The sequence below is a fragment of the Allobosea sp. 05T422_2 genome, assembly GCF_056396265.1.
Genome location: NZ_JBFTLD010000009.1, coordinates 1 through 55214 on the forward strand (window position 1 = coordinate 1; position 55214 = coordinate 55214).

General features: G+C 65.5%; 61 protein-coding genes and 1 tRNA gene (1 of these 62 running past the window's edge). 26 read left to right on the forward strand and 36 right to left on the reverse strand.

Features of this window, described 5'->3' with window-relative positions:
* Positions 1 to 45: 45 nt before the first annotated feature.
* The 4 genes from AC1DJT_RS03040 to AC1DJT_RS03055 all read right to left on the reverse strand — a co-directional run bounded on the left by AC1DJT_RS03040 (position 46) and on the right by AC1DJT_RS03055 (position 3439).
* Positions 46 to 570, reverse strand: a complete 525-nt coding sequence (locus AC1DJT_RS03040) for a DUF2059 domain-containing protein (RefSeq protein WP_476833502.1) — start codon at positions 568 to 570, stop codon at positions 46 to 48.
* 185 nt (positions 571 to 755) lie between these two features.
* Entirely contained in the window at positions 756 to 1457 is a 702-nt protein-coding gene (gene rpiA, locus AC1DJT_RS03045; protein WP_441489222.1) for a ribose-5-phosphate isomerase RpiA, read from the reverse strand.
* Positions 1458 to 1474: 17 nt separating this feature from the next.
* Entirely contained in the window at positions 1475 to 2926 is a 1452-nt protein-coding gene (locus AC1DJT_RS03050) for an NAD-dependent succinate-semialdehyde dehydrogenase (protein ID WP_476833503.1), read from the reverse strand.
* A 108-nt stretch (positions 2927 to 3034) separates the two neighbouring features.
* Positions 3035 to 3439 carry a hypothetical protein gene (locus AC1DJT_RS03055; RefSeq protein WP_476833504.1) on the reverse strand — a complete coding sequence of 135 codons (405 nt, stop codon included), beginning with the start codon at positions 3437 to 3439 and terminating at the stop codon, positions 3035 to 3037.
* 131 nt (positions 3440 to 3570) lie between these two features.
* Between AC1DJT_RS03055 and gph the strand changes: the two genes are divergently transcribed.
* Entirely contained in the window at positions 3571 to 4272 is a 702-nt protein-coding gene (gene gph / locus AC1DJT_RS03060) for a phosphoglycolate phosphatase (protein ID WP_441506565.1), read from the forward strand.
* A gap of 165 nt (positions 4273 to 4437) precedes the next feature.
* Here the strand turns inward: gph and AC1DJT_RS03065 are convergent.
* A tRNA-Val gene (locus AC1DJT_RS03065) sits at positions 4438 to 4512 on the reverse strand.
* Positions 4513 to 4863: 351 nt separating this feature from the next.
* Between AC1DJT_RS03065 and AC1DJT_RS03070 the strand changes: the two genes are divergently transcribed.
* Positions 4864 to 5169 carry a hypothetical protein gene (locus tag AC1DJT_RS03070; protein WP_476833505.1) on the forward strand — a complete coding sequence of 102 codons (306 nt, stop codon included), beginning with the start codon at positions 4864 to 4866 and terminating at the stop codon, positions 5167 to 5169.
* Between the two features lie 84 nt (positions 5170 to 5253).
* Here the strand turns inward: AC1DJT_RS03070 and AC1DJT_RS03075 are convergent, their stop codons facing one another.
* From AC1DJT_RS03075 to AC1DJT_RS03085, 3 genes are all read right to left on the reverse strand, one after another.
* On the reverse strand, positions 5254 to 5703 hold the full coding sequence (locus AC1DJT_RS03075; RefSeq protein WP_441506566.1) for a hypothetical protein: 450 nt from the start codon (positions 5701 to 5703) through the stop codon (positions 5254 to 5256).
* Positions 5704 to 5791: 88 nt separating this feature from the next.
* The gene (locus AC1DJT_RS03080) at positions 5792 to 5938 is read right to left on the reverse strand and encodes a hypothetical protein (RefSeq protein WP_441506567.1); all 147 of its coding nucleotides are present in this window, start codon (positions 5936 to 5938) and stop codon (positions 5792 to 5794) included.
* Between the two features lie 163 nt (positions 5939 to 6101).
* Positions 6102 to 6302 (reverse strand): hypothetical protein, encoded by a 201-nt coding sequence (locus tag AC1DJT_RS03085; RefSeq protein WP_441489215.1) that lies wholly within the window; start codon positions 6300 to 6302, stop codon positions 6102 to 6104.
* Between the two features lie 293 nt (positions 6303 to 6595).
* Between AC1DJT_RS03085 and AC1DJT_RS03090 the strand changes: the two genes are divergently transcribed.
* Both AC1DJT_RS03090 and AC1DJT_RS03095 read left to right on the forward strand, forming a co-directional pair.
* Positions 6596 to 7414 (forward strand): lytic transglycosylase domain-containing protein, encoded by an 819-nt coding sequence (locus tag AC1DJT_RS03090; protein ID WP_476833506.1) that lies wholly within the window; start codon positions 6596 to 6598, stop codon positions 7412 to 7414.
* 172 nt (positions 7415 to 7586) lie between these two features.
* Positions 7587 to 8168, forward strand: a complete 582-nt coding sequence (locus AC1DJT_RS03095; protein ID WP_113514822.1) for a L,D-transpeptidase — start codon at positions 7587 to 7589, stop codon at positions 8166 to 8168.
* A gap of 94 nt (positions 8169 to 8262) precedes the next feature.
* Here AC1DJT_RS03095 and AC1DJT_RS03100 read toward each other — a convergent pair whose 3' ends face one another.
* Positions 8263 to 8631 carry a gamma-butyrobetaine hydroxylase family protein gene (locus AC1DJT_RS03100; RefSeq protein ID WP_476833507.1) on the reverse strand — a complete coding sequence of 123 codons (369 nt, stop codon included), beginning with the start codon at positions 8629 to 8631 and terminating at the stop codon, positions 8263 to 8265.
* 174 nt (positions 8632 to 8805) lie between these two features.
* Here AC1DJT_RS03100 and moaA point away from each other — a divergent pair, with 174 nt between their 5' ends.
* Positions 8806 to 9807 carry a GTP 3',8-cyclase MoaA gene (moaA, locus tag AC1DJT_RS03105; RefSeq protein ID WP_441506664.1) on the forward strand — a complete coding sequence of 334 codons (1002 nt, stop codon included), beginning with the start codon at positions 8806 to 8808 and terminating at the stop codon, positions 9805 to 9807.
* A 191-nt stretch (positions 9808 to 9998) separates the two neighbouring features.
* Here moaA and AC1DJT_RS03110 read toward each other — a convergent pair whose 3' ends face one another.
* Positions 9999 to 10532: a GrpB family protein gene (locus AC1DJT_RS03110; RefSeq protein ID WP_441506569.1), complete on the reverse strand. Its 534-nt coding sequence runs from the start codon at positions 10530 to 10532 to the stop codon at positions 9999 to 10001.
* Positions 10533 to 10648: 116 nt separating this feature from the next.
* Entirely contained in the window at positions 10649 to 12421 is a 1773-nt protein-coding gene (locus tag AC1DJT_RS03115; protein WP_441506570.1) for a methyl-accepting chemotaxis protein, read from the reverse strand.
* A 212-nt stretch (positions 12422 to 12633) separates the two neighbouring features.
* Between AC1DJT_RS03115 and solA the strand changes: the two genes are divergently transcribed.
* The 5 genes from solA to AC1DJT_RS03140 all read left to right on the forward strand — a co-directional run bounded on the left by solA (position 12634) and on the right by AC1DJT_RS03140 (position 18458).
* The gene (gene solA / locus AC1DJT_RS03120) at positions 12634 to 13776 is read left to right on the forward strand and encodes an N-methyl-L-tryptophan oxidase (RefSeq protein ID WP_441506571.1); all 1143 of its coding nucleotides are present in this window, start codon (positions 12634 to 12636) and stop codon (positions 13774 to 13776) included.
* Positions 13777 to 13839: 63 nt separating this feature from the next.
* Complete coding sequence (locus AC1DJT_RS03125) at positions 13840 to 14742, forward strand: DMT family transporter (RefSeq protein ID WP_441506572.1); 903 nt, start codon at positions 13840 to 13842, stop codon at positions 14740 to 14742.
* A complete protein-coding gene (locus AC1DJT_RS03130) occupies positions 14739 to 15929 on the forward strand; it encodes a multidrug effflux MFS transporter (RefSeq protein WP_476833508.1) in 1191 nt (396 codons plus the stop codon). Before AC1DJT_RS03125 ends, AC1DJT_RS03130 begins: the two co-directional genes overlap by 4 nt.
* Positions 15930 to 16047: 118 nt before the next feature.
* Positions 16048 to 16647, forward strand: a complete 600-nt coding sequence (locus tag AC1DJT_RS03135; protein WP_441506574.1) for a TRAP transporter small permease subunit — start codon at positions 16048 to 16050, stop codon at positions 16645 to 16647.
* A gap of 104 nt (positions 16648 to 16751) precedes the next feature.
* A complete protein-coding gene (locus AC1DJT_RS03140; protein ID WP_476833524.1) occupies positions 16752 to 18458 on the forward strand; it encodes a TRAP transporter large permease in 1707 nt (568 codons plus the stop codon).
* 75 nt (positions 18459 to 18533) lie between these two features.
* Here the strand turns inward: AC1DJT_RS03140 and AC1DJT_RS03145 are convergent, their stop codons facing one another.
* The 3 genes from AC1DJT_RS03145 to AC1DJT_RS03155 form a co-directional block, all read right to left on the reverse strand.
* Positions 18534 to 18914, reverse strand: a complete 381-nt coding sequence (locus tag AC1DJT_RS03145) for a hypothetical protein (RefSeq protein WP_476833509.1) — start codon at positions 18912 to 18914, stop codon at positions 18534 to 18536.
* Positions 18915 to 19106: 192 nt separating this feature from the next.
* Entirely contained in the window at positions 19107 to 20201 is a 1095-nt protein-coding gene (locus tag AC1DJT_RS03150; RefSeq protein WP_476833510.1) for a TRAP transporter substrate-binding protein, read from the reverse strand.
* 291 nt (positions 20202 to 20492) lie between these two features.
* Entirely contained in the window at positions 20493 to 21578 is a 1086-nt protein-coding gene (locus tag AC1DJT_RS03155) for a TRAP transporter substrate-binding protein (protein WP_476833511.1), read from the reverse strand.
* Between the two features lie 326 nt (positions 21579 to 21904).
* Between AC1DJT_RS03155 and speB the strand changes: the two genes are divergently transcribed.
* The 3 genes from speB to AC1DJT_RS03170 all read left to right on the forward strand — a co-directional run bounded on the left by speB (position 21905) and on the right by AC1DJT_RS03170 (position 24843).
* Entirely contained in the window at positions 21905 to 22957 is a 1053-nt protein-coding gene (gene speB / locus AC1DJT_RS03160; protein WP_441489204.1) for an agmatinase, read from the forward strand.
* Complete coding sequence (locus AC1DJT_RS03165; protein ID WP_069877198.1) at positions 22954 to 23439, forward strand: Lrp/AsnC family transcriptional regulator; 486 nt, start codon at positions 22954 to 22956, stop codon at positions 23437 to 23439. Before speB ends, AC1DJT_RS03165 begins: the two co-directional genes overlap by 4 nt.
* Before the next feature lie 159 nt (positions 23440 to 23598).
* Complete coding sequence (locus tag AC1DJT_RS03170; protein ID WP_476769406.1) at positions 23599 to 24843, forward strand: MFS transporter; 1245 nt, start codon at positions 23599 to 23601, stop codon at positions 24841 to 24843.
* Between the two features lie 31 nt (positions 24844 to 24874).
* Here the strand turns inward: AC1DJT_RS03170 and AC1DJT_RS03175 are convergent, their stop codons facing one another.
* Entirely contained in the window at positions 24875 to 25477 is a 603-nt protein-coding gene (locus AC1DJT_RS03175) for a TetR/AcrR family transcriptional regulator (protein ID WP_441489203.1), read from the reverse strand.
* 101 nt (positions 25478 to 25578) lie between these two features.
* On the opposite strand from AC1DJT_RS03175, the gene AC1DJT_RS03180 reads away from it, so the two are divergent.
* The 6 genes from AC1DJT_RS03180 (at position 25579) to AC1DJT_RS03205 (ending at position 30660) form a co-directional block, all read left to right on the forward strand.
* The gene (locus tag AC1DJT_RS03180) at positions 25579 to 25797 is read left to right on the forward strand and encodes a hypothetical protein (RefSeq protein ID WP_441489202.1); all 219 of its coding nucleotides are present in this window, start codon (positions 25579 to 25581) and stop codon (positions 25795 to 25797) included.
* A gap of 131 nt (positions 25798 to 25928) precedes the next feature.
* Entirely contained in the window at positions 25929 to 27149 is a 1221-nt protein-coding gene (gene rocD / locus AC1DJT_RS03185) for an ornithine--oxo-acid transaminase (protein WP_441506575.1), read from the forward strand.
* A gap of 220 nt (positions 27150 to 27369) precedes the next feature.
* A complete protein-coding gene (locus tag AC1DJT_RS03190) occupies positions 27370 to 28146 on the forward strand; it encodes a transporter substrate-binding domain-containing protein (RefSeq protein ID WP_441489200.1) in 777 nt (258 codons plus the stop codon).
* Between the two features lie 80 nt (positions 28147 to 28226).
* Positions 28227 to 28955, forward strand: a complete 729-nt coding sequence (locus AC1DJT_RS03195; RefSeq protein WP_069877202.1) for an ABC transporter permease — start codon at positions 28227 to 28229, stop codon at positions 28953 to 28955.
* Positions 28952 to 29668, forward strand: a complete 717-nt coding sequence (locus AC1DJT_RS03200; protein WP_441506576.1) for an ABC transporter permease — start codon at positions 28952 to 28954, stop codon at positions 29666 to 29668. The genes AC1DJT_RS03195 and AC1DJT_RS03200 overlap by 4 nt, the downstream gene beginning before the upstream one ends.
* 125 nt (positions 29669 to 29793) lie before the next feature.
* A complete protein-coding gene (locus AC1DJT_RS03205) occupies positions 29794 to 30660 on the forward strand; it encodes an NAD(P)-dependent oxidoreductase (protein WP_476769402.1) in 867 nt (288 codons plus the stop codon).
* 16 nt (positions 30661 to 30676) lie between these two features.
* On the opposite strand, the gene AC1DJT_RS03210 is transcribed toward AC1DJT_RS03205, so the two are convergent.
* The 5 genes from AC1DJT_RS03210 to AC1DJT_RS03230 form a co-directional block, all read right to left on the reverse strand.
* Positions 30677 to 31318 (reverse strand): uracil-DNA glycosylase family protein, encoded by a 642-nt coding sequence (locus AC1DJT_RS03210; protein WP_441506578.1) that lies wholly within the window; start codon positions 31316 to 31318, stop codon positions 30677 to 30679.
* Positions 31315 to 31785: a hypothetical protein gene (locus tag AC1DJT_RS03215; RefSeq protein WP_441506579.1), complete on the reverse strand. Its 471-nt coding sequence runs from the start codon at positions 31783 to 31785 to the stop codon at positions 31315 to 31317. Before AC1DJT_RS03215 ends, AC1DJT_RS03210 begins: the two co-directional genes overlap by 4 nt.
* A complete protein-coding gene (locus AC1DJT_RS03220) occupies positions 31782 to 32249 on the reverse strand; it encodes a hypothetical protein (protein ID WP_441506580.1) in 468 nt (155 codons plus the stop codon). Before AC1DJT_RS03220 ends, AC1DJT_RS03215 begins: the two co-directional genes overlap by 4 nt.
* Entirely contained in the window at positions 32249 to 32860 is a 612-nt protein-coding gene (locus tag AC1DJT_RS03225; RefSeq protein ID WP_441489195.1) for a glutathione S-transferase family protein, read from the reverse strand. The genes AC1DJT_RS03220 and AC1DJT_RS03225 overlap by 1 nt, the downstream gene beginning before the upstream one ends.
* Before the next feature lie 199 nt (positions 32861 to 33059).
* Positions 33060 to 33611 (reverse strand): thermonuclease family protein, encoded by a 552-nt coding sequence (locus AC1DJT_RS03230; RefSeq protein WP_441489194.1) that lies wholly within the window; start codon positions 33609 to 33611, stop codon positions 33060 to 33062.
* Between the two features lie 85 nt (positions 33612 to 33696).
* Here AC1DJT_RS03230 and AC1DJT_RS03235 point away from each other — a divergent pair, with 85 nt between their 5' ends.
* Together AC1DJT_RS03235 and AC1DJT_RS03240 are read left to right on the forward strand one after the other, a co-directional pair.
* The gene (locus tag AC1DJT_RS03235; protein ID WP_441489193.1) at positions 33697 to 35214 is read left to right on the forward strand and encodes a sensor histidine kinase; all 1518 of its coding nucleotides are present in this window, start codon (positions 33697 to 33699) and stop codon (positions 35212 to 35214) included.
* Between the two features lie 524 nt (positions 35215 to 35738).
* Positions 35739 to 37067 (forward strand): MFS transporter, encoded by a 1329-nt coding sequence (locus tag AC1DJT_RS03240; RefSeq protein ID WP_476833512.1) that lies wholly within the window; start codon positions 35739 to 35741, stop codon positions 37065 to 37067.
* Between the two features lie 104 nt (positions 37068 to 37171).
* On the opposite strand, the gene cobT is transcribed toward AC1DJT_RS03240, so the two are convergent.
* The gene (gene cobT, locus AC1DJT_RS03245) at positions 37172 to 38191 is read right to left on the reverse strand and encodes a nicotinate-nucleotide--dimethylbenzimidazole phosphoribosyltransferase (protein WP_441489191.1); all 1020 of its coding nucleotides are present in this window, start codon (positions 38189 to 38191) and stop codon (positions 37172 to 37174) included.
* Between the two features lie 111 nt (positions 38192 to 38302).
* Between cobT and AC1DJT_RS03250 the strand changes: the two genes are divergently transcribed.
* Together AC1DJT_RS03250 and AC1DJT_RS03255 are read left to right on the forward strand one after the other, a co-directional pair.
* The gene (locus AC1DJT_RS03250) at positions 38303 to 39157 is read left to right on the forward strand and encodes an adenosylcobinamide-GDP ribazoletransferase (RefSeq protein ID WP_441506582.1); all 855 of its coding nucleotides are present in this window, start codon (positions 38303 to 38305) and stop codon (positions 39155 to 39157) included.
* Complete coding sequence (locus AC1DJT_RS03255) at positions 39154 to 39348, forward strand: DUF1289 domain-containing protein (protein ID WP_441506583.1); 195 nt, start codon at positions 39154 to 39156, stop codon at positions 39346 to 39348. Before AC1DJT_RS03250 ends, AC1DJT_RS03255 begins: the two co-directional genes overlap by 4 nt.
* 47 nt (positions 39349 to 39395) lie before the next feature.
* Here the strand turns inward: AC1DJT_RS03255 and AC1DJT_RS03260 are convergent, their stop codons facing one another.
* Both AC1DJT_RS03260 and AC1DJT_RS03265 read right to left on the reverse strand, forming a co-directional pair.
* The gene (locus AC1DJT_RS03260) at positions 39396 to 39872 is read right to left on the reverse strand and encodes a GNAT family N-acetyltransferase (protein WP_441506584.1); all 477 of its coding nucleotides are present in this window, start codon (positions 39870 to 39872) and stop codon (positions 39396 to 39398) included.
* A 36-nt stretch (positions 39873 to 39908) separates the two neighbouring features.
* Positions 39909 to 40742 carry a sulfite exporter TauE/SafE family protein gene (locus AC1DJT_RS03265; RefSeq protein ID WP_476833513.1) on the reverse strand — a complete coding sequence of 278 codons (834 nt, stop codon included), beginning with the start codon at positions 40740 to 40742 and terminating at the stop codon, positions 39909 to 39911.
* Positions 40743 to 41056: 314 nt separating this feature from the next.
* Here AC1DJT_RS03265 and AC1DJT_RS03270 point away from each other — a divergent pair, with 314 nt between their 5' ends.
* Positions 41057 to 42283, forward strand: coding sequence for an SMP-30/gluconolactonase/LRE family protein (locus AC1DJT_RS03270; protein WP_441506585.1), 1227 nt, complete (start codon positions 41057 to 41059; stop codon positions 42281 to 42283).
* A gap of 140 nt (positions 42284 to 42423) precedes the next feature.
* On the opposite strand, the gene AC1DJT_RS03275 is transcribed toward AC1DJT_RS03270, so the two are convergent.
* The 12 genes from AC1DJT_RS03275 to AC1DJT_RS03330 form a co-directional block, all read right to left on the reverse strand.
* Positions 42424 to 43983 carry an MFS transporter gene (locus tag AC1DJT_RS03275; protein WP_476833514.1) on the reverse strand — a complete coding sequence of 520 codons (1560 nt, stop codon included), beginning with the start codon at positions 43981 to 43983 and terminating at the stop codon, positions 42424 to 42426.
* Positions 43984 to 44051: 68 nt separating this feature from the next.
* Positions 44052 to 44492 (reverse strand): SRPBCC family protein, encoded by a 441-nt coding sequence (locus AC1DJT_RS03280; RefSeq protein WP_441506587.1) that lies wholly within the window; start codon positions 44490 to 44492, stop codon positions 44052 to 44054.
* A 21-nt stretch (positions 44493 to 44513) separates the two neighbouring features.
* Positions 44514 to 44936, reverse strand: a complete 423-nt coding sequence (locus tag AC1DJT_RS03285) for an ArsR/SmtB family transcription factor (RefSeq protein ID WP_441506588.1) — start codon at positions 44934 to 44936, stop codon at positions 44514 to 44516.
* 70 nt (positions 44937 to 45006) lie between these two features.
* Positions 45007 to 45423: a cupin domain-containing protein gene (locus AC1DJT_RS03290; protein ID WP_476775656.1), complete on the reverse strand. Its 417-nt coding sequence runs from the start codon at positions 45421 to 45423 to the stop codon at positions 45007 to 45009.
* On the reverse strand, positions 45424 to 45885 hold the full coding sequence (locus AC1DJT_RS03295) for a PaaI family thioesterase (protein ID WP_441506589.1): 462 nt from the start codon (positions 45883 to 45885) through the stop codon (positions 45424 to 45426).
* Between the two features lie 9 nt (positions 45886 to 45894).
* Entirely contained in the window at positions 45895 to 46893 is a 999-nt protein-coding gene (gene dusA, locus AC1DJT_RS03300; protein ID WP_441506590.1) for a tRNA dihydrouridine(20/20a) synthase DusA, read from the reverse strand.
* 110 nt (positions 46894 to 47003) lie between these two features.
* Positions 47004 to 47855: a class I SAM-dependent methyltransferase gene (locus AC1DJT_RS03305; protein ID WP_476833515.1), complete on the reverse strand. Its 852-nt coding sequence runs from the start codon at positions 47853 to 47855 to the stop codon at positions 47004 to 47006.
* A 114-nt stretch (positions 47856 to 47969) separates the two neighbouring features.
* Entirely contained in the window at positions 47970 to 48692 is a 723-nt protein-coding gene (locus tag AC1DJT_RS03310; RefSeq protein ID WP_441489178.1) for a GntR family transcriptional regulator, read from the reverse strand.
* A 125-nt stretch (positions 48693 to 48817) separates the two neighbouring features.
* Positions 48818 to 49648 carry an ABC transporter permease gene (locus tag AC1DJT_RS03315; protein ID WP_069882107.1) on the reverse strand — a complete coding sequence of 277 codons (831 nt, stop codon included), beginning with the start codon at positions 49646 to 49648 and terminating at the stop codon, positions 48818 to 48820.
* Positions 49649 to 49652: 4 nt separating this feature from the next.
* Positions 49653 to 50540, reverse strand: coding sequence for an ABC transporter permease (locus AC1DJT_RS03320; protein WP_476833516.1), 888 nt, complete (start codon positions 50538 to 50540; stop codon positions 49653 to 49655).
* Positions 50537 to 51610 carry an ABC transporter ATP-binding protein gene (locus AC1DJT_RS03325; protein WP_476833517.1) on the reverse strand — a complete coding sequence of 358 codons (1074 nt, stop codon included), beginning with the start codon at positions 51608 to 51610 and terminating at the stop codon, positions 50537 to 50539. The genes AC1DJT_RS03320 and AC1DJT_RS03325 overlap by 4 nt, the downstream gene beginning before the upstream one ends.
* Before the next feature lie 100 nt (positions 51611 to 51710).
* The gene (locus tag AC1DJT_RS03330) at positions 51711 to 52904 is read right to left on the reverse strand and encodes an ABC transporter substrate-binding protein (RefSeq protein ID WP_476833518.1); all 1194 of its coding nucleotides are present in this window, start codon (positions 52902 to 52904) and stop codon (positions 51711 to 51713) included.
* A gap of 77 nt (positions 52905 to 52981) precedes the next feature.
* Here AC1DJT_RS03330 and AC1DJT_RS03335 point away from each other — a divergent pair, with 77 nt between their 5' ends.
* A complete protein-coding gene (locus AC1DJT_RS03335; protein ID WP_441489175.1) occupies positions 52982 to 53731 on the forward strand; it encodes a GntR family transcriptional regulator in 750 nt (249 codons plus the stop codon).
* Between the two features lie 53 nt (positions 53732 to 53784).
* Positions 53785 to 54981 carry a mannonate dehydratase gene (gene uxuA / locus AC1DJT_RS03340; RefSeq protein WP_441506593.1) on the forward strand — a complete coding sequence of 399 codons (1197 nt, stop codon included), beginning with the start codon at positions 53785 to 53787 and terminating at the stop codon, positions 54979 to 54981.
* 18 nt (positions 54982 to 54999) lie between these two features.
* Here the strand turns inward: uxuA and AC1DJT_RS03345 are convergent, their stop codons facing one another.
* Positions 55000 to 55214 carry the 3' end of an alpha-D-ribose 1-methylphosphonate 5-triphosphate diphosphatase gene (locus AC1DJT_RS03345; protein WP_476833519.1) on the reverse strand. The gene runs 928 nt beyond the window's last position, so the window shows 215 of its 1143 coding nt (coding positions 929–1143); the start codon falls outside the window, past its right edge — the gene reads right to left on this strand; the stop codon is at positions 55000 to 55002.

A 55214-nucleotide genomic window follows, 5' to 3' on the forward strand; every position in this document is an offset into this window, starting at 1 on the left:
GTTCATCACCGGCGGCCTTCTCTTTGGACGGCTTGTGTCGGCTGCTCAGAGCTGGTGGCCGCGCTTGCGCATTTCCTGGCTGAACCGATCGAACAGGAAGTTGCTGGTCTGCAGGGTCCATGGCTGCAGCACGACGAAGATCTCGTCGATCGCCTGCGGACGGAAGGCGTTGTAGCGCTGCCCGACCGGCGACTTGAAGAAGGCGGCGACCTCCTTGAGGTCGKACTCGGTCATCTTCTTCGCGAAGATCTCGCCTGCCGCGGTGATCATCTCCGCGATCTTCTGATCGGATTCCGGCTTCAGCGTATCGATCACCTCATTCAGATCCTTCTGGATCTCGGGACGGGTGGTGCCGACGATCTGGCGGACGCGATCGCGGAACTCGCCGTAAATCGACTCGAAGGACTGTGCGATGCCCGAGGAGATCACGACATCGCGGCCAGCCTGGAGCTGCGAAGCCGTCACCGTGGAGGCCGGAGCCGGGGTCGCAGCCGGAGCCTGGGCCTGCGCAGGCACGGCGAATACAAGCGCCAGACCGACGGCCACGCCGGCGAGGTGGTGACGGAACATTGCGTTGGGCCCCTTCATTATCAGGCTGACTCACACAGCCCGGGCATGACCCTCGCCCGCCCTTCGGCAAGCGAGCCGGTCCACCCGGCGGTTTCGGTATCGCCGCGATCGGCGTGGTGACGTATCCGTCCGGTTCCGGGCGGCGTGGTGCGCGTCTCCTTAGCGCGGATTGCGCCGGAATGGAATCATTCGATCGTGCCGAGAATCTTCAGGCCCGAGCTGCTGGCGAGGATGGCGCAGGAGGCAATGCCGAGGAAGAGCCCGTGCTCGACCACGCCCGGAACGGCGTTCAAGGCGGCGGCGAGCGCCTCGGGCTGTTCGATGCGCCCGAGATGCGCATCAAGGATGAAATGGCCGCCATCGGTGACCAGCGTCGAGCCGTCCGGGCGCAGCCGCAGCTTGATCTCGCCTGCCGCCCCCGATGCCGCGATCGCGGACGCCACGGCGCGACGCGTCGCCTCAAGCCCGAAAGGCACGACCTCGATCGGCAGCGGGAAACGCCCGAGGGTCTCGACCAGCTTGGTGTCATCGGCGATGACGACCATGCGCTTCGAGGCCACCGCGACGATCTTCTCGCGCAGATGGGCTGCTCCGCCACCCTTGATCAGGCGAAGCTGCGGATCGACCTCGTCTGCGCCATCGACCGTCAGGTCGAGCTCCGGCGTCTGATCGAGCGTCGACATCGGGATGGCCAGCGCCATGGCCTGGGCCTGCGTCGCTTCGGAGGTCGCGACGCAGAGCACATCCAGCCCCGCCGCAACGCGAGCGCCGAGCAGGTCGACGAAATGCTTCGCCGTCGAGCCCGTGCCGAGGCCGAGCCTCATGCCTGGGCGAACCAGTTCGAGCGCGCGCGCTGCCGCCTGCTTCTTGAGGTCGTCGGGGCTCATCAGCTTGTCCTGACCTGTCACGCGCCCAGCCCGCCGAGGAGCATGTACTTGATCTCGACGAACTCATCCATGCCGTGGAGGGAGCCCTCGCGGCCGAGGCCGGATTCCTTGACCCCGCCGAAGGGCGCAACCTCGGTGCCGAGGATGGCGGAGTTGATGCCGACCATGCCGTATTCGAGCTCCTCGGCGACGCGGAAGGCGCGACCGAGATCCCGGGTGTAGAAATAGGCGGCGAGCCCGAAGGGCGTGTCATTGGCCATGGCCACGACCTCGTCCTCGCTGGTGAAGCGATAGACCGGAGCGAGCGGGCCAAAGGTTTCCTCGCGCGTCACCAGCATCTTCGTGGTGACGCCGGCAAGCACGGTCGGCTCGAAGAAGGTGCGACCGAGCGCATGGCGCTTGCCGCCGACCACGACCTTCGCCCCATTGGCGACGGCATCGGCGACATGACGCTCGACCTTCTCGACCGCGCGCTCATTGATCAGCGGCCCCTGCACGACACCGATTTCGGCACCGTTGCCGACCTTCATCTTTGCGACTTCGCCGGCGAATTTCGCGACGAAATCGTCATGGATGCCGTCCTGCACGAAGAGCCGGTTGGTGCAGACGCAGGTCTGACCCATGTTGCGGTACTTGGCGATGATCGCGCCCTGCACGGMAGCGTCGAGATCGGCATCGTCAAAGACGATGAAGGGCGCATTGCCGCCGAGCTCGAGGCCAACCTTCTTCACCGTCGAGGCGGCCTGCTGCATCAGGAGCTTGCCGACCGGCGTCGAGCCGGTGAAGCCGATGAAGCGCACGGCCGGGTGCGAGGTCATCACGCCGCCGATGGCCTGCGCATCGCCGGTGACGAGATTGATGACGCCCTTGGGGAAACCGGCCCGCTCGGCCAGTTCGACCAGAGCCAGTGCCGTCAGCGGCGTATCCGGGGCCGGCTTGACCACGAAGGTACAGCCGGCGGCGAGACCGGGAGCGCATTTGCGGGTGATCATCGCGGCCGGAAAATTCCAGGGCGTGATCGCAGCGCAGACGCCGACTGGCTGCTTCTGGACGATGATGCGCGAATTCGGGAAGGGCGAGGGAATCGTCTCGCCATAGATGCGCTTGGCCTCTTCGGCGTAGAACTCGACGAAGGAGGCGGCATAGGCGACCTCGCCGCGCGCTTCGCTCAGCGGCTTGCCCTGCTCGGCGGTCATGATCTGCGCCAGGTCCTCCTGGTTCGCCATGATCAGGTCGAACCATTTGCGCAGGATCACCGAGCGCTCCTTGGCGCTCTTCTTCGCCCAGGGCTTGAAGGCCCGCGAGGCGGCTTCGACCGCAGCGGTGGTCTCATCGGCGCCGAAGCGCGGCACCTTGGCCAGCAGCTCGCCGGTTGCGGGATTGTCGACCGCATCGACGCCCGCGCCGATCCAGGCGCCATCGACATAGCACTGCGATTTCAGGAGCGACGGATCATTCAGCTTCAGCATGGCGGGCCTCGACGCGATTGCGGACATGCCCGGGCCTCTAGCACGAGCGATCGCGTCGCGCCGATTCAAAATGCCGCATGCTGCAGGTGCTCGAAGCGCAGGACGGGGCTATTTCGTCTGCGGTGTACAGACCACCTTGTCGTCGAAGACGTAGCAGATGCTCATCTCGCCGGTGCGAACATTGACGCGGAAGATGCCACCTTCACGCTCGTGGCGCGACGGCATCAGCAGGTAGTCGCTCGGCGCCTGCGGGCCGGCCCCCTCCCCCGCCGGGAAGCAGRCAGTGACGCCGACGCCGCCTTCCTTGAGCTGGAACTGGCAGGCGCCGACCTCGCCGGTGGCGCGATCGACCCTGTAGACACGGTTGAGATCCGTCTGCGGCGCAGGCGCAAACTCGAAGGGCGCGGCCTGAGCGGAGACATGCGGCACGATGCAGGTGCCGAGCGCCAGCAGCGCCCTGAGCACCGACCGGCGGAAGCCGGCGTTTTCAAGATATTCAGACACCACTGCCATCCTTCACGCGAATCAAGGCAAAGATAGCATTGTTGCTGCCTGCCAAGATGACGATCCGGCGCGGCTCGCTTGCCAAACCGGACCAGACCGCCTTTAGAGGCCCAAAGCACCTGCGCACCGGAACCCCGCCCATGAGCTTGCTCCCCATCGTCGTCTTCGATCTCGACGGCACCCTCGCCGAGACCGCGCCCGATATCATGCGCACGCTCAACGTCATTCTCGAGCAGGAAAAGCTCTCGCCCCTGCCGTTGGAACGCGCGCGTGAACTCGTCGGCGCCGGCGCCCGCGCCCTGATCGAACGTGGTTTTCGCGTCTCCGGACGGCCGCTCGACGAAGAGACGCTGGAGCGGCTGTTCCAGGACTTCCTGCGAATCTACGCCGAGGACGTCGCCTCGAACAGCTATCTCTACGAGGGCGTCGTTGCTGCCATGCAGGCCTTGGCGGAGGACGGTTATGCGCTCGCCGTCTGCACCAACAAGCCGATCCTGCACACGCGCCTGATCCTCGAGCATTTTGGCATCAGCGGGCATTTTGCGGCTGTGGCCGGGCGCGACAGCTTCGCCTTCCACAAGCCCGACCCCCGCCACCTGACGCTGACGATCGAAGCCGCCGGCGGTGACCCTAGGCGCGCGGTGATGATCGGCGATTCACGCACGGATATCACCACCGCGCGTGCCGCCGGTATCCCCTCGATCTGCGTTCCCTTCGGCTATACCGATGTCCCGATCGAGGAGCTGGAGCCCGATCTCGTGATCCAGCATTTCGACGAGTTGCACGGCGCCGTGCGGCAGATACTGGAGCCGGCGCCCGCGCTTTGCGCATCGGCGAAATAGCGATCGGCGGGGCTTTGATCGGCTCCGCTGCTGACMGATCAGGTCGGGTGACGCGGCCCGTCGTTGAGGCAAGCAGCGCGATATCTGCGTCACAACTGGATAGCCATGCTGATGCACGCAAAGCGCGCTTTGCACAGATCTCGACAGCGATATGAAGAGGAAAAATGGTGGGCGGCACAGGGATCGAACCTGTGACCCCTCCCGTGTGAAGGGAGTGCTCTACCGCTGAGCTAGCCGCCCGGACCGGCGCTTCTCCTAGTCGCGGACACATGCGCCGTCAAGGCGCAGTTCCGCCAAGCCCGCACGCAGCCGGGGAAATCTCAGCACCGACCCAGCCGCAGTGCTGTAGGAGGCCCTCCCCGCCTCCATCAGGCGGCAACGCCACACAATGCGACATTGCGGCGAATCCCGACAGCTGACTTCGCTGGCGCGGACCGCCAGGCCGCAGAGCACGCGCGTCACCTGCCGCTCACGCCGCGCATATCCGTTGCCMATGGGGAAAGCGCGCCTTTGGCCCTGGAGGGAACAGAGCGGGTCACGTTCCGTTCATCCGCAGCGAGCTATTCACGCCTCGAATCGGAGGACCCATCGATGCTGCTCAGAAAACTGATCCTCACGTCGGCAGTGGTCTCGGCGCTGATCCCGGCGGCAKCGGCGCACGCACAGTATTATGACCCCTATGACCGCCCGCCGCCGCGCTACGGCTATGATCGGGGCTGGGACTACGACCGGCCACCGCCGCCGCGCTACGGCTATGAGCGCCCCTATCGCCAGCCGCGCTATGGCGACATGTGCGTCACCTCCCGCGGCTCCTGCGAAGCGCCGCCATCGCCAAGAGGCGCCCCTTGCCGCTGTTATTTCGACGGTTTCGGCCCCAAGCGCGGCGCCATTCAGTAGAAATCTCGGCGAGATCGCGAGCAAGCCCTGGCTCGCGATCTCGTCAGGTCCGATTGTGTCAGAGCGCGGGCCTTCGGCCCCGGATCACTTGAAACCGATCAGGATGCCGTCTGCCCCAAGCGCAAGCTGCAGACCCTGGCTGCGCGTGTTCAGCTTCATCGTGACGCCATTGCTGTTGCGGAGCCAGACGCTGCCCTTGCCCTGCGCTCCCAGCGCCCAACCCTCGCGCAACTGGACATAAGCCCCCGCGAAGTCCTGCAAGCGGTGAAGGCCGTAGACCGTCCCGGTCGCCGTCATCCGTGAAGCGCCGAAGCCGCCGAAGCCCACACCGCCGACCGTGATGCCGTAGGAACGGCCGCCGAACTTCAGCGTTCCGCCGCCGACCTCGCCGGAGCCGATGAAGGCAACCTGGACCTGCTGGATGCGGACCGAGCCTGTCGGCGGACCGAGCGTCCGCTGCTGGGCAGCAGCCGGTGCGGCGGCCGAGGCGATGGCAAGGAAAACTGCAGCAAGGACAGACGACCCGATCGGCATCGAGCGAACTCCTTCGCTGGACTGGTTTGCTCAGACTGTCAGAGTGTGTCCGCGATGCGGGATCGCGTCCATTGCGCCGGCTTCGCGGTCAGGGGAAATCCCCTGCAGGGGCGCGCTTGAACATGGTCTCGATATCCCGCACCGCGTCGGCATAGCGGATGACATTTCGCTGGTTTTCGAAGGAGAGCGACCGGTAAAGCCCGACGAGCGCTTGCTCCTCAGCGGAAACCTGCATCAGACGACCGCCCTCGCGCGTTGCGCACCATCCACCGGCCCCTTGCACGGCTCGGACACAGGAATTCCCTATGGCGGTTGCAGATGAAGCAACTACGCGCGAACACCCGATTGGTTTCAGCCTCGCCCCGGCACGGCAGCAGGCGCGTCCCTCGAACACCTGATCATGCCCGGTCGCGGGGCCGACGATTCCGGCGCCAGATGGCCAATGTCGGCCAGAAGGCCGCGAGCGCCACGAAGACCGTCAGCAGGAGAAGCGCGACCACCATCTGAACAAAGTCGAAATTGGGAGCGCTGGGAGCAACGAACCAAGCGGCGACGATCCCGGCCAAGGCCAGCAATGCCTGAATGATCCAGTTGAACATCGTTAGGCCCTTCCGCAGACTTGTCCGGTCAAACACAGGTTCCGGACCCGAGACGGATTGTGACCGAGACGGGCGGGATGTGTCGAGCAATCAGTGCGCCCATGCGATACAGAGCCATGCCGATCCGCCCAACCCCTCGAACTGTGATCGCAGACGCCTTTGAGGCCGCGGCTGATAWCCTGCCGCGCCTGTTGCGGCGGCTCGGCGGGGCGGCAACGGCCTGTCCGCGGCGGCGTCACCGCCATCTGGTCCCAGTGACATGCCTCGCAGGCGCGCTGCTCGCGTGTCCGGCCTTGGCAGCGCCGGAGGAGCCAGCCTCCTCCGGAATCGACCAGGCCCTCTGCCGGCTGATCGACGAAGCGGCGCGGGGCCAGGGGGTTCCGGCCGCCTTCCTCACCCGGCTGATCTTTCAGGAATCGAGCTTTCGCCCGGGCGTCACCAGCCCGGCAGGAGCCCAGGGCGTGGCGCAGTTCATGCCGGGCACGGCGCGCGAGCGCGGCCTGCTCGACCCGTTCGACCCGGAGCAGGCCGTGCCGAAGGCTGCCCATTTCCTGGCGGAGCTGCGCCAGCGCTTCGGCAATTGGGGACTTGCCGCCGCCGCCTATAACGGCGGCCCGAACCGGGTCGCATCCTGGCTCGCCGGTCGCGGCGGCCTGCCATTCGAGACTGAGAATTATGTGCTCTCGATCACTGGCGTCGCCGCCGAGACCTGGGCCGAGGATGCGCGCGCGGCCGTGAACGGCGACGGGCGCGACCGCCCTGCCCGGCGCGCAACGCGAGACGAAACCTCGTTCTGCGCAACGACGGTCGTGGCGATCCGCGCCGGCAGCAAGCCGCTCGAGCTGCGCGAGGCGCCCTTCGCGCCATGGGGCGTGCAATTGGCCGGAAACTTCTCGAAGGCACGCGCGCTGGCGTCTTTCCAGCGGGCGAGCGAGAAGCACCGGACGATCATTGCCGAGCTGCAACCGATGATCATCGGCACACGGCTGCGCAGTCGCGGGACGCGGGCCTTCTATCGGGTGCGGCTGCCAGCCGCCACACGAACCGAGGCAACCGCGCTGTGCCGTCGCATCMAGGCGCAGAACGGGGCCTGCGTCGTGCTCAAGAGCTGAGCGGCCAAGTTTATGTTGCAGGTGCGCAACGCGGCGGTCGAAAGCCCGTGCCTCGCGTCGATGTGATGCCACAATGATTGCACGCCAAACGTGAGTCTGACAGGAGATTGAGGAGATGTTGACTTTTTCCGGTCAACTTCATGTCCGCGCGAATCCACGCCCTGAGGTCCCGATGAACCGCTCTTTCCGAATGGCCATGTTCGCAGGCTTGGGCCTGATGGCTGCCGCGTCGACTGCCAATGCCTATGAGATCGATCCGCTGACGCGCCAGCCATTGATGCAGAACCCTGAGGCCGCCAAGGCGCAGGCTACCGCCATTCCCCGCGAGATCGTGTCCTATGACACCCGGCAGCGGCCCGGCACCATTGTGATCAACACGACCGAGCGCCGACTCTATTTCGTGCTGCCCGAAGGCAAGGCCGTGCGCTATGGCGTCGGCGTCGGCCGCCCCGGCTTCGACTGGTCCGGCTCGCAGGCCATCACGCGCAAGGCGGAGTGGCCGACCTGGACCCCGCCGTCGCAGATGCTGAAGCGGCGCCCCGACCTGCCGCGCTTCATGCCCGGTGGCCCGGAGAACCCGATGGGCGCCCGCGCCATGTATCTCGGCTCGACCCTGTATCGCATCCATGGCTCGAACGAGCCGGAGACGATCGGCCAGGCCGTGTCGTCGGGCTGCATCCGCATGCTGAACGATGATGTGATCGACCTTTACGAGCGCACCAAGGTCGGCACCCGGGTCGTCGTCGCCCGCTGAGCGACCCGCTTCCCTGGATAAGGAAGGCCGGCCTCGTGCCGGCCTTTTTCTTGTTCGAGCCGGGCGGTCCTGACCGCGCCGGTTCGGAAGCCGGTCACCTCCGTCTGACAGGCTCCCGCGACAGCCCCTTGGCGGCGAGAGCGTCGAGATAGGCCTGCGTYTTCTCCTGCGCATGCTCGCCGAGCTCGCGCAGATAGTCCCAGGCAAAGATGCCGGTATCGTGCATGTCGTCGAAGGAGAGCTTGAYGGCGTAGTGGCCGACGGGGTCGACGCCGATGATMTCGACCTCGGCCTTGCCCGGCACCGTCTTCTTCTGGCTCGGGTCATGGCCCTGGACTTCGGCGGACGGGCTTTCCACCCGCAGCAGCTCGGCCGCCAGCGCGAAGCTCGCGCCGTCCTCGAAGGCAATGTGGAGGGTGCGCCGATCCTTGGAGAGGCGGATTTCGGTGGGCCAGGCTGACATCTTCGTTTTTCACCAAGGGGATGTGACGATCGCAGCTATTGACGCCACGCACGCCAGTGCCAATGTCTGAACATGATATAGCTATGCGGCTGCCACCACGCACGTGCGAGCAGCGGATGGTGGAAACGCTGTAGAGACGAAACCAGAGTGCTGATCGACTCCCACAAGCCCGTGATGCGCCCGCCGCTGATCGATCCGTTCGGCCGGGAGATCAGCTATCTGCGCATCTCCGTGACGGATCGCTGCGATTTCCGCTGCGTCTACTGCATGTCCGAGGACATGACGTTCCTGCCCAAGCGCGATCTGCTGACGCTGGAAGAGGTCGACCGGGTTGCGACCGCCTTCGTGGCGCGCGGCACCCGCAAACTGCGCATCACCGGCGGCGAGCCGCTGGTCCGGCGCGACATCATGAACCTGTTCCGCTCGCTCTCGCGGCATTTGACCAGCGGCGCGCTTGATGAGTTGACCCTGACGACCAACGGCTCGCAGCTGGAGCGCTATGCGAGCGAGCTCGCAGCCTGCGGCGTGCGGCGCATCAATGTCTCGCTCGACACGCTCGATCCGGACAAATTCCGCGCGATCACGCGCTGGGGCGATCTCGGCAAAGTGCAGCGCGGTATCGAGGCTGCGCGCGAGGCCGGGCTCAGGGTCAAGATCAATGCGGTGGCCCTGAAGGGCGTCAACGAGGATGAGATCGAGGGCCTGATGCAATGGGCCCATGGACTCGGCATGGACCTCACCTTGATCGAGGTGATGCCGCTMGGCGAGATCGAGCCCGGACGCATCGACCAGTTCCTGCCGCTCTCGATCGTCCGCGCGAGGCTGATGGACCGCTATACGCTCGACGACGATCCCTATCGTACCGGCGGCCCGGCGCGCTATGTCCGAGTTCGCGAGACCGGCGGGCTGCTCGGCTTCATCACGCCGATGACCCATAATTTCTGCGAAAGCTGCAACCGGGTGCGCCTGACCTGCACCGGCACTCTCTACATGTGCCTTGGCCAGGAGGACGCCGCCGATCTGCGCGCCGCCGTGCGCGCCTCCGGCGACGATGCCCTGCTCTACCGTGCCATGGACGAGGCGATCTCGCGCAAGCCGAAGGGCCATGACTTCGTCATCGACCGAAGGCATGCCCGCCCTGCCGTCAGGCGCCATATGAGCGTGACGGGGGGCTGACGGTCGGCGCGCGCAGCCGAATGTGCCAGACTTGTCTCCAGCGGCAATAACCTGCGCCCCCTGTCGCCCAAGCGGGCAACTCCCGACGATCCGGAAGCGCGACCTGCGGCCTGCGGTTATCCACGGGGACGGCCTGTCATCCCCGCCGGCTGGCTCAGGTCGGGGCCGGCCGGTCTCAAAGACGTCGCAGCTCAGTGGCTTTGATACCACGCGAGAGCATCTGCCTCCGCCTGTCTGATCCACGCATCCTTGCAGTCGCCATAAGCGTGGGAGTCGTCGGGGTGCCGGCTCCGGCAGTCCGCCTTTACGCGATCATAGGCGGCTGCGATGTCGGGACGGGCCCGGAGATAATCGCGGAACGCCAGGTGTCGCGTGATCTCCGGGGAGCCTTCGGGATAGCAATGGAGCTGGACGAGCCTGCGCCCCGTCTCCGTATCGGCTTTCGTAAGGTAGCGCCGGCCGGCCAAGCCAAGCTCTCCCCACCATTCGTATCCGAGCGTTTCCAGCTCGCCTTGCCGGGCATCGAGCGCAGCCAGGCTCCCGACCACTGGCAGAAGGTCCAGGATCGGCTTGGCGTGAATGGCCGGGATCGCTGTCGAACCGACGTGATGAACGATGAGCAGGCATGGCCCGATCGCCTCCGCAAGACGTTGCGCCTCGCGCCCGGCGAGATCGGACCAATGGGGATCATGGGGGTGCAGTTCAACTGTGATGGGCGGCGGCATGCCAGTGCTCTTCCATTCAGGGCAGAGCTCTTTCTACGATGCCGCTGCCCGGCGCAAGGACGAGCACGTTGAGGGAACCGGTCACTCTCCAGGTGGCTGCGGAGCGCCCCGGCCTCCTACATCCGATAGGCCATCCGCACACCGCCCCAATGCCGGCCATTCACGCGGAGCGGCGCGTCGACCTCGCGCATGAGCTGGGTGACATCGCCCATGTCGCGCCGGTAGGACTGGACGAGGAAGGGGCGCACGGAGCGGGCCGACATGATGCCGGCGCGATCGTGGAACATGCGGCGGTTGCGGCTATGCGGCGCGTTCCAGGCAGGATCGCCCTTGCGCTGCGGATGGGCGAACTCGGGGTGGTGCACCGGAATATAGCCGTTGCGATCGATCGGCAGGGCGAAGACCAGCCGCGGATCGCTGGCCAGTTCCTCGGCGAGCGCCGGCGGCAACAGCGCCTCAAGGGCCGGCAAGGCGCTGTTGGTGTATTGCTGCGGCTCGGTCTCCGGCACGGGCAGATAGTTGACGTCAAAGAGCTGGGCCTCGGACAGCTTCCCATCCCGCAGTGCCTGCTCGAAGAGCGTGCCCAGGCGAACCGCGAAGAGCTGCGCGCGCTCGATCAGCGGCCGATAGGATTCTTCGATCTCGTCGAGCAGACGGCGCAGGGGCTCATGCTCCCTGACGGTCGCTTCGCCGAAGGCGACATGCAGGCCGAGCTGGCTCGACGCCATCAGACGGCAGGCCAAAGGCGGCAGGCCAGCGATGGTGATCGTCCCGCCCGTGCCTGGGCGGATGCCGGGATCGGACTGGGCGAGCAGCAGCGTTCCACCCAAGCCGAGGTCGATCGTCTGCGCGTTGAAGGTCGTGGCGCCGAAGTGTCCCTCGACCGGATACTCCGCAGGGAACCTGTCATGCTGGCGGCGGTCGGCGAAGACGGTGTGCCGCAGCAATGGCACGAAGCGCCCCATCAGTCCTTCGGCCTGGCGCGCGCCATCCGACATGGCGGCGCGCGCCTCGGCGCTGCGGGCCGCTGCGCCCAAGGCCATTTCGTCGATCTCACCGACCTGCCGGGAAACCGTATCGATGAAGCGGGCCGTCTCGTCGGCGCTGCGCGACAGTTCCGAGGCCGCTGCTGCCTGCTCGAGCGAGGCGCTGCCGATCGCCGCGATCACCGGATTGACGTCCCGCACCATTTGCAGCGCATCATTGACGATCGCGGCCGAGCCCTGGGCCGTCTGGGTCAGCCGATCGACACGGTTGCGGATATGGTCGACCGCGTCGCGCACCTCGATGGAAAGCGCCTTCACTTCCTGGGCAACCACGCCGAAGCCGCGRCCGGCCTCGCCGGCGCGCGCCGCTTCGATGGTCGCATTCAAGGCAAGCAGATTGGTCTGGCGCGCGATCTCGGCAATGGAATCGACGATGCTGCGGATCTCGACCGTGGCGGAGGCGAGGCCTGTCATCATGTGCGTCGCCTCGCCGGCACGCATGGCCGCCGCCTCCAGCATGTCGCGCGCGCCATTCATCGAGCTGCCGACCTGCTCGGCCGCGTCGGAGACCTGCTGGGTGGCGGTCGCGAGCGCGCTCGAATTCATGCTGGCCGTCTCGGCCGCCTGCCTCAGATCGCCGGTACGCCTGTGAATGCCGATCGAACCACCCTCGGCCTGGCTCGATGTATGCTCTGCCTCATAGAGGCGCCCGGTGAGGCGTCGCAGGGCGGCAACGACATCCTGCTCGAGCGCATTGACGGCTTCGCGGATCGAGGCATCGTCGAGCGGATCKGGAAGTTCGATCGCTTCTGCCGGCGACGTCGGCTCCGCAGTGGCGACAGGCCCGGCTGCAACGGCACGGTCTTGGGTGCCCAACCAGCGCCGGACCCTTTCGCGAAACATCAGCCAATCCCGGACAGCGCAAAGTCGAACCTTTATGGTCGGGCAATGTTAACAAAGCTTCTCCCGAAGCCACGACTTGCCCAAACGAGAGGCCGAAAGCGCGCAGGGCCATGCGCCGGAAGCGGGATTCGCCGTCCCGGACCGGCATGGACCCGATGCGAGGCTGCAGCTAAAGCTCTGATCATCCGCATTGCCCTCCCCCAGGCCAGCCCATGACCAGTCATAGCTACGACGTGATCGTTGCCGGTGTCGGTGCCATGGGCTCCGCCGCCTGCTGGCATCTCGCGCGGCGCGGACTGAAGGTCCTTGGCCTCGAGCGCTTCGACCTCGGCCATGCGATGGGCTCGTCGCATGGCATGACGCGGATCATCCGCCTCGCCTATTTCGAAGGCTCGCATTACGTGCCGATCGTCCGGCGCGCGCATCAGCTCTGGTCCGAGACCGGCGCGGAAGCGGGCATGCAGTTGCTGCACGTCACCGGTTCGCTCGATCTCGCCCCCGAAGGCGCCGGGCCGGTCGAGTCCTCGCTGCGCTCCTGCCTCGACCACGGGTTGACGCATGAGGTGCTCTCGGGCCAGGAGATCGCGCGCCGTTTCCCTGGCTTTCAGCTGCCGGCGGGACATGTCGGTCTCTGGCAGCCCGATGGCGGGTTCGTCGCCTCCGAGAAGGCGATCTATGCCCATGTCGGCCTCGCCCAATCGCGTGGCGCCGAGATCCGGACCAATGAGCCGCTGCTCGACTGGGCGCCGACAGCGCAAGGCGGCGTGGTCGTTCGCACCGAGCGCGGCACCTATTCCGCTGGCCGGCTGGTGATCACCTCCGGCGGCTGGATCGCCGACGCGGTCCCGGCATTGGCTGCGAATGTCTCGACCGTGCGGCAGGCCATCGGCTGGTTCACGACGCGACGGCCGGAGCTGTATCGTCCGGGCGCCTTCCCCGTCTTCATCCTCAGTGTCGAGGAAGGCACCTTCTACGGCTTTCCGCTCTACGAGCATCCCGGCTTCAAGCTCGGCGGCCCGCATTTCGGGCGCGAGCCGATGGATCCGCGCGAGCCGGACCGCACGCCGAGCCCGCGCCAGGTGGCGCTGATCCGCGATTGCCTCGCCCGCTACCTGCCCGATGCCGCCGGAGAACCGCTCAGCCTCAAGGGCTGCGTCTACACGGTGACGCCGGACGAGGATTTCGTAATCGACGCCGTGCCGGGCGTCCCGCAGGCCGTGTTCGCATCCGCCTGTTCCGGCCATGGCTACAAATTCGCCAGCGCTATCGGCGAAATCCTCGCCGACCTCTCCACCACCGGCCAATCCGCTTTCGATCTCAAACCCTTCTCGCTCAGCCGCTTTCCGGAAGCGTGAGCCGCCGCGAGCCCGGCGCAGAACTTCTGCGCGACGGCCTCTCGACGCCACCAGGACCTTGCCTTGGCCAGTTCAGCCGAAAACCGTCGCGGAATCATCGCCATGCTGCTGGCGATGTTTCTCTTCACCTGCAACGACGCGCTCATGAAGCTGGCACGTGAAGTCTACCCCGTCGGGCAGGCGATCTCGCTGCGGGCCGTCTTTGCGGTGACGACGGCCCTCGCCATGATCTGGATGATGGGCGAAGGCCGCAAGCTCGGCGAAATGTTCAGGCCGCTGGTCCTGCTCCGCGGGATGATAGAGGCCGCAATCGCCCTGATCTTCATCTGGTCGGTGGCCAAGCTCCCACTCGGGAACATCACCGCCATCCTGATGGCCTCACCGCTCATCATCCTCGTCCTCGCGGTGGCGCTCGGCATCGAGAAGGTCGGCTGGCGCCGGACGGTTGCCGTCGCGGTCGGCTTTATCGGCGTGCTGGTCGTGATCCGGCCGACGCCCGAGCATATGAACATCGCCGCGATTGCGGCCCTCGTCAGCGCGATATTGGCGGCGGTTCGCGATCTGGTTACCCGCAGGATTGGCAACCACGTCCCTTCGACGGTGATTTCGTTCACGGCGACGATCATCGTCGGCCTCTCCGCCTTCGCACTCGGCTTCTTCGAGACCTGGGTGCCGGTCCAGCGGATCGAGACCGTCTATGTCGGCGGCGCGGCCGTGCTGGTTTCGCTTGGCAGCTTCTGCATCGTCAACGCCTTCCGGAACACCGATGTCGGGGTCGTCACCGGCTACCGCTATTCCGGCGTCGCCTTCGCGGTGCTGATCGGGCACCTGCTCTGGGGCGAGATTCCGGACGCCTGGGCCGTCACCGGCATCGCGCTGATCGCCGGCAGCGGCCTCTACACCCTGCATCGCCAGCGCGTCGTTCCCAGTGCCAAGCTCAAGATCGAGGGTGGCCCTGCGTCATGAGCGGCCAGCCTGTTGCAGCGAAGCCCGCCCTGCTCGTCCTGGTCGCGATCTCGACCCTGCAGCCGATCGCCMTCAACCTTCTCGCGCCTGCGACACCAGCCGTGGCGCGCCATTTCGGCACGAACTACGCAACGATCCAGCTCACGCTGACGCTGTATCTCGTCTCTGTCGCGCTGATCCAGTTGCTGATCGGCCCGCTCTCGGACCGCTTCGGGCGGCGGCCCTGCGTCAATGGCGGGATCATCGTCTTCATTCTCGGCTCGATTCTCGGAGCATTGGCCCCCACCACGGAAGTCCTGCTGGCGGCGCGCGTGCTGGAGGGCGYTGGTGCCGGTACGACCTTCGCGCTCGCCCGGGCCATCATCCGCGACAGCGCCCATCGCGACGAGGCAGCGAGCCAGATCGCCAGCGTCACCATGGTCATGGTGGTGGCGCCGATGATCGCACCCTATCTCGGCGGCCATATCGAAACCTGGTTCGGCTGGCGGATGATCTTCTGGGCAATGACCGCAGCCGGCGTGCTCGTTCTCCTGCTGACGGCGGCCCGATTGCCGGAAACCGCTCCGAATGTCGGCATCAGGACATCGCTGCTCGGCGTCTTCCGCTCCTTCCCGCTCCTGGCGCTCGACCGGGAGTTCATCGTCAACGTCATCGCGCTTTCGATGACATCGGCCGCGTTCTTCGCCTTCGTCGCCGGAGCCCCCTTCATCGTCGTCGAGACGATGGGCCGGGGCTCGGATGTCTATGGCGCCTACTTCATCCTGAGCGCGTTCGGCTACATGGTCGGGAATTTCGCGATGTCGCGGCTCGCGGTCAGGCGCGGGGCCGCTCCCCTGGTGCGGCTTGGCCTGATCATCTCCGTGGTGATGATGAGCATCGCGATGGTGTTCGCGATGAGCGATTACTGGACGCCGCTGACCCTGTTCCTGCCGCTGGCGATCAGCTCGGTCGGCAATGGCTTGACGATTCCCGGTGCGGCAGCTGCAGCGCTGTCCGCCAAACCCGAACTTGCCGGCTCCGCAGCCGGGCTGATGGGAGCCATCCAGCTCGGTGTCGGTGCGTTGGCCACGATCGTGATCAGCTGGCTTGTCATACTTTGGCCGCAGTCCCTGATCGCCACGATGTGGCTGATGATGGCGATCGGGCTATTTTCCTTGCGTTTCAGCGGCTTCCGGCGACACAGCTGATCCCCAGCCTGTCGCCCTGCGTAATCTTGTGCTGCCCCAKACCTTCGTATAACCAGCGCTTAACCAGCGCGACATGGCCCTCATGCGTCGCGTGCATTCATAATCTGGGAGAGCGGGTGTGCAGGGACTTCTCAAGGTCAGCCGCATCATCGACGCGATCAACAGTCAGATCGGCAAGAAAGTTGCCTGGCTGATCCTGCTGGCAGTCATCGTCGCAGCGGTGAATGCGATTATCCGCAAGATGTTCAACATGTCGTCGAATGCCTGGCTCGAGCTGCAATGGATGCTGTTCGGCGCCGTCTTCCTGATGTGCGCCTCCTGGACGCTGCAGGTGAAAGAGCATATCCGCATCGACATCCTGAACAGCCAGTTGCCGAAGCGCGTTCAGCAATGGATCGACCTTCTCGGTCATCTCCTGTTCCTGCTGCCGTTCTGCGCGCTGATGATCTACCATTCCTGGCCGTTCTTCTGGCGCTCCTACGCGGTCAATGAGCAGTCGCTCTCGGCCGGCGGCCTGCCCCAGTGGCCCGCCAAGGGGCTCCTGATCGTCGGCTTCTTCATGCTGTTCTGCCAGGGCATTTCGGAGGTCATCAAGCAGATCGCGATCATGCGCGGCCTCCTGGAGGACGAAGAGACGTTGCGTGGCCATGCGGCCGCTGCGGAAGCGGAAGCGCAACGCCTGCTGGATCAAGCCAAGGCCCAGGGCCTGGCTTCGTGAGCAACCCAGAAGAACTCCGGAAACCGCCGATGACCGCCTCCCGCTTCGCGCGCGCARCCGGGCTTTTGCTCGCGCTCACCCTGACTGCCTTCTTCAGCCTGCATATGGGCGATGCCCATGCCGCGGGGATCGGGGATTTTCTGCGCGTCAACATGGCGCCGGTGATGTTCGCCGCCCTCGTGCTCTTCCTCCTGCTCGGCTACCCCGTCGCCTTCGCACTCGCCGCCAACGGTCTGCTCTTCGCGCTGATCGGCATCGACCTCGGCATGTTCCAGGAGAACTTCCTGCAGGCGCTGCCGGAACGCATCTACGGCACGATGAACAATGACGTGCTGCTCGCCATTCCCTTCTTCACCTTCATGGGATTGGTGCTCGAGCGCTCGGGCATGGCGGAAGACCTGCTCGACACCATCGGCCAGCTCTTCGGCCCGATCCGCGGCGGCCTCGCCTATGCCGTGATCTTCGTTGGCGCCCTGCTCGCCGCCACGACCGGTGTCGTTGCCGCCTCCGTCATCTCGATGGGCCTGATCTCGCTGCCGATCATGCTGCGCTACGGCTATGACCGCCGACTCGCCTCGGGTGTGATCGCAGCGTCCGGAACGCTGGCGCAGATCATCCCGCCTTCGCTGGTTCTGATCGTGCTTGCCGACCAGCTCGGCCGGTCCGTTGGCGACATGTATGAGGGCGCCTTCATCCCAGGCCTCGTCCTCGCCGGGCTCTACGCCGGTTACGTCTTCCTTGTCACCATCGTCTACCCGAAGCGCGCTCCCGGCCTGCCGCCAGAGGCACAGACCCTGCGCGACGCCGACGGCAAGACACGCCGGTTCTCGCTGCTGGTTGTCGCGATCATCTCCTTCTGCGTCGCCTACGCCTATATGAAGCTCTATACCAAGGTCGATGCCGGGGCCGATTTCGTCGTGCTGACGATGTCGATCATGGTTGGCGTCTCGCTRGTCATCGCGCTGATCAACAAGATGCTGGGGCTCAAGCTGCTGTCGCGCATGACCGAGCAGGTCATCTTCGTGATGGTGCCGCCGCTGGCGCTAATCTTCCTCGTGCTCGGGACGATCTTCATCGGCGTCGCGACACCGACCGAAGGCGGCGCGATGGGCGCGGCGGGTGCGATCCTGCTCGCCTTCAGCAAGCGCCGCCTCTCCTTCGAGCTGCTGAAGCAGGCGACGGAGTCGACGGCCAAGCTCTCGGCCTTCGTGCTCTTCATCCTGGTCGGCGCGCGCGTGTTCTCGCTGACGTTCTACGGCGTCAACGGCCATGTCTGGGTCGAGCATCTGCTGGTCKGGCTGCCCGGCGGCGCGACGGGCTTCCTGATCGTCGTCAACGTGATGGTCTTCCTGCTGGCCTTCTTCCTGGATTTCTTCGAGCTGGCCTTCATCGTGGTGCCGTTGCTCGGCCCCGCGGCCGAGAAGCTCGGCATCGACCTGATCTGGTTCGGCGTTATCCTGGGCGTGAACATGCAGACGAGCTTCATGCACCCGCCCTTTGGCTTCGCGCTGTTCTTCCTGCGTTCGGTCGCGCCCAAGCACCGCTACAAGGACAAGGTCACGGGCCTGCAGATGGAGCCCGTCACCACCGGCCAGATCTATTGGGGCGCCGTGCCCTTCGTGGTGATCCAGTGCATCATGGTGGCGCTCGTCATCATCTTCCCGAAGATGGTGATGCACTACAAGGCGTCGGCCATTCAGCTCGACCAGAAGTCGATCGACAAGCAGTTCGACTCGATCCAGATCCCGGGACTGGGCGGCAGCATGCCAGGTCTCGACCTCAACGCCCCGCCGACGCTCAACCTCAAATAGGCGCCGGTCAGCCGAAACAAAAAGGGCKGGGAGCGATCCCCGCCTTTTTTCATGTCCGTACGGCAGCGCTTGGGATCAGCGATAGAAGCTGTCGCCGAACAAGCCCCGGTCGGATTGAACCTTGCCGCGGACGATCGCGCGCACGGGCCCGAGGGTGGACTCGCCGCGTGCCTCGAGCTGGGCCGTGGCACCGACGGCAGAGCCATAGCGATTATCGGAGCGCTTGCCGAATTCGGCCCGAACCGAGCCGCCCGCGCGCACGCAGAAAGAGGAACCATCGACCCTGACATAGCCGGGGCCATATTCCKGGCAGGGACGCGTCGCCTTATCCAGCTTGGGTGCAGGCAGCTTGGCCGACGGGACGCCGCGGCCAGGGAGGGGCTCGCCGATCGACTGAGCCGCGGCGGGGACCGTTGCAGCGAACACGGCGAGCAGACCGACAATCAGACGCGGCATTCGCAAGACTTCCCGAACAAATGCGCAAGCGGCGCGCAAGGCGTGACCAGCCCTGAGTCTAGCCCGCAAGCGCGGCAAAGCAATGGCCGGCCGCCGCCCCATTGGCATGCCCGGCGGATGCGAAAAACCCCGGCCTCGCGGCCGGGGTCCGACAGGGATCGAGTTCGCCGGTTTCCCGGCGGGTCGCTCTCTTCAGAGCTGGTTGGCCGCGCGCGCGCGGATCAGAAAATTGTCGAAGCTGTATTCGGCGATCTGGAACCAGAGATATTCGTCGCCGCGGAAGGCCGACATCGCCTCATAGACCTTCTTGAAGTCGGGGTTCTTGGCTGAGGTCTCGGCATAGACCTCCTTGGATGCCTTGAGGCAGGCTTCCATGATCTCCTGCGAAAACGGTCGCAATTGTGCACCGGCGCCGACGAGACGCTTCAGGGCCGCGGGATTCCTGGCATCGTATTTGGCCTGCATGTCGACATTCGCCAGTGCCKCCGCCGTGGTCAGCACCGATTTGTAGACCTTCGGCAGCGATTCCCACTTCGCCTGGTTGATGAAGAAATGCAGCGCAGCGCCGCCTTCCCACCAGCCCGGATAGTAATAGAACGGCGCAACCTTGTTGAAGCCAAGCTTCTCGTCATCGGCCGGGCCGACCCATTCGGCCGCGTCGATCGTGCCCTTTTCCAGCGCCGGATAGATGTCGCCACCGGCGATCTGCTGCGGCACGACGCCAAGCTTGCTCATGACCTGTCCGGCGAAGCCGCCGATGCGCATCTTCACGCCCTGCATATCGGCGACGGTCTTGATCTCCTTGCGGAACCAGCCGCCCATCTGGCAGCCGGTATTGCCACCGGGAATCGCGTAGATGTTGTGCTTCTTGTAGAATTCGTTGAGCAATTCATTGCCGCCGCCATGGTAGAACCAGGCATTCTGCTGGCGCGCATTGAGGCCGAACGGCACCGCAGTGCCGAAGGCGAAGGTCGGATCCTTGCCGACATAGTAATAGGAAGCGGTGTGGCACATCTCGACAGTGCCATTGGTCACCGCATCGGCGGCCTGCAGGCCGGGAACGATTTCGCCGGCTGCGAAGACCTGGATCTGGAAATTCCCGTCGGTCGCTTCCGACACGGCCTTCGCGAGAATCTCGGAAGCGCCGTAGATCGTGTCGAGGGATTTCGGGAATGACGAGGTCACTCGCCATTTCAGCTCAGGCATAGGCTGGGCGATGGCCGGGCTGGCAATGGCGCCAGCGGCAGCCCCCGCCCCGGCAACCTTCAAGAAATGGCGACGCTTCATCTGGATTTTTCTCCCCTCAGAGACGTTCAGCGGCACCGGTTGATCCGGCTTTGCGCGCGCGCTCCAGAAAAGCAGGTCCTGTGATCCGCGCAAGTGGAAAGCATGCCCCCTATGCATTTTTTGCAGGATAGTACTTTCGTCGCAGGGGAAAGCGAGTTCCGTCAAACAAGACCGGCCMGCCTGCCCCGAAGGGAAGACCGATCTCGCGCGAACGACCAAAGAAAAAGCCCGGCTTGCGCCGGGCTTTCGCGTTGATCTCGACCGAGAAGATCTCAGTCGATGTTGCCGATCTCAGCGCGCGCGCGAACGCACCTGGAAGACGTCGAAGGTCAGTTCCGCGACCTGCCACCAGAGATACTGGTCCGAGCGGAAAGCGGTCATCGTATCGATGGCCTTCTTGAAGTCCGGGTTCTTGGCCGAGATCTCGGCGTAGAGTTCGTTCGTGGCCTTGAGGCTGGCTTCGAGGATCTCCTGCGAGAACGGGCGCAGCTGTGTGCCGGCACCGACCAGGCGCTTCAGCGCCGGCGGGTTCACGACATCATAACGCGCGCCCATCTGCGTGTTGGCATAGGTGCAGGCGGCGGTCAGGGCTGCCTGGTAGGCCTTGGGAAGGGCGTTCCACTTCTCCAGGTTGACGAAGGCATGGACCGTCGGCCCGCCTTCCCAGAAGCCCGGATAGTAGTAGTACGGCGCGACCTTGGAGAAGCCGAGCTTCTCGTCGTCATAGGGGCCGACCCACTCGGCGCCGTCGATCGTGCCCTTTTCCAGCGCCGGATAGATGTCGCCACCGGCGAGCTGCTGCGGCACGACGCCGAGCTTGGCCAGAACCTGGCCGGCGATACCGCCGATGCGCATCTTCAGGCCCTGAAGATCGGCAACGGTCTTGAATTCCTTGCGGAACCAGCCGCCCATCTGCGCGCCGGTATTGCCGCAGGGCAGGCCGTAGATGTTGAACTTCTTGAAGAACTCGTTGAACAGCTCATTGCCGCCGTTCTGATAGAGCCAGGCATTCTGCATGCGGGCGTTGAGACCAAACGGCACCGATGCGGGAATCGCGAAGGTCGGATCCTTGCCGACATAGTAATAAGAGACGGTGTGCGCCATCTCGATCGTGCCGTTGGTGACGGCATCCGCCGCCTGCAGGCCGGGAACGATTTCGCCCGCCGCGAAGACCTGGATCTGGAAATTGCCGTCGGTCAGTTCGGAGACCATCTTGGCCATGATCTCGGCGCCGGCATAGATCGTGTCGAGAGACTTCGGGAAGCTCGACGCCAGGCGCCATTTCACTTCCGGTTTCGACTGCGCAACGGCCGGCATGGCGACAGCGGAGGCCGCAGCGCCARCAGTGGCGGCCTGAATAAATTGACGACGCTTCATTATGGACATCTCCTCGGATTTCGACTTTGCGATGCGCAGGCGGGTTCGGTCCCGTTACGGCGAAGTTTCAAGGATCATTCTGGCTAGGAATGCAGTCGATCTTGCGGGCATGTTTGGTTGATCCAAACTTTCATTCCTGCCGCCGATCCGCGCCTGCACAAGATTTGCGCAGCTCTCCCCAAACATCGCATCACCGTCAACCAACCCAGACGCCTCGACAATTGCGCTCAAGGCATGGCACGGCTGCACACGAAGCGCATGGTACTTTCGCGGGGCCCGGTCAACCTCCGATCGCGCAATGCAGACAAATTGATGAGAGACGCGACATGGATCAGGACAAACTCGCCAGGCTGAGAGCCCGCTATGCCGGCGCGAGCGGGGGCGACATCCACGACCCGCGCTTCGCCAAGGTCGCTGCCGACCAGTTCAAGGGCGACCGTCGGAAATGGCCCTTCTCCGACGTTGCGACCTTCATCAGCGCGCCCTACCAGCCCGATGCACTGAGCAAGCCCGATCTCGGCGGGCTCGACGTCGCGATCATTGGCCTGCCGATGGATCTCGGCGTCACGAACCGTGCCGGCACGCGGCTGGGGCCGCGCGCGGTCCGGGCCGTCGAGCGCATGGGGCCGATGGATCACGTCACCGGCATGGCGCCCTTCGGCCAGCTCAAGGTTGCCGATATCGGCGACGTGCCCTTCCGCTCGCGCTATTCGCTCGAGAGTTGCCACGAGGATATCGAAGCGACTTTCAAGACGATCGTGAAGGCCGGCGTCTCGACGCTTGCGGTCGGTGGCGACCATTCGATCACCTATCCGATCCTCAAGGCCGTCGGCGAGAAGCGCCCGGTCGGCATGGTTCATATCGACGCGCATTGCGACACGTCCGGGCCCTATGAAGGCTCGAAATTCCATCATGGCGGGCCATTCCGGCAGGCCGTACTCGATGGTGTGCTCGATCCCGAGCGCGTCATCCAGATCGGCATCCGCGGCGGCGCCGAGTATCTCTGGGAGTTCTCCTACGAGTCCGGCATGACCGTGATCCATGCCGATGAGGTCGACCGCATGGGGCTCGATGCGGTGATCGCAAAGGCGCTTGCCGTGATCGGCGACGGGCCGACCTATGTCTCCTTCGATGTCGATTCGCTCGACCCGGCCTTCGCGCCCGGCACCGGCACGCCCGAGGTCGGCGGCCTGACGCCGCGCGAGGCCCTTGCGATCCTGCGCGGCCTCAAGGGCCGCGATATCGTCGCGGCTGACGTGGTTGAAGTCGCGCCGCAATATGACGCGACCTCGAATACGGCCCAATGCGCGGCGCAGGTCCTGTTCGCCGAACTCTGCCTGATCGCCGAGGCGCGCGCTGCCGGCAAGGGCAGGCCGTGAAACGCAAGGCCGTCCAGCTCGACGCGATCGACCGCAGGATCGTCACGATCCTGCGCGCGGAGGGCCGCATCACCAATCAGGCGCTCTCGGAGCGGGTCGGCTTGTCCGCCCGCCCCTGCCTCGAGCGCGTGCGCAAGCTCGAAGCCTCGGGGCTGATCCTCGGCTATGGCGCGAGGCTGTCGCCGGAGATCGCGGGCCACGCCATCGTCGCCTTCGCGCAGATCTCGCTGCGCGACCACTCGGTCGGGCGGCGCGAACGGGTCGAGAAGGTCTTGAGGGCCTGTCCGGACGTGGTCGAGGTGCAGGTGGTCAGCGGCGAGGCGGATTATCTTGCCCGCATCGTCGCGGATTCACTGGCGGAGTATGAGGAACTGACGGGGACCTGGCTGGCCGATGCGCAGCTCGGCGTGGCCAAGATTGCCACCACCTTCGCACTGAAGGCGCTGAAGGACTTCGACGGATACCCCCTGGCGGAGCAGTAAGCAGCGCAGCGGGCGCCATGCCCTGAATTCATGGCGCCCTGCCCTACGCGCGATTGAGCCCTTGGGCTCTTGCGTCGAACGCATGTCGGAGACAATATATTGCAGCGCAGCGTGAACATCGCGCCGCAGCATCGCGCCTTCATCACCCGGACGAATTCCATGACCTCCTCCAGCACGGGAGCGGCTGTCGCGCGCCCAGCAGGATCGCTTGCCGCGCCGGCTCAACGCACCAGCCTCGTTCTGTTCGCATTGGCGATGGGTGGCTTCGCCATCGGGACGGCCGAATTCGCGGTCATGAGCCTGCTGCCCTATTTCTCAGTCGGCCTCGGCGTCGACGGGCCGACCGCCGGGCACGTGATCAGCGCCTATGCGCTCGGCGTCGTTGCCGGCGCCCCCGTCATCGCAGTGCTCGCGGCAAAACTCTCGCGGCGGACGCTGCTGATCGGGCTGATGGCGGCCTTCGCCATCACCAACGGCTTGAGCGCGCTTGCTCCCACCTATGGCTGGATGCTCGTCTTCCGCTTTCTCAGCGGCCTGCCGCACGGCGCCTATTTCGGCGTCGCAGCCCTGGTCGCCGCCTCGCTGGTGCCGAAGAACCGGCGTTCGCAGGCGGTCGCCCGCGTCATGCTGGGGCTGACGATCTCCACCATTCTCGGCGTGCCCCTCGCCAACTGGCTGGGCCTCGCGCTCGGCTGGCGCTGGGGCTTTGGCGTCGTTGCGGCCCTGGCCCTCCTCACCGTCATTCTGGTCGCGGCGTTCGCACCGAAGGACAGGCCGCAGCCCGGGGCGAGCCCGCTGCGCGAACTCGGCGCGCTTCGGCACAGGCAAGTCTGGCTGACGCTGGCGATCGGCGCGATCGGCTTCGGCCGCATGTTCGCGGTCTACACCTATGTCGCCTCGACACTGATGGAGGTCACGCATGTCGCGCCGGGCATGGTGCCGGTCGTGCTCGCCATCTTCGGGCTCGGCATGACCGTTGGCACGATCGTCAGTGCCTGGGCGGCGGACCGGGCCCTGATGCCGTCGGTCGGTGGCATCCTGCTCTGGAGCGCGGCCTCGCTCGCCCTGTTTCCGCTCGCCGCCGGCAATATCTGGACCGTCTCGATCGTGGTCTTCATGATCGGCTGTGGCGGCGGCCTTGGCACGCCTCTGCAAACCCGGTTGATGGATGTCGCGGAGGACGCGCAAACCCTCGCTGCCGCGTTGAACCACAGCGCCTTCAACCTCGCCAATGCGCTCGGCCCCCTGCTCGCCGGCATGGCGATTGCCTCCGGCTATGGCTGGACCTCGACGGGCTGGGTCGGCAGCGCGCTCGCGCTCGGTGGCTTCGCGATCTGGCTGCTGACGCTGTGGGACATGCAGGCCAGCGAGGCAGGCAGGGCAGCGCTCGCCCCGGGCGAATAGCGTCTCCAATAAGCCCCTGCCAAGCGTCCCGTCAGCGGGACGCTGGCGCTGCGATCAGACTCATGGCCGCAGGAATGGCCGCCCGCCCCTCGTCGAGGCGGTCGGTCAGGACATAGTACCAGTTGAAGCCGATATAGAGCGCGAGCCGCGTCTCGATCTCGCTTTCGGCAATCTCGCCTCGCCCGGCCGCAGCGGTGAAGAGCTTGCTCAGGTGGAGTGTCCGCTTCGGCAGGAATTTCAGGCGCAGGGCGTCGAGAGCGGCGCTGTTCGATTGGGCTTCGGCGATGAGGGCGCGAAAGGTCCGGCCTGATGGCGTTGCCGACCAGAAGTCCCAGAGCCCCTCGGTATAGGCGACCAGGTCCCCCGTCAGGTCCCCCGTCATCGGCTGCGTCAGCATAGACGCCTTCTCGGCGTCATAGACGTCCATGAGCAGATCGGCGCGCGTCTTCCACCACCGATAGATCGTCGGCTTGCCGGCACCCGCGCGCCGGGAGACGGCGTCGATCGAGAAACCCGCATAGCCCCCTTCAGCCAGCACGGCGCGGGCCGCGGCGAGAATCGCAGCCTCAGAGGCCGGACTGCGCTTGGCCCCAATCGAGGCGCGCCGTGGCGTGGGCTGATCGATCCCGCTCATGAGTGACGACGCGACTCCTTTATGTCATCCGCCTCTTGCATAACGAAACGGGCTGTGCATATCAATATATCGAAACGGTACGTTTCGTTTTGGAGAAGAGCATGTCTCAATCGTCATCACTCCCCGGCATCCTCGCCAGGCTTCGCTTCCTGGGCACGCTCATGGTCGGCGCCTATCTTCTCATCAACGCCCTGCTGAGCCTGCTTGCTCCCCTGACGGCCGGCTGGTCGACCTGGTCGGTCACCGCGCTGGCCGTGCCGCCCATGGTGCTCGGCATGGTCTATCTCGTCATACCGATCGCGCGTCGCGGCACGGCCTAGCCACGTCCATGCGGCGCTGGCGTGTCCGATTCTGTCGCTCACTCGACAGAATCGGCCGCCGATGGAGCTGATTCCAACACGAACCGGTCGTCTCGGCAGATTTACCCTCGCTGGAACGAGGGAGAACGACCATGGATGCAATCGCGCTCGAGCAGCAGGTCTGTGCCGCCAACTACGCGCCACTGCCGATCATGCTCTCACATGGCGAGGGTGTCTGGCTGACCGATACCTCCGGGGTGAAACGGCTCGACATGATGAGCGGCTATTCGGCCGTCAGCCTGGGCCACGGTCACCCGCGTATTCTCAAGGTCCTGAGCGAACAGGCGCGCAAGCTCGCGGTGACGAGCCGGGCCTTCCACTGCGAACCTCTCGGCCCCTTCCTCGAGAAGCTCTGCGCCGTATCGGGCCAGGACATGGCGCTGCCGATGAACACCGGCGCCGAGGCGGTCGAAACCGCCATCAAGGCGGCACGGCGCTGGGGCTACCGGGTCAAGGATATCGCCAGGGATCAGGCCGAGATCATCGTCGCCGCGGGTAATTTCCACGGGCGTACCACGACGATCGTCGGCTTCTCCTCCGAGAACAGCTATCGCGACGGTTTCGGCCCCTTCGCACCGGGCTTCGTGACGGTGCCCTTCGGTGATTCAGCGGCCGTCGAGGCGGCGATCACCCCCCGCACCGCCGCCATCATGATCGAGCCGATCCAGGGAGAGGCGGGCATCGTCATGCCGCCTGCGGGCTATCTCAAGCGGTTGCGCGAACTCTGCGACCGCCACAACGTCCTGCTGATCCTCGACGAGATCCAGTCCGGGCTCGGACGCACCGGGCGCTGGTTCGCGCATCAGCATGAGGGCATCCGAGCGGACGGCCTGATCGTCGGCAAGGCGCTTGGCGGCGGTGTCTATCCCGTCTCGGCCTTCCTTGCCTCTCGGGATGTCATGCGCCTGTTCGAGCCCGGCTCGCATGGCTCGACCTTCGGCGGMAACGCGCTCGCCGCCGCGATCGGGCTGGAGTCGCTCAAGATCATCGAGGAAGAGCGGCTGGTGCAGCGCTCCGCCGAACAGGGCGCTCACATGAAGCAGCGCCTTGCCGCGATGACCCGCGGTATCGCGCGGGACGTCCGGGGAGCCGGTCTGTGGATCGGCGTCGATATCGATCCGGCAGTGGGTTCCGCCAAGGCGCTCGTCAAGGCACTGGCCAGCGCCGGCGTGCTGACCAAGGAAACGCACGAGACGGTCATCCGATTCGCCCCGCCGCTGACGATCAGCCGGGCGGAACTGGACTGGGGACTCGACCGCTGCGAGGCAGTCTTTGCCGCGTTTGGCGGACAGCGCAGGGCCAGCGCAGCCTGAGCACGGTGTCGAAGCGCGCAGGCACAATCCGCGCGGAATCAGACAGGGGCATAAACAATCAATAAAATCAATGATTTGCGCTGCCTCCCCTTTAAGCGGCTTCGCTCAGAAAAGCTGCATGCCCCCACTTGCGGGCAGGGCACAGGATCGCACAATCTGTAAGCACAAGCCGGACACGGGAACTCGAAACGCCCGGCCGGTCAAACCTGTGGGAGGTACCATGAAAGGTTTCGTTCGTTTGATCGCCGCCGCTGTGCTGACGGCTGCCGGCGCCACTGGCGTCCTGGCCCAGGCAAAGGAGTGGAAGGAGATCCGGATCGGCACCGAAGGCGCCTATCCCCCCTTCAACAATCTCAACGCCAAGAAGGAACTCGAAGGCTTCGAGATCGACTACGCGAACATGCTTTGCGAGAAGATGAAGGTGAAATGCACCTGGGTGGTCCAGGACTGGGACGGCATCATCCCGGCGCTGCTCGCCAATAAATACGACATCATCATCGCCGGCATGAACGCCACCGATGAGCGCAAGAAGCAGGTCGACTTCACCGCGGTCTACACCAAGACCCCGATCTGGGCGATCAGCGCCAAGTCGGCTGGAACCGACATCTCGCCGGCAGCCCTGAAGGGCAAGGCCATCGGCACGCAGGGCTCGACCATCCACGCCAACTTCCTCGAGAAGTTCTACAAGGATTCGACCATCCGCCTGTACCCGACCCAGGAAGAGGCGAATCTCGACCTGGCGAATGGGCGGCTCGACTACATCATCGCCGACTCGCTCTCGCTCGAGGACTTCCTCAATGGCAAGGGCAAGGATTGCTGCAAGAAGGCGGCCGACGTTCCGCGTGACGCCACCATCCACGGCCCCGGCACGGCCGGCGCGGTGCGCAAGGCCGATGTTGAACTGAAGGCGATGTGGGACAAGGCGATCGCCGAATCGATCGCCGACGGCTCGCACAAGAAGATCCAGGACAAGTGGTTCAAGTTCCCTATCCTGTGACAATAGCCGGCTGACCGAACCCCGTCGGCGTGCCTCGCGCGCCGGCGGTGGTCCATTTCCCTCCCCTCGCCGGCTTATCCATGTTCGACAAACTCGCACTGCTCGGTTTCGGCGACGGCGGCTGGGGCCTCGCCCTGCTCCAGGGCGCCGGGATCACCATCGCAATCGCGCTGGCAACCCTGCCTTTCGGCCTGCTGCTGGGCCTGATCGTCGCGCTCGGCAAGCGCTCCGAGAACATTGTTCTGCGCTGGCTGGCCACGGTCTACACGACCGTTTTCCGCGGGGTGCCGGAGCTTCTGACGCTCTACATCATCTATTTCGGCATCCAGATCGTGCTGCAGAAGGCCTGGGTCTCGCTCGGCCTGCCCGGCAATTTCAGCATGCCACCCTTCGTCGCCGGCATGGTGGCGCTCGGCGTGGTGCTCTCCGCCTTCTCCAGCGAGGTCTGGGTCGGCGCCCTCAACTCGATCCAGAAGGGCCAGCGCGAGGCCGCCGCCGCGCTCGGCCTGAGCAAAGGGCAGGCCTTCCGCCTCGTGGTCTTCCCCCAGCTCATCCGGGTGGCGCTGCCCGGCTTGGGCAATAACTGGATGGTGCTGCTGAAGGAGACCTCGCTGGTCTCGGTCATCACCCTGCCCGACATCATGTTCATCACCACCCGCGCCAATGTCGCGACCAAGGAACCGTTCCTGTTCTTCGGTGCGGCGATGCTGATCTACCTGTTCTTCTCGCTGATCTCGGCCTGGGGCGTCGGGCGTCTCGAGATCCGCGCCAATCGCGGCTTTGCTGCCTTTGGTGGAGCGACGCGATGAGCTGGTGCGAATATCCGGGCTATCTCTTCGGCAGCGAGGTTTTCCAGAACTACGGCTGCCGGATGGCGAGCGGCCTGTGGGTGACCTTCGAGCTGGTCATAATCTCGGTCGCGATCGGCTTTGTGCTGGCACTCGGGCTCGCCATCGCACGGCTTTACGGGCCGCGCTGGGCCAAGGCCGCGATCAACGGCTACACCACCTTCTTCCGCGGCACGCCGCTGCTGTGCCAGCTCTTCCTGGTCTATTACGGGCTCGGCCAATTCCGGCTGTTCTGGCAGGATGTCGGGCTGTGGTGGTTCTTCCGGGAGCCGTTCTACTGCGCGCTGCTGACCTTCACCGTGAACACGGCCGCCTATCAGGCCGAAATCCTGCGCGGCGCCATCCAGTCGATCCCGCGCGGCCAGTTCGAAGGCGCCATGGCGCTCGGGCTGCATCGCTGGTCGACCTTGCGCCTTGTGATCATGCCCCAGGCGATGATCCTGGCGCTCAGGCCACTCGGCAACGAGCTGATCGTGATGATCAAGGCCAGCGCAATCGCCTCGCTCGTCACGCTGTTCGACCTCATGGGCGCGACAAGGCTCGCCTTCGCCCGGTCCTTCGATCTCACGATCTATCTCTACGCCGCGCTGATCTATCTTCTTCTGGTCGAGGTGATCCGGCGGGTCTGGGACCGGCTGGAACTCAGGCTGACGCGGCATATGGCGCTACGCTGAGCGGGGCGCGCCGCGCGCCCCCTCTCCATTCCTGACAAAGTGCCTTGGCGTCCGCGCGACTTCCCCCTACGGGTCGCGCGCGCTACAGGCCGAAGCGAAACCAGAACCTATCAGCGGAGCGGAACATGGCTAAGGTTGCCTTCCTCGGTCTCGGCGTCATGGGCTACCCCATGGCCGGCCATCTCAAGGCCAAGGGCCACGACGTCACCGTCTATAACCGCAACGCGGCCAAGGCCCAGGCCTGGGTGGCGCAGCATGGCGGCAGATCCGCCCCGACACCGGCCGAGGCGGCCAGGGGCCAGGAGATCGTCTTCGCCTGCGTCGGCAATGACGACGATCTGCGCTCCGTGACCACCGGCGAAGCCGGAGCCTTTGCGGGCATGGCGAAGGGCGCTGTCTTCGTCGACCACACCACGGCCTCGGCTGGCGTCGCCCGCGAACTCGACGCGGCCGCGAAGGCCGGCGGCTTCGGCTTCATCGATGCACCGGTCTCCGGTGGCCAGGCCGGCGCCGAGAACGGCGTGCTGACCGTGATGTGCGGCGGCGCCCCGGAAACCTATGCCCGGGTCGAGCCGGTGATCGGTGCCTTCGCGCGGATGTGTAAGCTGATGGGCCCGGCCGGCTCTGGCCAGCTCACCAAGATGGTCAACCAGATCTGCATCGCCGGACTGGTGCAGGGGCTGTCCGAGGGCATTCATTTCGCCAAGCGCGCCGGCCTCGATGTCGAGTCCATGCTGGAGGTGATTTCCAAGGGTGCCGCCGGCTCGTGGCAGATGGAGAACCGCGGCAAGACCATGAATGCCGGGAAATTCGACTTCGGCTTCGCCGTCGACTGGATGCGCAAGGACCTCGACATCGTGCTCGAGGAGGCGCGTCGCAACGGCGCCCAGCTCCCGGTCACCGCGCTGGTCGACCAGTTCTATGCCGAAGTCCAGAAGATGGGCGGCAGGCGCTGGGATACGTCCAGCCTGATTGCGCGCCTCGAGGATTGAGCGGGGCTCTCCGCGTTCACAGGACCAGCCGCGCCACCTCCTCGCGCAACACCGGCAGAAGCTCCGCCTCGAACCAGGGATTGCGCTTCAGCCAGGCGTTGTTGCGCCAGGAGGGATGCGGCAGCGGCAGCACGCGGGGGCGGCGCGGCTCCGCCAGGATCGCGCGCCAGCCCGCGACCGTGGCGGAGAGATTGGCGCCCGCCTTCGCGCCGAGATGCCAGGCCTGCGCATAGCGGCCGATGGCGAGCACGAGCTCGACCTGCGGCATCGCCGCAAGCACGCGTGAGCGCCAGATCGGTGCGCATTCGCGGCGCGGCGGCAGATCCCCGCCCTGCGCGTCGAGCCCCGGGAAGCAATGGCCCATCGGCACGACCGCGACCCTGGCTGCGTCGTAGAACGCCGCTTCGTCGAGCCCGAGCCATTGCCGCAGCCGGACACCGGACGGATCGGTGAACGGCTTGCCGCTGGCATGGACGCGGGTGCCCGGCGCCTGGCCGGCAATGCAGAGCCTGGCCGTCGGCGAGGCCTGGATCACCGGGCGCGGCTCATGCGGAAGCGGCGGCTGGAAGCGCGGCTCGTCGCGACAGATGCGGCAGGCAGCCAGTTCCTGCAGCACCGCGGCGAGCGTTTCCGATGGGCGCTCCCGATCCGACTTCATCGCGCCGCCAGACGGGACGGCTCCCCGCGCCGCTGCGAGATCAGGCCGTCGCAGGTCCAGATCTTGGCGCTGGTCGCATAGCCATGCGGGTCACCCGCTTCGATGGTGGCGATGCCGTTGATGCGGCCGCTCGGCCGGTTGCGCAGGACATAGAGGCCTCCGCTGCGCTCGACCGTGAAGCAATAGGTGCGACGCTGCTCGGGCGGTCCGTAGTAATAGCAGACCGCGTCCGGTGTGGTCGTCCAGCAGGCGTCGCGGTTCGGCACGTGCCGGTTATGTCCGCTCGCCCGGCCGTCGGCGTGATGGTACTCGCTGAACGGCATGCCGTTATTGTAGCGGCCGCTGACGGTATTGCCTTCGAAGACACGGCGGATGTCCTCGCCGCTCAGGCGCTCCGCGGCCGTCACCGGAGAGTTGGCGGCGGCCTGAAGCATGAGCGCGGCCGCAAGGAGCAGCAGACGCATCATCGCGAGGCAAGCCTGCGCCGTGACATCGGGACCTCAGGTGCCCGCGAGATCAGGCCGTCGCAATACCAGGGCTCCCCCTTGTCGGAATGCCCGCGCGGATTGCCGGGCTCGATCGTGGCAAGAGCATTGATCTGCCCGTTCGAGACATTGCGCAGGACATAGAGCCGATCCGTCAGCTCGACCGTGAAGCAATGCACCGTGCGGTCGCTGGGAGGGCCATAGTAGTAGCAGACCTGATCCTCCTTCGTGATCCAGCAGGCATCCTTGTTCGGCTGCCAGCCATTATGGCCGAGTGCGCGGCCATCCGGCTCATGATACTCGGTGAAGAACCCGCCATTGGTGTAGCGGCCGCTCACCGTGTTGCCCTCGAAGGCTCGCTTGATCGCCTCGCCGTTCAGCCGTTCGGCCGCGACGGAGGGCTGGACCAGCACCAGCAGCGCCAGAATGGCGAAGACCGGTCGCATCAGGCCTTCCAGCTTGGCCGCGCAGACACTTCGTCATGCCACCGGCGGATGTTGACGCATTCCTCAGGCAACCGAACCCGGGACGGCTTCATGAAGTCGACGGCGATGCCTCCAGTGATATCGGCCACCGTGAACCGATCCCCGGACAGGAAGCGGCTACCCGCGAGCTGGAGCTCCATGATCAGGAGGTGGTCATCGATCTGCTCGCGGCTGGCCTCGGCCCATTCCGGCACCTGATGCTCGAGCTCCGCCATCGAYGGGTGGCTGTGCCGGAAGACAGACATGACACTGCTGAACAGGCCCAGCTCGACGCGCCGGTTCCACATCTCGATCTGCGCCTGTTCCTTGGCATCCCCACCGAAGAGCACGGGTTGGGGATGCAGGCTTTCGAGATAGCGGCAGATCGCAATCGTCTCGGCAAGCGCCGTTCCATCGTCGAGCATGAGCACCGGCAGGCGCTTCAGCGGGTTGATGCGGGCGAATTCGGGCGTGAGGTGTTCCTTCCGGGTGATATCGACCGGCACGAGCTCCGGCAGGGGAACGCCCTTCTCTGCGAAGAAGATGCGGACCCGCCGCGGATTGGGCGCGCGCCCGCCATCATAGAGCTTCATCGTCAACCTCATCGGAAACCGCGTGCGAACCCGACCATGGCGGAGGTCCGGCGGTCAACCATTTCAAACCCATTCGTGATGGCGCAGCCATGCGCGCTAGAGTCGCCCTGCGTCCGTTCGGACGCAGGATCGGCGATCCAGCTCCTTGCTTAAGCATCGGATTTTCCGAAAACCGGATTCCACTTTTCGGTCCAATGCTCTACCGCGGATGAGCCTTGCGCCACGCCTCCGGCCGCTCGAACTGCAGCGCCCAGATGCCGCGCCCGGCGGCTCGCGCCTCGTCTTCCTCGCTGCGATAATCACCATAGGCGACGGCATGGCCCTGCCGCACCATCGCGGCGTTGATATCGGTCTCGCCCTGCCTGCAGCGTGCGAGGCCGCGGCCGTAGCGATCGACCCGGCCGATGTCGCAGGTGACGAGACCGCGCCCGATCAGCGCCAGCAGGGCACGGCGGGCGGCACGGCCGCAATCCACATCCCTGCCCGCGCTGTCGCGACAGCTCTGGCGGAATTCCGGGGCATCGATGCCTTCGAGCCTGAGCTCTTCGCCATTCAGCCGCAGCGAATCGCCATCGATCGCCTGGGCGGCTCCGGCAAGCATGCGGGCGGGGCCAAGCTTGTATTGCAGGACAGCGCCGGCAATCGCCAGCAGGCCGAGCAGCCCGAGTGCGACGACCAGATCGACCGGGCGGCTGACGCGGCGCCAGCCGAAAGGTCCATACCGAGATCGTCCGAATCCGAAGCGCGCCATCAGTAAGAGCTTAACGATTTCGAGACCATAATGGCGAGCCGGGCGTGCAGGGTCTGCCGCCGGAAGAGGTACATGCGTTCCGATTATGGCGGAAGTGACGGCCGAACAGATCCAGCGAGGGCGCGGTCCCGACCCTACGGCGTTGGCGCGGCGCAAGCTCGTCACGCGCGAGGTCAAGTCCGTGCGCGAGCGGCTGACCTCGACGACCGGCCTCGAACGCGCCTTCGACTACGAATTGCTGCGGGTCTTCGCCCAGTATCGGATGCACGGCTCGGTCGGCGCGCTGGTCCTGGCGTTGTGCATCGCGACCGCCGCTTGCCTCTGGGTCCCGGCTTACCAGGTCACCACCTGGCTCGGCATCGTCATCCTGGCCTCGGCGGTCATGGTCCTGCTTTGCCGCCGCTTCCTGGCGCAGCCGGCCGGCGAGGTGAATATTCGGCGCTGGCGCCGCCTGCTGCCGGCGGCGGAAGCCTTTCACGGCCTGTCCTGGACGCTGATCCTCGTCCTGTTCGCGCAGGTCGACGGACCGGGCGCCAAGGTCTTCGTGATGACGACGCTGCTCGTCGTCAGCGCGCTGACCGTGATGCTGGCGGCGACGATCCCGCTTGCGGTGTATTCCGGGCTGGGGCCGGTCACCATCGGCATCACGCTGTTCTTCTGGGGCCGCTCCGACATCGACAGCGTCACCATGGCGCTGATGGCGGCATCGGCCCAGCTCTTCTTCATCTTCCTCGCCCACCGGCTCTATTCGAGTTCGGTCGCAACCATCGAGTTCCGCGCCGAGAAGGACGCGCTGATCGCCGAGCTCGAGACTGCGACCGCGAATTCCGACGAGGCGCGCCGCAAGGCCGAAGAGGCCAACCTCGCCAAATCCCGCTTCCTCGCCACGATGAGCCATGAGCTGCGGACGCCGCTCAATGCCATTCTCGGCTTCTCCGAGGTGATGAAGAACGAGATCTTCGGCGTTCACGCCAACCCGGCCTACAAGGAATATTCGGGCGACATCCACGGCTCGGGCCAGCATCTGCTCAACCTGATCAACGAGATTCTCGATCTCTCGCGGATCGAGGCCGGCAAATACGCGCTGAACGAGGAGGCCCTCAGCCTGGCAGGCGTGGTCGACGAATGCCGGCACATGCTGAAGCTGCGCGCCAAGGCCAAGGGGCAAACGATCCGCGAGGCGGCCGAGCCCGATCTGCCGAAGGTCTGGGCGGACGAGCGCGCGATCCGGCAGGCGGTGCTCAACATCCTGTCCAACGCGATCAAATTCACGCCGCAGGGCGGCGACATCACCATCAAGGTCGGCTGGACGGCGAATGGCGGACAATATGTCTCGGTCACGGACACCGGGCCGGGCATTCCCGAGGATGAAATCCCGATCGTGCTGCAGACCTTCGGGCGCGGTTCGCTCGCCATCAAGACCGCCGAACAGGGCTCCGGCCTGGGGCTACCGATCGTGAAGGGGCTGCTCGATCTCCATAATGGCGGCTTCCATCTGAAATCCAGGCCGCGCGCCGGCACGGAAGTGACGATCACCCTGCCGCCCGAGCGCGTGATGGACACGCTGGCGGCGCTGCCCGAGCCGGCACGATCGGCGGCTTAGGCGCGCGCACGGGATGCGCTCGCCAGAGCGGAGTTCCGATCGGATGGAACGAGGCCGCCGAGACTGCCCGGTTCCATCACGCAGATCGCCGGAACGGCCTCCCCGCTCGCGAAGGGAGAGAGAATGAGCGCTGCCATGGCGCGCGATCCGCCACGCTGCCGGGGCAGGCGGTGGGGCATATCTGAGGGGCTGCCGCGCCAACCGTGACAGCATCCGAAGCGATCACTTTGACGCTCCCGGCAAGTCCAGCAGTCACCGCTCGCCCAGCTGGCTTCAAGTAGAAAATCGATACCGCAACCGCCCATTAAGGATTAAAATGGCGGCTACGCCCTTGTTTCACGGCKGGTAGGAGGGAATGACGGCTCGCGGCGCCCATGGCCGTTGGAGCTCCCCTCGAGCGATACAGAGCTTCATACGGCAAGCGCAGCGGACGGCACCCCACAGCTGTCACGCGTGGATTTCGCGGTGCGAGCCATCAAGCGTGAAACACCGGAGAAAGTGCCTTGAAGTAAAGGGAGGGCGCCATGCCCATCCAGATCCCGAGTGATTTCCGCCGCGTGATCGTCGCTGCATCGGTGGGGAATGTCATCGAATGGTATGACTTCTACATATTCGGCAGCCTGGCCGCCATTCTGTCGGTCAAGTTCTTCGAGCAGAGTCATCCGGTCGCGGCATTACTGAGCACGATCGCGCTGTTTACCGCCGGTTTCCTGATCCGTCCGCTGGGAGCATTCCTCTTCGGATGGATGGGCGATCGGGTCGGCCGCAAATACACCTTCCTCGTTACGCTCAGCGGAATGGGGCTGGGCACCGGGGCGATCGGGTTGATCCCGACCTACGACTCCATCGGTCTGACTGCCGMATTCATTCTCTTCGGTTTGCGGATCATCCAGGGCCTGTGCCTGGGTGGCGAATATGGCGGCGCCATCACCTATGTCGCCGAGCATGTTCCGGACGAGCGCCGCGGCTACTACACGGGCTGGCTGCAAACCTCCCCGACGCTCGGGATCGTGGTGTCGCTCATCGTGATCATCGCGACCCGCACCTATTTCGGCGAGGCGACGTTCAAAGCATGGGCTTGGCGCGTTCCATTCTTGATATCCTTCCTTCTGGTCGCCGTCGCAATCTACATCCGGCTCCAGCTCCAGGAGACGCCGATCTTCGAGGCGATCAAGGCCAGGGGACAGATGACCAGGAACCCCTGGAAGGAAGCCTTTCTCAGCTCCAACATCAAATATGTCGGGATCGCCACCCTCGTGCTGATCGGACAGGGAGTGGTCTGGTACAGCGGCCAGTTCTGGGCGTTGTATTTCCTGCAGCAGGTTTCAAAGCTGGACCCGCTGACCTCGTCCTACATCGTGGGAGCAGCGCTGCTCCTCGCAACCCCGAGCTTGATCTTCTTCGGCTGGCTATCCGACATCATCGGCCGCAAGCCAGTGATMCYGGGCGGCATGCTGCTCGCCGCGATCACGTACTATCCGCTGTACCTGTGGCTGGGAACGGTCACGCGACCCGGCAATGTCCACTTTCCGACCGCGATCTTCATCATCTTCATCCTCGTTTGCTATGTCGGGATGGTGTACGGGCCGGTCGGGGCCTTCCTCGCCGAATACTTCCCCGCCAGGATCCGGTACACGTCGGTATCGGTTCCCTATCACATCGGAAATGGCTGGGGTGGTGGATTGGTGCCATTCATCACGTCGGCGGCCTTCGCGGCGACCGGGAGCGTCGGCTACGCGTTGATCTACCCGATCGCCGTCCCGGCCGTGTGCTTCGTGCTCTGCCTCTTCCTGATGCCGGAAACGCGCCAGATCAGTATCTKGGAACCCTTCGAGACGAAGGCCGCAACCTGACGAGGTCGCGCATTTGCGGGGCTGCCCGGGCCCCGCACGGCGCGCTCAGGGCCTGAGTTCGAGACGAGCCTTGGGAGCAACGCTGCCGTCAGGCTCCCGCAGTTTCAGTCCTTCTTCGAGACCTGCGCCTGATCGAAGGTCGCCATGCCGGAATGGATGGCGGCGGCGGCCTTGACGAGGCTTGCCGCAAGCGCCGCCCCCGTGCCCTCGCCGAGCCGCATCTCGAGCGCCAGCAGCGGCTGCTTGCCGAGCCGGAGCAGCGCTTCGCGATGGGCGCCCTCGGCAGAGAGATGGCCGGCAAGGCAATGGTCGATCGAGGACGGTTCGATGGCATGCAGGACGGCAGCGGCGGCAGTGACGACATAGCCGTCGAGGATCACCGGGATGCGCTGCAGCCGGGCGGCGATGATCGCGCCGCAAATGGCTGCGATCTCGCGACCGCCGAGGCGGCGCAGCACTTCCAGCGGGTCGCCCAGATGCGCGGCGTGGAAAGCGAGGCCCGCTTCGACAGCGGCAATCTTGCGATTCAGACCGTCATCGTCGACGCCGGTGCCGCGCCCGCACCACATCGCAGCGCCGCCGCCATAGAGCGCCGCGTAGATCGCAGCCGCTGACGTGGTGTTGCCGATGCCCATCTCGCCGAGGCAGAGCAGATCGGCCCCGCCGGCAAGCGCCTCCATGCCGAAGGCCATGGTCGCGACGCAGGCCTTCTCGTCGAGCGCATCACCTTGCGTGAAATCGCCGGTCGGCAGGTCGAGGGCCAGGTCAAAGACCTTGAAGCCGAGATCGAAGGCCGCGCAGATCTGGTTGATCGCAGCGCCGCCGGCGGCAAAATTCTCCAGCATCTGGCGCGTTACCGCCTGCGGATAGGCCGAGACGCCCTGCGCCACGACACCGTGATTCCCGGCGAAGACGCAAACCAGCGGCCGGTCGACGCGCGGGGGCGCCTTGCCTTGCCAGGCTGCAAGCCATTCGGCGATCTCCTCCATGCGGCCGAGGCTGCCGGCGGGCTTGGTAAGATCCTTGTCTCGGGCCCGCACAGCATTGGCGGCACCCATATCGGGGCCGGGCATGTTGGCGATGAGATTGCGGATGTCGTCGAAGGGAAGGCCGGAAGCGGGCATCGCTGGATGTCTCGCGAAAGATGGAATCGGGCGGGATGCGGCGTGGCCGCCGGGTTGCCGCTGCTGCTATAGGCTTGGACGGCGGAAGACAATCGAGGATACCGAGACCGCATGGCCGACGCCCCTCTCGACATCTCGGAGTTGCCGGCCGGCCGGCCGCATTGGCCGGGCTGGCTGATCGCGACTGCGATCTGCATCCGTTTCTATTCGCGTCTTCCGGTGCCGCGCCTGCCCGGCGAGGATTCAGCGCATGGCCTGCCGGATTTCAGGCTGGTGCCGCGCGCCGTACCGCTGGCTGCGCTCGTCATCGCTTTGCCCGCAACGCTTGTCCTCCTAGCTGCTGGCGCGGCCGGCATCAGCCCGCCGCTGGCAGCAGCGCTTGCCGTCACGGTCGCGGCACTGACGACGGGTGCTTTCCACGAGGACGGCCTTGCCGACACCGCCGACGGGCTGTTCGGAGGGCATACGCCGGAACGGCGGCTGGAGATCATGAAGGACAGCCGCGTCGGCACCTTCGGGGCGATGGCGCTGGGGCTCTCCCTGCTGCTGCGGGTGACGGCACTTGCGGCCATTCTCCAGGCGCTCGGATCTCTGGCTGCAGCCGCCGCGCTGCTGATCGCGGCGCCATGGTCGCGCGCCACTGCGCTCTATCTGCTCGCCACCGAGCCCCCTGCCCGGAGCTCCGGCGCCTCGGCTGCGGTTGGCCAGCCCACCGCCGCAACGGCCTGGACAGCGCTGGCGCTTTCGGTCGCGTTCGCCGTCGCAGGGACACTGGCCACCGGGCTGCCGGGTACGGGCCTTGCGCTTGGCCTGGCGCTATCCGTGCTCGTCCTGGCGGGGCTCGCCCGGCTCGGCCGCCGCCTGATCGGCGGCCAGACCGGCGATATTCTGGGTGCAGCACAGCAACTCGCCGAGATCGCGCTCACCTGCGGCTTCGCCTTCGCGCTGGGCTCTGCCTGGCAATGAGCGGCGCCTCCAGCCCCTGCGTGCAGATCTGTGTGATCGACCCCGTATCGCGGCTCTGTGAAGGCTGCCTGCGAACGCTTCAGGAGATCGCCGACTGGTCGCGGCTGAGCGAGCCCGAGCGGCTGGCCATCATGGCCGAATTGTCTCGCCGCAAGATTCCGTCGGACCGGTCGAGCCAGCCGACAGGCTAGACCATCGGCTTTCCCGAGAACCGCAATCCACTTTTCGGGCCGGTGCTTTAAGCCTCGGCTTCGCGCCCCAGCCGCTGCAAGGCATCGCCGGTCAGCCGATAGAAGATCTTGTCGGGATGCGGCGCAGCCCCGAGCGCCTCGTAGAAGCCCCTCAGGCCAAGATCATCGCGCGCCGCCGTCCAGTCGATGCGCTGGAAGCCGCGTTCGAGCGCCAGCCGCGCCAGCCCCCGCATCAGCGCCTTCCCCGAACCGCTGCCGCGCGCGGACGCCGCGACATAGAGCTCCTTGAGGAAGAAGCCAGGCTGGAGGCCTGGCCCGGGATAGATCGCAGCGACGGCGGCAAAGCCGGTGATCGTGGCGTGCTCCACCGCCAGCAGGATCTCGGTGCCGGCGGGTCGATCGCGAAGCCCTGCCAGAATGGCCTCGGGCGCAGGGCACGGCACCGCGTAGTGGCCCTGCATCTCCACGAGCACGGCCATCAGCCCGGGATGGTCAGCCGGTGTCGCCAGTCGGGTCGTGACCATGCGCGCCCTCGCCCCGCATGCAGCTCGCCGGATCGATCAGAACAGCAGCGACCAGATGAAGCGGCTCGCGACGAAGAGCAGGAAGATGCCGAAGACGACCTCCAGCTTGCGCTTGGAGAGCCGATGCGCCAGCCGCGCTCCGATCGGGGCCGTCCAGATGCTGGTCGGGATGAAGAGCAGGAAGCCGATGAAGGAGACGTAGCCGAGCGAGAGCGGCGGCAAAACGTCCATCTTCGGCCAGCCGGCATAGATATAGCCCAACGCGCCCGGGATCGAGATCAGCACGCCGAGGCCCKAGGAGGTCGCCACGGCCTGATGGATCGGTCGGCCATAAAACGTCATGAACAGGCTGGAGAGCTGACCGCCGCCAATGCCCATCAGCGCAGAGAGCACGCCGATGATGCCACCATAGACCGTCATCAGCCCCTTGCCCGGCATGTCATCGCCGAGCTTCCAGCGGTCCGAGGCGAAGAGCAGGCGGATCGCGCTCACCACGGCGACCGCGACGAAGATGATCTTGAACAGGTCGGGCGGCGCATAGCGCGCGATATAGCTGCCGCCCATGACGCCGAGCACGACCGGGACCGCCCAGACCTTGAGAATGTCGAGATCGACGAGCCCCTTGGCCCGGTGGGCGTTGAAGGAGCGGATCGAGGTCGGGATGATGATCGCGAGCGAGGTGCCGACGCAAAGCGGCATGCGCACCTCCTCCGGCACGCCGATGACGCGGAAGACCTCGTAGAGGATCGGCACGATGACCGCGCCGCCGCCGACGCCGAAGAGCCCGGCGAGAACACCGGTGACCGCACCGGCCAGAACCAGCGACACGGCAAGAAAGGCGAGATCGCCCAAGGGGATTCCAGCAATCATAGAAACAATCCGTTGGCGGCGGGCGGCCACCTCTGGGCGATTTTGCGCGCCGGGGCAAGGCTTGCGCGGCAAGGCCGCTATGTCTGCGGCAGTTTCGGTGATTGTATGGCCCTGGGGCGCACAGGGGACTGCCTGTCCATGCCGCTGCTGCAATCCCGCTCGCAAGCGGCAGAGGCTCGACCGGTTGCTGCAGTGTTGGCAGTGCTGAGTGCGGCCTTAAGTCTAGCCTGACAGGAAAGGACAATATTCGCACGGAGACGAAGGCCACAGGGTCGGGGGGATATCTCATCAAAAGCCACTCAGGGAGGTTAAAGATGACAGATCAACTGACTGACACGCAGCAACGCCCGGAGCTCTCACGGAGACATCTCATCGCTGCGATGGGAACCGGCGCGCTCGCCATGGCGACGAACCCAGCCCTCGCCCAGGCCCCGTCCGGCCCGGTCGGACCGCCCAGCACGATTACCAGCCCGCCCCGGGATTTCAGCCGCAACGGCGCCCCGACAACCTATTTCACCGATCCCGACGTCCTCGCGGTCGACCCGGTGTTCAACAATTATGCCCAGCCCAACAGCGCGATCCAGCGGCTCTGGACCGGCGCGCTCTGGGCCGAAGGACCGGCCTGGAACGCGCAGGGTCGCTATCTGGTCTGGAGCGACATCCCCAACAATCGGCAATTGCGCTGGCTGGAAGATGACGGACGGGTCAGCATCTTCCGCACACCGTCAGGCAACAGCAATGGCAACAGCTTCGACTTCCAGGGCCGCCAGCTCTCCTGCGAGCACCTGAACCGCCGCGTCGTGCGCTATGAGCTCGACGGGTCGGCGACCGTGCTCGCCGACAGTTTCGAGGGCAAGAAACTGAACTCGCCCAATGATATCGTTGCCCATCCCGACGGCAGCTACTGGTTCACCGATCCGCCCTATGGCGGCCAACTCTACGAGGGCGCGCCGGACGCCGCCGGAGGTCCGAGCAACCCGAGTGGGCGGCTCAATCCGCGGCTCGGCCAGCTCGCCGGCATCGGCATGGCCAAACGCGAACTGCCGACGAACTGTTATCGCATCGACCCGTCCGGCCGCATCGACCGCGTCGTCACCGAGGAACAGGTGCCGGACCCGAACGGGCTCTGCTTCTCGCCTGATTTCAAGAAGCTCTACGTTGTCTCGACCGGAAAGGGGCCGGGCGATACCGGCCCCGGCGGCAAGGGCGACATTCATGTCTTCGATGTCGGTGCCGACAACAAGCTTGGCAATCAGAAGCTCTTCTCCGATTGCATGCTCGACGGCGTGAAATGCGGGCCCGACGGGATACGCAGCGATGTCGACGGCAATCTCTGGGTCTCGAGCAATGCCGGCCGCGCCGTCGGCTATAATGGCGTGCAGGTGTTCAACCCGGCGGGCAAGCTGATCGGGCGCATCCGCCTGCCGGAGGTCTGCGGCAATATCTGTTTCGGCGGACCGAAGCGAAACCGCCTGTTCATGGCAGCGAGCCAGTCGATCTACGCGGTCTATGTCAATACGCAGGGCGCCGGGCCGGGCTGACCTCTTACCGTCTCGCGCTATTGCATCGGCCCGAAAAGTGGATTGCGGTTTTCGGAAAAGCCGATGCAAACACAAAGGGTTAGATCATCGGACCGGATACGATTTCCGGTCCGATGATCTAGCCGTCGCAGCTGCGGCAGCTAGCGCGCAACCGGAGCCGGCGCGCCGGCCTCGTGGTGCTGGTCCGGGCCGCCACCAACGCCACGCAGCATCACGACCGCAAAGAGGCCGGCAAGGACCGCAATCGCCGAACAGAGCCCCGCCGTGATGGCGAAGGAGCGTGTGAAGGCCGCACKCGCCGTCGCAAGCAGGTCTGCCCCGGCTGTCCCCGCGACCTCCTTTGCAATGGTCAATGCGCCACCGAGCGTATCACGCGCAGCAGCGGCCGCCTCCGGCGACACGCCCGACGGCACGGCCAGGCCCATCTGATAGCGATACAGCGCAGTCAGGACGCTTCCGAGGATGGCGATGCCGAGAGCGCCGCCGAACTCGGCGCTCGTTTCGGACAGGCCCGACGCCGTGCCGGCGCGCTCGGGCGGAACGCTGCCGACCACGAGATCGGTCGTCAGCGTGACGATCGGCGCGAGCCCCAGCGAGAGCAGAACCGTCCCGGCGACGATGATCATGGGGCCTTCGACATGGCTGATCCCGGCCAGCGTCGCAAAGCCCAACGCGGTCAACGTGAAGCCGCCCGCCATGACATGCGCAGGGCTCGCRCTGCCGACGATACGGGGCGCGAACATCGATCCCAGGATGAAACCAAGCGCAGAGGGCAGGGACCAGAGCCCGGCCTCCAGCGGCTTCATTCCCAGCACGAGCTGCAGATACTGACCGGTGAAGAGGAAGCTGCTGAAGGCGATGAAGAAGCCGAGGATGTTGACCGTCAGTGAAGCGCTGAAGGCCCTGGAGCGAAACAACGCCAGATCGACCAACGGTTCGGCCAGGCGCACCTGGCGGCGCAGGAAGAGGCCGGCAAGCGCCATCCCAGCCAGGATCGCCATGATGGGCAGCCAGCCCAGGCCATCCTCGGCAATCCGCTTCAACCCGTAGATCACGGCCAGCACGGAAACGAGCGACATGGCGGCGCTTGCAAGATCGAGCCTGCCGGCATTCGGGTCGCGGAATTCCGGCAGCAGCACGGGGCCGAGCAGGAGCAGCAGCACCATCACCGGCACATTGATCAGGAAGACCGAGCCCCACCAGAAATGCTCGAGCATGATGCCGCCGACCAGCGGGCCGATCGCGCCGCCCGCCGAGAAGCTGGCGATCCAGATGCCGATGGCCGCGGTCCGCTGGCGCGGATCGAGGAACATGTTGCGGATCAGGGAGAGCGTCGAGGGCGCGAGCGTCGCCCCCGCCACACCCAATGCGGCGCGCGCCGCGATCAGCGTGCCGGCGCTATTGGCGAAAGCGGCCAGGATCGATGCGAGGCCGAACGCCGCCGCACCGATCAGCAGCAGCCGGCGCCGGCCGATCCGGTCTCCCAGCGTGCCCATGGTGATCAGGCAGCCGGCGATCATGAAGCCGTAGATATCGACGATCCAGAGCAGTTGCGAGGCACTGGGCCTGAGTTCCGCGCTGAGCTGCGGCACAGCGAGATTCAGGACCGTCAGATCCATCGAATAGAGCAGGCAGGGCAGCGCGATGACGGCAAGGCCGATCCATTCGCGCCGACCGGCCTGAGGGGCTTGATCGTGCATCGTTATTGAAGGCTCCGGAGGCGTTGCCGCCCCTTGGTGATGATGTCCCTTGAGCTCGCCCGGCTCTGTCAGGAGAAGAGCTGCTCCAGCTTGACCAGCGAACCTGTCCAGCCATGCACATGGCGGCCGGCCGCGGCCTCGTCGTAGAACTGCTCGTGAAGCAGCGTCAGGATGGTGACATCCCCGTCCGGCTTGAGGGTCACCGTCACGCGTGAGACGCGCTCCGGCGTCGAGATCCAGGCCCAGCTGAAGACGAGGCGCTCATTTTCGACGACCTCGTGATACTCGCCGGACACGTGATGCAATTGACCATCACTGCCGCGCATCGAGATGCGATAATGGCCGCCGACGCGCGCATCGATCTCCGCCTTCTCGGCCCGGACATTCTCCGGCCCGAACCAGCGCGCGAGCAGTTCCGGTTGCGTCCAGGCGCGGTAGACCTCCGCCGGCGTCGCATTGAGCCGCCGCTTCATCGTCAGGCTGGGCGCGGTCTCGACCTTCTTGTCCATGATTATCCTCCGGTCGATCGATCAGGTCTTGTCGCTGGTCTTGCATGGTGGCGCGCCGCGATCAGGCTCCCGATCCTTGCGCGGGCGGTTGAAATAGGCCTCGAGCGCATCGAGTTTCTCACGCCAGAAGCGCTCGTAGCGGCGCAGCCACCCCATAGCTTCCTCCATCGGTGCGGCGTTCAGGCGGCACGATACCGTGCGGCCTGTCTTTTCCCGCGTGATCAGCCCGGCATCCGACAGCACGTCGAGATGTTTCATGATGGCCGGCAGCGTGACCGGAAAGGGTCGCGCTAGGTCACTGACCGAGACGGAATCCACCCCTTCGAGCCGCGCCAGAAGCGCCCGCCGCGTCGGGTCGGCCAAAGCGGCAAAKGTGCGGTCGAGCGACGGCTCTTGATACTTAACCATTGAGTTAAGTTTAGGCATCGATTCAGGCAGCGTCAAGCGCTCGTGACCAAGGGGCAGGAGACGCGGCTACGAGGCGCCTACTCCATCCAGCGCCACGCCGGCACACTCAATCCGGCACATAGCGCCGGGACAGTTCGTTGCGATCGTCATAGGACGCTTCAAAGATGGATGCGGCCAGGGTGGCGCGTACGTGCAGGATTCCGGCGCCGACATTCCTGAAGCCATGGCGGGCGCCTGCCGGAATCAGCACCGACTGATTGGCCGTCACGGTCCGGGTCTCGTCGCGCAGGGTGATCTCGGCCGTGCCCTCGATCACTTCGAGCACCTCCTCGACGGCGTGGAGATGCATCGGCGCGCCCAGGCCGGGCTCGCAATATTGCTCGAAGATGCAGAGCTGCCGGCTCTCGACCCGTGCCGAAACGCGCATCAGCGTCCTCACCCCGTCGCGCCAGTGTTCCTGCGGCTGAGTGGCGTGATCGAGGATATCCATGGCGCTGCCTTCTTCCGCGGTCGGAGCACGCATTCAGTCGGACACGCCGTCGCGACCGGCAATGGTCATGCAGGTCGCCGTCATCATCGCGCAGAGCCTGGCCGCGCCGTCCTTCAGCGCGAAGACTTCGGCGGTCGCGAGCGTCAGGGTGCGGCCGGCCTTGACCACCCTGCCCTTCGCCACCAGCCGTTCGCCGGCAGCAGGCGCAAGAAGATTGATCTTGAACTCGGCAGTGAGGATGCCGGTGCCCGGCGGCATCATCGTCAGCGCCGCATAGCCTGCGGCGGAATCGGCGATGGTGGCGACCGCTCCGGCATGGACGAAGCCGTGCTGCTGGGTGAGATGGGCCGAGACCGGCAGCTCGATCTCGACCTCGCCAGGAGCGACACGAGCAAGCCGGGCGCCGAGCGTCGTCATGAAGGCCTGTTTGCCGAAACTCGCCTCGATGCGCCTGACCACGTCCGCATCTGGAAGCGACTGGTCGGGCACGGTCATGGCAGACTCCTATGCAGCGGCGGCCGCCTCTTCGTAGCGCGAGACATGGGCGACAGCCGCACGCAAATCCGCCAGCCCCGCTTCGCTTCCGACGCAATGCTCGGCGAGATGGCGGCGGAACTGGCGCGCCCCCCGGCGGCCCGGGAACAGCCCGACGAGATGACGGGTGAAGGCATGCAGCCGGCCACCCTTCTCGAGATGCGTCGCGATATGCGGTTCGAGCGCCTCCAGCATGGCGAAGGCATCGTCGACCGGAGCCGCCTCGCCAAAGAGCAGCGGGTCGACCTGCAGCAGCACCTCGGGATTTTGATAGGCCTCGCGGCCGATCATCACGCCGTCGAGATGCGCCAAGTGAGCCGGCCATTCCGTGGGAGCGCGGATGCCGCCATTGATCGCCACGATCAGGTCCGGATTTGCCGCCTTCAGACGATAGGCGCGCTCATAGTCGAGCGGCGGGATCTCGCGGTTTTCTTTCGGCGACAATCCCTGCAGCCAGGCCTTTCGGGCATGCACGATAAGGGCATCGACGCCGGAGGCGCGCACGCTGGCGGTCAGGGCATCGAGCGCTGCTTCCGGATCCTGATCATCGACGCCGATGCGGCATTTGACGGTGACGGCGACGGAGACCGCCGCCTTCATCGCCGCGACGCAGTCACCGACCAGCGCGGGCTCCCGCATCAGGCAGGCGCCAAAGGCCCCGCCCTGCACGCGGTCGGAGGGACAGCCGCAGTTCAGATTGATCTCGTCATAGCCGAAATCGGCGCCGATCTTCGCGGCCTCGGCCAGCAGGGCCGGATCATTGCCGCCGAGTTGCAAGGCAACGGGCTGCTCCATCGCGTCGAAGCCGATCAGGCGCTGCCGGTCGCCGCGGATCACCGCCTGCGCCGTCACCATCTCCGTATAGAGCCGCGCCCGGCGCGACATCAGGCGATGGATGACGCGGCAATGCCGGTCCGTCCAATCCATCATCGGTGCGACGGAGAATCGATATGACTGATAGTGCTGCATTTTATCCGGACATGGGCGGCGCGTGTTGAGCTTCACGCGCCCTTATACGCGAAACCAGGCAATTTTCGACCGGTTTTGCGCATGGGATTCAGCCCGGCGATCTGCCGCGCTCAAAACTGGAAGCGGAGCAGCCGGCCCATGCGCCCGAGAGGCGGAAAGGCGGAGAGGAAGAGGACCGTCAGACGGGCGGGCCAGGACATTCTGGCAATCTGGGCAGAGTCATAACCGCGCGGATCATAGGCGGTCAGGTCATTCCTGAGCTTCAGCCCGRGAATGCGGTCTTCAAGCTCGCGCGGCTCGTCGATGCTCCATAACAGCGTGGCGCCGGTCGCCCGCACCGCGCGGTGATGGCTGACAAGCCATAATCCGAACGGGCTGAAGGCATCGAAGGCCAGTTCGCCATGCCCGAAATGCGCAACCAGCCGTTTGATCAGCCGTGGCACGGCATCCGGTCGGAGATACATCAGCAGCCCCTCCGCAATGATCATTGTCGGCCGGCCCGAAGGCACGTCATCGAGCCAACCCGACTCCGTCACCGGGGAACCGATCAGGGTGTAACCCTGTCTTTCCGGATAGAGACGCCGGCGGAGCGCGACGACGTCGGGATAGTCCAGATCGAACCAGCGTACGCTCGGGGGCGGATCGATCCGGAAGACCCGGCTGTCGAGGCCGCAGCCGAGATGCAGCACCGTCGCATCGGGATGCCGCATGATGAAATCACTGGTCCAGCCATCGAAAATATGCGCCCGCATCGCCAGCGCGATCATGTCATCCCGGCTGACGCCCAGTTTCCGGAAGTCATAGTCGATCCGGCGGACCGCGCTCGCGGCGAAGCGATCATGCAGCAGGGAATCCCGCAGGCGGCTTTCCTCGCCCTTGGCGTAGAGGGTGATGAGGAGCGTTTCCCGCTCCCTGGTCAGGGTCACTTTCTCGGACAGCAATGACTCGGGATCAGTCTGCACTGRCCGCGCCATGTTTCGGGTGGTCTGGCTGCGCACCATTGGGCGATCCCGGATCACGTTGCTGGATCGATCGGCACGGGTCTCGGACGCTCCCTGAGCCCCTGGGCCCGCCGATCAGGGCCTGTGCAGCACCTGCGTATGTGCCGGCATGACTTCGTCCTCGAACAGCTCGGGATAGTTCTGCGCAATCCGGGGCAAGGCGTTGAGGATCTCGCGCAAATGCCTGCGCATCTCGCATTCGGCTCCATCGGCGTCTCCGGCCTCGATGGCATCGAGGATCGCAGCGTGTTGCGCAACGAGCAGCGGAACCGGCGAGGCACCGGGCAGCGACAGATAGCGGACGCGGTCAGTCTGGGCGCGAGCACCTTCGACGATGCGGGCGGCGTAGTCGCAATCGACGATCTCGGCCAGGGTCTGGTGGAAATTCTCGTCGAGCACGGCAAAGGCAGCGCGATCGGCGAGGGCAGACACCTCGCGCTGACGCTCGATCAGCCAGCGCAGCCGCATCACGTCGTCCTTGGTGATCAATGCGCTGGCCGCGCGCGCAATGGCACATTCCACCGCCTCGCGCACGAAGCGGGCATTGGCGATCGCCCGCATCGAAACCTTCATCACATAGGTGCCRCGGCTCGGCAGGACCTGCACGAGACCGGCTTCGGAGAGTTTGATGAAGGCCTCACGGACCGGCTGACGGCTGACGCCGAAGCGGCCGGCGATATCTTTTTCGGAGAGCGCCTCGCCGGGCCTGAGCTGCGTGGCAATAATCGCCTGCCGCAAGGACGAAACCAGTTGCGGAGCGATCGGATCCTTAAGGCGGAGGCTGGGTTCCATCGTCATGGGCAGAGCGTCCCGCTCATCCCCCATCCGTTGGTCTATCTAGCATACCGGTATGGTGGATGTCGCCATGCCCATACGTCGCAGGGGCCCGGCCGCCCAAAGGCGGCCGGGGTCACTTCGGCATTCTATTTCTTGGCGCGGGCGACAATCTGCGTCGGGTTAACGAAGCGCAGCGCGATCACCAGCCAGATCAGCGTCGTGATCATGTAGATCACCGCCATGGCATCGATCGACTGCACGGCGCGGACGCCCGCAGCGAAGACCGCATAATAGAGGGCGACGACGAGTGTCTGGCTGGTCGGGCCTGCGGTCAGGAAGGTCAGCTCGAACATCGCGATCGTCCTGACCAGAACCAGCAGCAATGCAGCCAGAATGCCCGGCATCAGCAGGGGCAGCAGGACGTGAATGAAGAGCTTGAAGGTGTTCGCCCCGAAGACGCGGGCGGCCGCCTCGATCTTGGTGTCGATCTGCTCGATGAACGGGATCATCACCAGGATGACGAAGGGAACCGTCGGCACCAGATTGGCGAGCACGACACCCGACATGCCGCCGGCAAGACCGAGCTTGTAAAGCACCGTCGCGAGCGGGATGCCGAAGGTGATCGGGGGCACCAGCAACGGCAGCAGGAACAGCAGCATGACGAGCTTCTTGCCCGGGAAGTCCCGCCGCGCCAGCGCATAGGCGGCTGGAACGCCGAGCAGGCCCGAGAGGAACACGACCAGGAAGACGATCTGGAAGGTCACGCTCAGCACGTCGGAGAGCTGGAACTCGCTCCAGGCGGCCGAATACCAGCGCGTGGTCCAGCCGGCCGGCAGCCATGTGCCAAGCCAGCGGGTCGCGAAGGAACTGGTCACCACCGTCGCGATCATCGCGCCGAGATTGAGGATGAAGAAGCCGATGAGCGTCCAGTTGGCGGCAGCCCAGAGCTTGCTGGAGAGGCGGGTATCCTTGACCATGATCTCAGCCCTTCCCGCCACCGGCGGGGCCACGGTAGAGCATGCCGCGCGCGGCCAGCACGACGACGACAATGCTGAGCTGCACCACGCCCATGATCATCGCGACGGCAGACGCCATCGAATAATCATACTCCTCGAAGGCAGCCTGATAGGCCGCGATCGAGATGACGCGCGTCGGCCCGGCCGGCGCCCCCAGCAAGACCGCCGAGGGAAAGACCGAAAAGGCCTGCACGAAGCTGAGGCAGAAGGTGATCGCCAGACCCGGCAGCAGGAGCGGCAGCAGGATGTGCTTGAACCGTTCCCAGGGCCCGGCGCCCAGCGTCGCACCCGCCTGCTCGAGCGCCGGATCGACACCGGAGAGGTAGGACAGGGTCAGCAGGAAGGTGAAGGGGAAGCCGGTGATGACGAGTGAAATGCAGACGCCCCAGTAATTGTGCAGGAGCTTCACCGGCGTCGAGATCAGCCCGAGCGTCAGCAGGGTACGGTTAAACCAGCCCTGGGGGCCAAGATAATTCAACRGGCCCTGCGCGACGAGAACCGTGCCGAGCGTGATCGGGATCACGAGGATCGTGGTCAGCAGGCGCTGATGCTTCATCATCCGCACGCGGAAGGCGATCGGGATCGCCAGCAGAAGCGTCACGATCGTGACCGGCAGTGCCAGCCAGAGCGTCGTCGCGATCGTCCCGTACAGGAAGGAATCCGAGAAGAAGCGCGTGTAGTTCGCCAGCATCGGCCCGGTCTTGGGCGTGAAGGAGAGCACGAGCCCATAGAGGAACGGGTAGATGAACAGCGCCAAGAGGAAGAACACCGCTGGCAGAACCAGCAATGTCAGAGAATCGATGCCGCGTGCGGCGAGCCTCTGGCTGAGGGGGATGGATGTCGTCGCGCTCACGCCGCCCCCCCGAAAACCAGGACGCGATCGGGATCTGCCGCCAGAGTGACCTCGCCGCCCGGCGCGATGCGGTCATGCGCCAGGAAGGAGAGATCGGTTCCATCCGCCATGCGGGAGAAGCCGACGAATTCGCGACCGCGGAACTCGGTCGAGACGACGGACGCCTTGAGCCCGGCGCCCCCGGCAGTTGCGGGGTGAAGATCCTCCGGCCGGATCGCGAGCCAGGCCTGAGCACCGGGCGCCACCGCGCCACGCACCCGCCCGACGATCTTGGCGTCACCGACGGTGACGGTCGCACGCTCGCCCTCGACAGAGGCGACGCGACCGGCGACCTTGTTGCGGAAGCCCATGAACTCGGCGACATCGAGATGGTCGGGGCGGGAGAACAGGTCTTCCGGCCCACCGACCTGACGGACCTCGCCGTCACGCATCACGACGATGCGGTCGGCMAGCGACAACGCTTCTTMCTGGTCATGCGTGACGTAGATCGTGGTTGCGCCGAGCGTATTGTGGATGCGGCGGATCTCGGCGCGCATCTCGAGACGCAGCTTGGCATCGAGGTTGGAGAGCGGCTCGTCCATCAGCACGAGCGGCGGCTCGACGACGATGGCCCGGGCGATGGCGACACGCTGCTGCTGTCCGCCGGAGAGCTGGCCGGGCAGTTTTTCGGTCTGGCCCTGCAACCGGACCAGGGCTGCGGCTTCGCCGACACGCCGCTCGATCTCGGATTTCTGGACGCCGCGCATCTTCAGACCGAAGCCGATATTCCGCTTCACGCTCATATGCGGGAAGAGGGCGTAATTCTGGAACACCATGCCGAAGCCGCGCTCCTCGGGCCGCAGCGGGTCGATGCGCCGATCATCGAGCCAGATGCCGCCCCCCGTCGCCGGCAGAAGGCCCGCGATCAGGTTCAGCGTCGTCGACTTGCCGCAGCCCGACGGACCGAGAAGCGCGATGAACTCGCCCTTCTTGATCGTCAGCGACACGTCCTTGACGGCGTTGTGAGTGCCGAAGTCGCGGCTCAGATTGTCGAGCCGCAGCTCGCGGAAGTTCGCAGCGTGAATCGTCATTTAGGTCACGTCTTTGGAAAGCGGCTGATGGGTTCAGTCAGGAAATGTGACGGCGAAGCGAGCCGGCCGGAACCGGCTCGCTGTCGTTAGCGGGTTTCGTTCACTTGCGCTTGGCGCCGCCGACTTCCTCGTCCCAGCGGCGGAAGGCGAGCACCATCTGGTCGGGGTCGAGCGGCGTCTCGAGCGGAGCCTCGGCGATGAGCTTCTCGTATTCGGGGCGGCCGTATTCCTTGATCGCCGCCTGGCTATCGGCGGGCGCCATGTCGAGCGTCACGCCCTTCACCGCCGGACCCGGATAGAAATAGCCCTCGTCATAGGTGTAGGCCTGCTGCTCCTTGGTGAGCAGGAAGTTCATCAGGTCGAGCAGAACCGCGAGCTTCTCGTCAGAGACGCCCTTCGGGATGCACATGTAGTGCKCGTCGGTGACCCAATGGAATCCCTTGAGCGCGCCGACCTTGGCTTCCTTGGGCACGACGCCGAGCACGCGCGGGTTGATGTCCCAGCCCGTGGTCGTGACGGTCATGTCGCGGGAGCCTTCGCCGAGCTCCTTCATCACCGCACCCGTGCCGGCCGGGTAGTACTCGACGTTCTCGCCCAGCGCCTTGAGATAGGCCCAGGTCTTGTCCCAGCCCTTGACCGGGTCCTTCGGGTTCGAATCCCCGAGGATATAGGGCAGGCCCATGATCCAGGTCCGGCCGGGGCCCGAATTGGCGGGGCGCGCATAGAAGAAGCGGTTCTTGTTCTCGCGGGTATAGGCGAGCAGCTCCTCCGCCGTCGTCGGCACCTTCTTGACCTTGTCAGGCATGTACTCGAGCAGCGGCCCGGACGGATAATAGGTCACCACGACGCCCTGCCCGCTCGCGAGGCYCTGCATCTTGGCGGCACCTTCGAGATAGATCTCGTCGAGCTTCGGCAGCGAGCCTGCAAGCTGCGGCAACAGCGGCGTCCAAAGCTTCTGGTCGACACCGGCGGAAAGCGCATCGGTCCCGGTCAGCACCATGTCGATATCGACGCGGTTCGCTTCCTGCTGTGCCTTCAGCTTGCCGGGAAGCTCCGGCGCGGGCGCCTTGGTGAAGGTGATGCGCGAGACCAGGTTCGGCTTGGCCTTGCGGTAATTCTCAATGGCCTTCTGCGTCAGCGCCAGATTGCCGGCGACATCGACGACGGAAAGCGCGACCGGCGAGGTCGGCAGCTTGAGCTGCTGCGCGAAGGCGCCCGGCGCATAGGCCGCGGCACCGGCGAGACCTGCGACGCCGCCGAGAAATGTGCGCCGATTGATGCTGTCCTGGACCATGACTTCTCCCTTCGGTACGGATTTACCGCTTTTGGATTCTTAGACACCTTTCGGCATCAGCCTCGGCGAAGTTCACGTTGACGCCGCCTCGGATTGCCCGGTATCCTAGTATACTAGTGGACCAGAGCTTGGCAATGGGCAGCGCAGCGGCACGACAAAGCACAGACCAGATTCACCGCGCCTTGCGGGACGACGTCCTCAACGCGGTGCTCCTGCCGGGCGAGGCGATGTCGGAAGCGCGGATGGCCGTCCAGTTCGGGGTCAGCCGCACGCCCGTGCGCGAGGCCTTCAAGCGACTGGTCGACGAAGGTTTCCTGGTGGTCGTGCCGCAGGTCGGCACCTTCGTCGCGCCGATCGATCTGGCGGCAGTCTATGACAGCCAGTTCGTGCGCGAAACCTTGGAATGCCGCACTGTCACGCTGGCCGCGCAGCGGATCGACGATGCCGGGCGCGCCGCGCTGGAACGGCTGATCACCCAGCAGGAACAGGCGCTCGCAGTGGGCGATCGCGTCAATTTCTTCCGTGCTGACGAGGCCTTCCATGCCGAGCTCTCGCGGCTATCGGGCCACCCCTCGGTCTGGGGCCTGATCGAAGGCGTCAAGGCGCAGCTTGACCGCGTGCGCTGCCTGTCGCTCGAGGCCGCGTCCTGGCCCGGCATGATCATGGACCAGCATCGCGAGATCGCCGCGAAGGTCAGCGCCGGCGACGTGCTCGGCGCCGAGACGGCAATGCGGGCGCATCTGCGCACGGTGTTCGACGCCATCGAGGCGATCGCGCGCAATCATGTTGACGCCTTCGTCGCCAACACCCCGATCCGCAAGGCCTGAGCCGGCCGCATTCTCTGCATCACGACAAGAAACGACAAGGAAGGAACGCGACGATGGAACAAACTTGGCGCTGGTTCGGGCCGGACGATGTGGTGACGCTCGCCCAGGCACGGCAGGCGGGCGCGCAAGGCATCGTCAACGCGCTGCATCAGATTCCCTATGGCGTCGTCTGGAGCGTCGAGGAGATCGAGGCGCGCAAGGCGATCATCGAAAAGGACAAGAGCCTCGGCCTGCGCTGGTCCGTGGTCGAGAGCCTGCCGATCCATGAAAGCGTCAAGATCGGCGAAGGCGATCTCGAGCCGATCTTCGTCAACTACCGCCAGTCGCTGCGCAATCTCGCCGCCTGCGGCATCGAGGTGGTCTGCTACAACTTCATGCCGGTTCTCGACTGGACCCGGACCGAACTCGCCTGCCCCCTGCCCGGCGGCGGCACGGCGCTGCGCTTCAACCTGCATGAATATGTCGCCTTCGACCATTTCATGCTGGAGCGACCTGGCGCCGCCGACGGCCACTCTGCCGAGGTGATGGACCGGGCCAAGGCCTGGTTCGAGCGCTCGACCGAGGCCGATCGCGCCCGTCTGCTCGCCAATATCATGGCCGGGCTGCCCGGCGCCTATGATCGCTATGACGTGCCCGGCCTGAAGCGCATGCTCGCGCGCTATCATGAGATGAGCCATGACGGGTTGCGCGCCAATCTGAAGCGGTTCCTCGAGGCGGTGATCCCGACTGCGGAAGAGGTCGGGATTCGCATGTGCATTCACCCCGACGATCCGCCGCGCCCACTCTTCGGCCTGCCGCGCATCTGCTCGGACGAGAGCGACATCGCCTTCATACTCAGTGCGGTCGATACCCCGTCCAATGGCCTGACGCTGTGCTCGGGCTCGCTGGGGGCCAACCCAGGGAACGACGTGCCCGGAATCGCCCGGCGCTTCGCCGACCGGATCTGGTTCGCGCATCTGCGCAATGTCGCCAAGGATCCGGACGGCTCCTTCATGGAGGCAGAGCATCTCGGCGGCGACACCGACATGGTGGCGCTGGTCGATGTGCTGATGGTCGAGGAGCAGCGCCGCAAGGCCGCCGGCTGGCGCCATTGGCGCATCCCGATGCGGCCCGATCACGGCCATGAACTGCTCGACGATATCGGCAAGGGCAGCTTCCCGGGCTATCCGGCCGTCGGCCGCCTGCGCGGCCTCGCGGAGCTGCGCGGCGTGATGGCCACCCTGACCAGCCTGCGCGGCTACGACGCCTGATCAGGCCAGGGACGCTACTTAGGCCAGAAGACGCTGATCGGCGAGCTGCACCAGCTTGCCGCCAGCAATCGTCGCAACGACGCGCGGCTGCGGCGCATCCTCGACGATGATCAGATCCGCCCGCCTGCCCGGCGCAATGACGCCGCKATCGGCCAGGCCAAGGGCTTCCGCCGGGGCCTCGGAAACCAGCCTCCAGGCCTCGGGAAAGCTCGCCGTGCCGTTGCGCGCCAGCA

Bases quoted from the DNA above. Each gene is read 5' to 3' on its own strand.
- AC1DJT_RS03180 (WP_441489202.1), top strand. From the start codon at position 25,579: ATGTCTCAATCGTCATCACTCCCCGGCATCCTCGCCAGGCTTCGCTTC.
- cobT (WP_441489191.1), bottom strand. From the start codon at position 38,191: ATGCCCGCTTCCGGCCTTCCCTTCGACGACATCCGCAATCTCATCGCC.
- AC1DJT_RS03095 (WP_113514822.1), top strand. From the start codon at position 7,587: ATGAACCGCTCTTTCCGAATGGCCATGTTCGCAGGCTTGGGCCTGATG.
- AC1DJT_RS03235 (WP_441489193.1), top strand. From the start codon at position 33,697: ATGGCGGAAGTGACGGCCGAACAGATCCAGCGAGGGCGCGGTCCCGAC.
- AC1DJT_RS03250 (WP_441506582.1), top strand. From the start codon at position 38,303: ATGGCCGACGCCCCTCTCGACATCTCGGAGTTGCCGGCCGGCCGGCCG.
- AC1DJT_RS03190 (WP_441489200.1), top strand. From the start codon at position 27,370: ATGAAAGGTTTCGTTCGTTTGATCGCCGCCGCTGTGCTGACGGCTGCC.
- dusA (WP_441506590.1), bottom strand. From the start codon at position 46,893: ATGCAGCACTATCAGTCATATCGATTCTCCGTCGCACCGATGATGGAT.
- AC1DJT_RS03080 (WP_441506567.1), bottom strand. From the start codon at position 5,938: ATGCAGGTTTCCGCTGAGGAGCAAGCGCTCGTCGGGCTTTACCGGTCG.
- AC1DJT_RS03085 (WP_441489215.1), bottom strand. From the start codon at position 6,302: ATGTTCAACTGGATCATTCAGGCATTGCTGGCCTTGGCCGGGATCGTC.
- AC1DJT_RS03270 (WP_441506585.1), top strand. From the start codon at position 41,057: ATGACAGATCAACTGACTGACACGCAGCAACGCCCGGAGCTCTCACGG.
- uxuA (WP_441506593.1), top strand. From the start codon at position 53,785: ATGGAACAAACTTGGCGCTGGTTCGGGCCGGACGATGTGGTGACGCTC.
- AC1DJT_RS03280 (WP_441506587.1), bottom strand. From the start codon at position 44,492: ATGGACAAGAAGGTCGAGACCGCGCCCAGCCTGACGATGAAGCGGCGG.
- AC1DJT_RS03200 (WP_441506576.1), top strand. From the start codon at position 28,952: ATGAGCTGGTGCGAATATCCGGGCTATCTCTTCGGCAGCGAGGTTTTC.
- AC1DJT_RS03255 (WP_441506583.1), top strand. From the start codon at position 39,154: ATGAGCGGCGCCTCCAGCCCCTGCGTGCAGATCTGTGTGATCGACCCC.
- rpiA (WP_441489222.1), bottom strand. From the start codon at position 1,457: ATGAGCCCCGACGACCTCAAGAAGCAGGCGGCAGCGCGCGCGCTCGAA.
- AC1DJT_RS03290 (WP_476775656.1), bottom strand. From the start codon at position 45,423: ATGCGTGCTCCGACCGCGGAAGAAGGCAGCGCCATGGATATCCTCGAT.
- AC1DJT_RS03205 (WP_476769402.1), top strand. From the start codon at position 29,794: ATGGCTAAGGTTGCCTTCCTCGGTCTCGGCGTCATGGGCTACCCCATG.
- AC1DJT_RS03175 (WP_441489203.1), bottom strand. From the start codon at position 25,477: ATGAGCGGGATCGATCAGCCCACGCCACGGCGCGCCTCGATTGGGGCC.
- AC1DJT_RS03195 (WP_069877202.1), top strand. From the start codon at position 28,227: ATGTTCGACAAACTCGCACTGCTCGGTTTCGGCGACGGCGGCTGGGGC.
- AC1DJT_RS03230 (WP_441489194.1), bottom strand. From the start codon at position 33,611: ATGGCGCGCTTCGGATTCGGACGATCTCGGTATGGACCTTTCGGCTGG.
- AC1DJT_RS03220 (WP_441506580.1), bottom strand. From the start codon at position 32,249: ATGCGACCGGTCTTCGCCATTCTGGCGCTGCTGGTGCTGGTCCAGCCC.
- speB (WP_441489204.1), top strand. From the start codon at position 21,905: ATGGATCAGGACAAACTCGCCAGGCTGAGAGCCCGCTATGCCGGCGCG.
- AC1DJT_RS03075 (WP_441506566.1), bottom strand. From the start codon at position 5,703: ATGCCGATCGGGTCGTCTGTCCTTGCTGCAGTTTTCCTTGCCATCGCC.
- AC1DJT_RS03210 (WP_441506578.1), bottom strand. From the start codon at position 31,318: ATGAAGTCGGATCGGGAGCGCCCATCGGAAACGCTCGCCGCGGTGCTG.
- AC1DJT_RS03260 (WP_441506584.1), bottom strand. From the start codon at position 39,872: ATGGTCACGACCCGACTGGCGACACCGGCTGACCATCCCGGGCTGATG.
- solA (WP_441506571.1), top strand. From the start codon at position 12,634: ATGACCAGTCATAGCTACGACGTGATCGTTGCCGGTGTCGGTGCCATG.
- gph (WP_441506565.1), top strand. From the start codon at position 3,571: ATGAGCTTGCTCCCCATCGTCGTCTTCGATCTCGACGGCACCCTCGCC.
- AC1DJT_RS03170 (WP_476769406.1), top strand. From the start codon at position 23,599: ATGACCTCCTCCAGCACGGGAGCGGCTGTCGCGCGCCCAGCAGGATCG.
- AC1DJT_RS03295 (WP_441506589.1), bottom strand. From the start codon at position 45,885: ATGACCGTGCCCGACCAGTCGCTTCCAGATGCGGACGTGGTCAGGCGC.
- AC1DJT_RS03110 (WP_441506569.1), bottom strand. From the start codon at position 10,532: ATGCCGCCGCCCATCACAGTTGAACTGCACCCCCATGATCCCCATTGG.
- AC1DJT_RS03215 (WP_441506579.1), bottom strand. From the start codon at position 31,785: ATGATGCGTCTGCTGCTCCTTGCGGCCGCGCTCATGCTTCAGGCCGCC.
- AC1DJT_RS03315 (WP_069882107.1), bottom strand. From the start codon at position 49,648: ATGGTCAAGGATACCCGCCTCTCCAGCAAGCTCTGGGCTGCCGCCAAC.